48 protein-coding genes (2 of these 48 running past the window's edge) are annotated in these 57,671 nt (G+C 72.5%); 21 read left to right on the top strand and 27 right to left on the bottom strand.

Translation table 11 applies throughout. The annotated features are described in order from the left end of the window. The 5 genes in view from ACIODU_RS10505 to ACIODU_RS10525 are tightly spaced (at most 52 nt apart) and all read left to right on the top strand, a layout consistent with a single transcriptional unit that may run on beyond the window. Window positions 1-687, top strand: partial view of an acyltransferase gene (locus ACIODU_RS10505; protein ID WP_401766183.1) — the 3' portion only. It extends 474 nt beyond the left edge of the window; the window shows 687 of its 1,161 coding nt (coding positions 475-1,161); the start codon falls outside the window, past its left edge; its stop codon occupies window positions 685-687. Next, on the top strand, window positions 680-2,038 hold the full coding sequence (locus tag ACIODU_RS10510; RefSeq protein WP_401766186.1) for a sensor histidine kinase: 1,359 nt from the start codon (window positions 680-682) through the stop codon (window positions 2,036-2,038). The genes ACIODU_RS10505 and ACIODU_RS10510 overlap by 8 nt, the downstream gene beginning before the upstream one ends. After that, the gene (locus tag ACIODU_RS10515) at window positions 2,035-2,727 is read left to right on the top strand and encodes a response regulator (RefSeq protein ID WP_401766189.1); all 693 of its coding nucleotides are present in this window, start codon (window positions 2,035-2,037) and stop codon (window positions 2,725-2,727) included. The genes ACIODU_RS10510 and ACIODU_RS10515 overlap by 4 nt, the downstream gene beginning before the upstream one ends. A 52-nt stretch (window positions 2,728-2,779) precedes the next feature. After that, a complete protein-coding gene (locus tag ACIODU_RS10520; protein WP_356421979.1) occupies window positions 2,780-3,196 on the top strand; it encodes a RidA family protein in 417 nt (138 codons plus the stop codon). A gap of 17 nt (window positions 3,197-3,213) precedes the next feature. Then, window positions 3,214-3,813, top strand: coding sequence for a GNAT family N-acetyltransferase (locus ACIODU_RS10525; RefSeq protein WP_401766192.1), 600 nt, complete (start codon window positions 3,214-3,216; stop codon window positions 3,811-3,813). A gap of 369 nt (window positions 3,814-4,182) precedes the next feature. Here ACIODU_RS10525 and ACIODU_RS10530 read toward each other — a convergent pair whose 3' ends face one another. Then, window positions 4,183-4,749: a HEAT repeat domain-containing protein gene (locus ACIODU_RS10530; protein ID WP_401766743.1), complete on the bottom strand. Its 567-nt coding sequence runs from the start codon at window positions 4,747-4,749 to the stop codon at window positions 4,183-4,185. A 386-nt stretch (window positions 4,750-5,135) separates the two neighbouring features. On the opposite strand from ACIODU_RS10530, the gene ACIODU_RS10535 reads away from it, so the two are divergent. From ACIODU_RS10535 to ACIODU_RS10580, 10 genes are all read left to right on the top strand, one after another. After that, entirely contained in the window at window positions 5,136-6,941 is a 1,806-nt protein-coding gene (locus ACIODU_RS10535; RefSeq protein WP_401766195.1) for a 3-hydroxyacyl-CoA dehydrogenase family protein, read from the top strand. A gap of 86 nt (window positions 6,942-7,027) precedes the next feature. Beyond that, on the top strand, window positions 7,028-7,840 hold the full coding sequence (locus ACIODU_RS10540; protein ID WP_401766197.1) for a TetR family transcriptional regulator: 813 nt from the start codon (window positions 7,028-7,030) through the stop codon (window positions 7,838-7,840). Between the two features lie 382 nt (window positions 7,841-8,222). After that, window positions 8,223-9,599, top strand: a complete 1,377-nt coding sequence (ccrA, locus tag ACIODU_RS10545; protein ID WP_401766200.1) for a crotonyl-CoA carboxylase/reductase — start codon at window positions 8,223-8,225, stop codon at window positions 9,597-9,599. Window position 9,600: 1 nt separating this feature from the next. Beyond that, entirely contained in the window at window positions 9,601-11,622 is a 2,022-nt protein-coding gene (locus tag ACIODU_RS10550) for a protein meaA (RefSeq protein ID WP_401766203.1), read from the top strand. After that, complete coding sequence (locus ACIODU_RS10555; RefSeq protein WP_401766206.1) at window positions 11,619-12,608, top strand: HpcH/HpaI aldolase/citrate lyase family protein; 990 nt, start codon at window positions 11,619-11,621, stop codon at window positions 12,606-12,608. Before ACIODU_RS10550 ends, ACIODU_RS10555 begins: the two co-directional genes overlap by 4 nt. Window positions 12,609-12,611: 3 nt before the next feature. Then, window positions 12,612-13,118 (top strand): MaoC family dehydratase, encoded by a 507-nt coding sequence (locus ACIODU_RS10560; protein WP_401766209.1) that lies wholly within the window; start codon window positions 12,612-12,614, stop codon window positions 13,116-13,118. 3 nt (window positions 13,119-13,121) lie between these two features. Continuing rightward, on the top strand, window positions 13,122-14,348 hold the full coding sequence (locus tag ACIODU_RS10565; RefSeq protein ID WP_401766212.1) for an acyl-CoA dehydrogenase family protein: 1,227 nt from the start codon (window positions 13,122-13,124) through the stop codon (window positions 14,346-14,348). A gap of 180 nt (window positions 14,349-14,528) precedes the next feature. Further along, window positions 14,529-15,176: a phosphatidylserine decarboxylase gene (locus tag ACIODU_RS10570; protein WP_161309119.1), complete on the top strand. Its 648-nt coding sequence runs from the start codon at window positions 14,529-14,531 to the stop codon at window positions 15,174-15,176. Further along, on the top strand, window positions 15,163-16,017 hold the full coding sequence (gene pssA, locus ACIODU_RS10575) for a CDP-diacylglycerol--serine O-phosphatidyltransferase (RefSeq protein ID WP_208298547.1): 855 nt from the start codon (window positions 15,163-15,165) through the stop codon (window positions 16,015-16,017). Before ACIODU_RS10570 ends, pssA begins: the two co-directional genes overlap by 14 nt. A 97-nt stretch (window positions 16,018-16,114) precedes the next feature. Beyond that, window positions 16,115-18,142, top strand: coding sequence for an AMP-binding protein (locus ACIODU_RS10580; protein ID WP_401766216.1), 2,028 nt, complete (start codon window positions 16,115-16,117; stop codon window positions 18,140-18,142). 902 nt (window positions 18,143-19,044) lie between these two features. Here ACIODU_RS10580 and ACIODU_RS10585 read toward each other — a convergent pair. The 6 genes from ACIODU_RS10585 to ACIODU_RS10610 are packed head-to-tail and all read right to left on the bottom strand — an operon-like array spanning window position 19,045 to window position 25,846. Next, complete coding sequence (locus ACIODU_RS10585) at window positions 19,045-20,862, bottom strand: GNAT family N-acetyltransferase (protein ID WP_401766218.1); 1,818 nt, start codon at window positions 20,860-20,862, stop codon at window positions 19,045-19,047. Window positions 20,863-20,883: 21 nt separating this feature from the next. Continuing rightward, window positions 20,884-22,155, bottom strand: coding sequence for an ABC transporter substrate-binding protein (locus ACIODU_RS10590; RefSeq protein ID WP_401766221.1), 1,272 nt, complete (start codon window positions 22,153-22,155; stop codon window positions 20,884-20,886). Then, window positions 22,152-23,306 carry a branched-chain amino acid ABC transporter permease gene (locus tag ACIODU_RS10595; protein WP_356422011.1) on the bottom strand — a complete coding sequence of 385 codons (1,155 nt, stop codon included), beginning with the start codon at window positions 23,304-23,306 and terminating at the stop codon, window positions 22,152-22,154. Before ACIODU_RS10595 ends, ACIODU_RS10590 begins: the two co-directional genes overlap by 4 nt. Then, window positions 23,299-24,189, bottom strand: coding sequence for a branched-chain amino acid ABC transporter permease (locus tag ACIODU_RS10600; RefSeq protein WP_401766225.1), 891 nt, complete (start codon window positions 24,187-24,189; stop codon window positions 23,299-23,301). Before ACIODU_RS10600 ends, ACIODU_RS10595 begins: the two co-directional genes overlap by 8 nt. Next, the gene (locus tag ACIODU_RS10605) at window positions 24,186-25,049 is read right to left on the bottom strand and encodes an ABC transporter ATP-binding protein (RefSeq protein ID WP_401766746.1); all 864 of its coding nucleotides are present in this window, start codon (window positions 25,047-25,049) and stop codon (window positions 24,186-24,188) included. Before ACIODU_RS10605 ends, ACIODU_RS10600 begins: the two co-directional genes overlap by 4 nt. Beyond that, on the bottom strand, window positions 25,046-25,846 hold the full coding sequence (locus ACIODU_RS10610; RefSeq protein WP_401766228.1) for an ABC transporter ATP-binding protein: 801 nt from the start codon (window positions 25,844-25,846) through the stop codon (window positions 25,046-25,048). The genes ACIODU_RS10605 and ACIODU_RS10610 overlap by 4 nt, the downstream gene beginning before the upstream one ends. 224 nt (window positions 25,847-26,070) lie before the next feature. Here ACIODU_RS10610 and ACIODU_RS10615 point away from each other — a divergent pair, with 224 nt between their 5' ends. Beyond that, window positions 26,071-27,270 carry a PucR family transcriptional regulator gene (locus ACIODU_RS10615; protein WP_401766231.1) on the top strand — a complete coding sequence of 400 codons (1,200 nt, stop codon included), beginning with the start codon at window positions 26,071-26,073 and terminating at the stop codon, window positions 27,268-27,270. A 25-nt stretch (window positions 27,271-27,295) separates the two neighbouring features. Here the strand turns inward: ACIODU_RS10615 and ACIODU_RS10620 are convergent, their stop codons facing one another. Both ACIODU_RS10620 and ACIODU_RS10625 read right to left on the bottom strand, forming a co-directional pair. Beyond that, window positions 27,296-28,471: a lipid II:glycine glycyltransferase FemX gene (locus ACIODU_RS10620; protein WP_401766749.1), complete on the bottom strand. Its 1,176-nt coding sequence runs from the start codon at window positions 28,469-28,471 to the stop codon at window positions 27,296-27,298. 156 nt (window positions 28,472-28,627) lie between these two features. Beyond that, window positions 28,628-29,782 (bottom strand): glycerate kinase, encoded by a 1,155-nt coding sequence (locus tag ACIODU_RS10625; protein WP_356422023.1) that lies wholly within the window; start codon window positions 29,780-29,782, stop codon window positions 28,628-28,630. A gap of 73 nt (window positions 29,783-29,855) precedes the next feature. On the opposite strand from ACIODU_RS10625, the gene ACIODU_RS10630 reads away from it, so the two are divergent. Both ACIODU_RS10630 and ACIODU_RS10635 read left to right on the top strand, forming a co-directional pair. Then, window positions 29,856-30,380: an NUDIX domain-containing protein gene (locus ACIODU_RS10630; protein ID WP_401766235.1), complete on the top strand. Its 525-nt coding sequence runs from the start codon at window positions 29,856-29,858 to the stop codon at window positions 30,378-30,380. Window positions 30,381-30,462: 82 nt separating this feature from the next. After that, a complete protein-coding gene (locus tag ACIODU_RS10635) occupies window positions 30,463-31,185 on the top strand; it encodes an SIR2 family NAD-dependent protein deacylase (protein ID WP_401766238.1) in 723 nt (240 codons plus the stop codon). Window positions 31,186-31,224: 39 nt separating this feature from the next. Here ACIODU_RS10635 and ACIODU_RS10640 read toward each other — a convergent pair whose 3' ends face one another. The 7 genes from ACIODU_RS10640 to ACIODU_RS10670 all read right to left on the bottom strand — a co-directional run bounded on the left by ACIODU_RS10640 (window position 31,225) and on the right by ACIODU_RS10670 (window position 39,149). Beyond that, window positions 31,225-31,731, bottom strand: coding sequence for a methylated-DNA--[protein]-cysteine S-methyltransferase (locus ACIODU_RS10640; protein WP_401766241.1), 507 nt, complete (start codon window positions 31,729-31,731; stop codon window positions 31,225-31,227). An 11-nt stretch (window positions 31,732-31,742) separates the two neighbouring features. Then, window positions 31,743-33,239, bottom strand: coding sequence for a DNA-3-methyladenine glycosylase 2 family protein (locus tag ACIODU_RS10645; RefSeq protein WP_401766244.1), 1,497 nt, complete (start codon window positions 33,237-33,239; stop codon window positions 31,743-31,745). 89 nt (window positions 33,240-33,328) lie between these two features. After that, window positions 33,329-33,850, bottom strand: coding sequence for an O-acetyl-ADP-ribose deacetylase (locus ACIODU_RS10650; RefSeq protein ID WP_401766246.1), 522 nt, complete (start codon window positions 33,848-33,850; stop codon window positions 33,329-33,331). A gap of 146 nt (window positions 33,851-33,996) precedes the next feature. Then, a complete protein-coding gene (locus tag ACIODU_RS10655; protein WP_401766249.1) occupies window positions 33,997-35,412 on the bottom strand; it encodes a phytoene desaturase family protein in 1,416 nt (471 codons plus the stop codon). A gap of 112 nt (window positions 35,413-35,524) precedes the next feature. Next, window positions 35,525-36,469 (bottom strand): inositol monophosphatase family protein, encoded by a 945-nt coding sequence (locus tag ACIODU_RS10660; protein ID WP_401766251.1) that lies wholly within the window; start codon window positions 36,467-36,469, stop codon window positions 35,525-35,527. Window positions 36,470-36,523: 54 nt separating this feature from the next. After that, window positions 36,524-38,341 (bottom strand): gamma-glutamyltransferase family protein, encoded by a 1,818-nt coding sequence (locus tag ACIODU_RS10665; protein ID WP_401766254.1) that lies wholly within the window; start codon window positions 38,339-38,341, stop codon window positions 36,524-36,526. Between the two features lie 250 nt (window positions 38,342-38,591). Next, the gene (locus ACIODU_RS10670; protein WP_356422049.1) at window positions 38,592-39,149 is read right to left on the bottom strand and encodes an NAD(P)H-dependent oxidoreductase; all 558 of its coding nucleotides are present in this window, start codon (window positions 39,147-39,149) and stop codon (window positions 38,592-38,594) included. A 238-nt stretch (window positions 39,150-39,387) separates the two neighbouring features. Between ACIODU_RS10670 and ACIODU_RS10675 the strand changes: the two genes are divergently transcribed. Next, window positions 39,388-40,443, top strand: a complete 1,056-nt coding sequence (locus ACIODU_RS10675) for a biotin/lipoate A/B protein ligase family protein (RefSeq protein ID WP_356422249.1) — start codon at window positions 39,388-39,390, stop codon at window positions 40,441-40,443. A 138-nt stretch (window positions 40,444-40,581) separates the two neighbouring features. Here ACIODU_RS10675 and ACIODU_RS10680 read toward each other — a convergent pair whose 3' ends face one another. From ACIODU_RS10680 to ACIODU_RS10710, 7 genes are all read right to left on the bottom strand, one after another. Next, window positions 40,582-42,138, bottom strand: coding sequence for an NCS1 family nucleobase:cation symporter-1 (locus ACIODU_RS10680; RefSeq protein ID WP_401766256.1), 1,557 nt, complete (start codon window positions 42,136-42,138; stop codon window positions 40,582-40,584). A gap of 68 nt (window positions 42,139-42,206) precedes the next feature. After that, window positions 42,207-43,208, bottom strand: a complete 1,002-nt coding sequence (locus tag ACIODU_RS10685) for a TIGR03842 family LLM class F420-dependent oxidoreductase (RefSeq protein ID WP_356422055.1) — start codon at window positions 43,206-43,208, stop codon at window positions 42,207-42,209. An 80-nt stretch (window positions 43,209-43,288) separates the two neighbouring features. Beyond that, complete coding sequence (gene hydA / locus ACIODU_RS10690; RefSeq protein ID WP_356422058.1) at window positions 43,289-44,692, bottom strand: dihydropyrimidinase; 1,404 nt, start codon at window positions 44,690-44,692, stop codon at window positions 43,289-43,291. Between the two features lie 114 nt (window positions 44,693-44,806). Further along, window positions 44,807-46,054, bottom strand: coding sequence for an aspartate aminotransferase family protein (locus tag ACIODU_RS10695; RefSeq protein WP_401766751.1), 1,248 nt, complete (start codon window positions 46,052-46,054; stop codon window positions 44,807-44,809). 86 nt (window positions 46,055-46,140) lie between these two features. After that, window positions 46,141-46,983 (bottom strand): nitrilase-related carbon-nitrogen hydrolase, encoded by an 843-nt coding sequence (locus tag ACIODU_RS10700; RefSeq protein WP_401766261.1) that lies wholly within the window; start codon window positions 46,981-46,983, stop codon window positions 46,141-46,143. Window positions 46,984-47,159: 176 nt separating this feature from the next. After that, window positions 47,160-48,965, bottom strand: coding sequence for a hypothetical protein (locus ACIODU_RS10705; protein ID WP_401766264.1), 1,806 nt, complete (start codon window positions 48,963-48,965; stop codon window positions 47,160-47,162). Window positions 48,966-49,153: 188 nt separating this feature from the next. Next, on the bottom strand, window positions 49,154-49,546 hold the full coding sequence (locus ACIODU_RS10710; protein ID WP_356422067.1) for a PPOX class F420-dependent oxidoreductase: 393 nt from the start codon (window positions 49,544-49,546) through the stop codon (window positions 49,154-49,156). 119 nt (window positions 49,547-49,665) lie between these two features. Between ACIODU_RS10710 and ACIODU_RS10715 the strand changes: the two genes are divergently transcribed. Both ACIODU_RS10715 and map read left to right on the top strand, forming a co-directional pair. After that, window positions 49,666-51,033 (top strand): pyridoxal phosphate-dependent aminotransferase, encoded by a 1,368-nt coding sequence (locus ACIODU_RS10715; protein WP_401766267.1) that lies wholly within the window; start codon window positions 49,666-49,668, stop codon window positions 51,031-51,033. A 49-nt stretch (window positions 51,034-51,082) separates the two neighbouring features. Continuing rightward, window positions 51,083-51,850 (top strand): type I methionyl aminopeptidase, encoded by a 768-nt coding sequence (gene map, locus ACIODU_RS10720; protein WP_401766270.1) that lies wholly within the window; start codon window positions 51,083-51,085, stop codon window positions 51,848-51,850. Window positions 51,851-51,895: 45 nt separating this feature from the next. Here map and ggt read toward each other — a convergent pair whose 3' ends face one another. The 4 genes from ggt to ACIODU_RS10740 all read right to left on the bottom strand — a co-directional run. Next, a complete protein-coding gene (gene ggt / locus ACIODU_RS10725) occupies window positions 51,896-53,731 on the bottom strand; it encodes a gamma-glutamyltransferase (RefSeq protein ID WP_401766274.1) in 1,836 nt (611 codons plus the stop codon). Between the two features lie 97 nt (window positions 53,732-53,828). After that, window positions 53,829-56,093, bottom strand: a complete 2,265-nt coding sequence (locus ACIODU_RS10730) for an excinuclease ABC subunit UvrA (protein ID WP_401766754.1) — start codon at window positions 56,091-56,093, stop codon at window positions 53,829-53,831. 74 nt (window positions 56,094-56,167) lie between these two features. Continuing rightward, entirely contained in the window at window positions 56,168-57,511 is a 1,344-nt protein-coding gene (gene ccrA, locus ACIODU_RS10735; protein WP_401766277.1) for a crotonyl-CoA carboxylase/reductase, read from the bottom strand. 51 nt (window positions 57,512-57,562) lie between these two features. Continuing rightward, window positions 57,563-57,671, bottom strand: partial view of an antibiotic biosynthesis monooxygenase family protein gene (locus ACIODU_RS10740; RefSeq protein ID WP_401766280.1) — the 3' end only. 218 nt of this gene lie beyond the right edge of the window; 109 of the gene's 327 nt are visible here — the last part of the coding sequence; its start codon lies off the right edge, out of view; the stop codon is at window positions 57,563-57,565.

Raw genomic sequence — 57,671 nt, forward strand, 5'->3', positions numbered from 1 at the left:
CCGCTGGTCGCGCGGCTGCACCCGCTGTGGCCGCTCGCCGTGGTCCTGCACGTGGACCTGTTCCGGTTCGCCGTGGGCGGGCCCGCGGGGCTCGGCTGGATCAACCTGGCGGCGGGCTGGCTCGTCCCGTACTGCCTGGGCGCGGCCTGGTCCCGCGGCGAGCTGAACGGGCGCGGGGCCGCGTGGACGCTGCTGGGCGGCGGCGCGGCGGCCACCACGCTCCTCGTCCTGTTCGGCGGCTACCCGGCGTCCATGGTGGGGGTGCCGGGCGCCCCGGTCTCCAACCTCGATCCGCCGACCCTGGCCGCCGTGACCTTCGGCCTGGCGCAGTGCGGGGCGGCCCTGCTGCTCGTGCGCCCGCTGCGGCGGCTGTGCGCGCGGCCGGCGGTCTGGGCGGGGGTGGCGCTGGCCAATCTCTCCGCTCTCACTTTGTTCCTGTGGCATCAGACATCGATGATGGCCGTCACCGCGATCGGTCTGCTCGCGGGCGGCCCGCTGCCGGGCCTGCACACCGTGCCGGACGGCCCCGGCTGGGTGGTGGCGAGGCTCCTGTGGCTCCCGGCGTTCGCGGGAGCGCTGCTGGTGTGCTGGGCGGCGTTCCGGGGCCATGAACAGCGGGCGCGCGGGCGGACCGAGGTCGTCCGTGGGGGACGGCCCACCCGGAGGGCGGAGGCGGGACATGTCTAGGGTCGGTCGGACGAGAGACCCACGGCGGGCGGTGGCGGCGCTGCGGGCGGTGCCGCGTCACCTGCGGGACGACCTCCTGGGGGCGCGGGCGTTCGGCCCCCTCCCGGACACGGCGCGGCCCGGCTGGCGGGAGTGGCAGCCGGTGGTGGTCCTGCTGGCGGCGATCTGCGCGCTGTTCGTCGGCGCGATGGGGATCAACAACCTCATCTGGGAATCCGGTCTCGGCCAGGTGTACGGCACGCTCCTCGGCGTGCTCCAGGCCGCGGCACTGGTCGTCGCGGTGTTCCGGCCGGTGCCGGCGTGGTGGGTGGTGACGCTGGTCATGGTCGTCGTCGCGCGGACCACGGAGGCCACCGCCGGACGGGACGTGCTGTTCCCGTGGACGGGTGAGGGGATGGCACTCCAGGCCGGGGTGCTGTTCCTGCTGGCGCTGCGGGTCCGGCCCCGGGCCGCGTTCGGGGCGCTGGTGATCAGCCTGGTGGCGGGGGCGGCCTGCGGGCTGTTCACCAGCGCGGAACACAACGTCGACGTGATGCGGGCGGCCGCCGTCCTCACCGTCGCGGTGGTGGTCGGCGCCGCGCTGCGGGGCAGCCAGGTGGCCCGTACCGAACTGGTCGTCCAGACCGGCCTCACCGCCGACGAGCGGGCCAGGCGCACCCTCCTGGAGGAGCGCAACCGGATCGCCCGCGAGCTGCACGACGTGGTCGCGCATCACATGTCGGTCATCTCCATCCAGGCGCAGGTCGCCCCGCACCTGGTCGAGAACCCGTCGGAGGAGTTGCGGGAGAACCTCGCCGGGATACGGGGCAACGCGGTCGACGCGCTCACCGAACTGCGGCGCGTGCTGGGCGTCCTGCGCTCCGAGGACGCGCTGTCCGAGAGCGCGCGGCACGCCCCGCAGCCCACGCTGGACCGGCTGGACGAACTGATCGGCACGGTGCGGCGGGCCGGGCTCGCGGTCACCACCCGGCGCACCGGCGCGCCGCGCCCGCTGGCCCCGGGGGTGGGCCTGTCGGCGTACCGCATCGTGCAGGAGGCGCTGAGCAACGTGATGCGGCACGCGCCGGGCGCGGAGGTGCGGGTGGAGATCGGGTATCTGCCGTCGCGGGTGGTGGTCCGGGTCGTGAACGGCGCTCCCGCGCGAGTGGTCGCGCCGCCTTCCACGGAGGTGCCGCCTTCCACCGAGGTGCCGCTTTCCACGGACATGGGGCACGGGCTGCTCGGGATGCGGGAGCGCACTGCGATGCTGGGCGGCGAACTGGCCACCGGGGCGACGCCGCTGGGCGGGTACGAGGTGACGGCGACGCTGCCGACGGAGGAGCCCACGACGTCCTTGGAGGACGCCACATGACGTCACCCCCCGCGCCCCCGCCACCCATCCGGGTACTGATCGCCGACGACCAGGTCATGGTCCGCCAGGGCTTCACCGTGCTGCTGAACGCCGAGGACGGCATCGAGGTCGTCGGCCAGGCGGTGGACGGTCTCGACGCGCTGGCCCAGGTCGCGGAACTGGCCCCGGACGTCGTCCTGATGGACATACGGATGCCGGAACTGGGCGGCATCGAGGCGACCCGCCGCCTCACCGGCCGCGCCGGCTCCACGGTGAAGGTGCTCGTCCTCACGACCTTCGATCTCGACGAGTACGTGTACGAGGCGCTGCGCGCGGGCGCGTCCGGTTTCCTCCTGAAGGACGCGTCGGCGGAGGAACTGGCGCGGGCGGTACGGGTGGTGGCGGCCGGGGACGCGCTGCTCGCGCCGAACCTCACCAAGCGGCTGATCGCCGAGTTCTCGCGGGTGACGGCCGCGCCGCGCGTGCCGCGCAGGGAGCGGGTGGGGGACCTGACGGAGCGGGAGACGGAGGTGCTGTCCCTGATCGCGCAGGGCCTGTCGAACGCGGAGATCGCCGCGCGGCTCGTCGTGGCGGAGCAGACGGTGAAGACCCATGTGGGCCGGATCCTGGTCAAGCTGGGCCTGCGCGACCGGACGCAGGCGGCGGTCTTCGCGTACGAGACGGGTGTGGTGCGGCCGGCCGGCTACTGAACGGAGCGAGGGGGCCCGGCCCGTTGTCAGTGCCATGGGAAACAATGGCCCCATGACACACCTCACGCATGTGACCGCCCCCGAAGGGGTCGCCCCCGGCAACGGCTACAGCCACGTGGTCTGGGGTACGGGCCGCTTCGTCGCGGTCTCCGGCCAGTGCGCGTTCGACGAGGCCGGCGGGATCGTGGGCGTGGGCGACCCGGCGGCCCAGGCCCGCCAGGTGTTCGAGAACCTGCGCCGCTGCCTCGCGGCGGCGGACGCGACGTTCGACGACGTGGTGAAGCTGACGTTCTTCGTGACGGACGTGGCCCACCTCCCGGCGGTACGGGCTGCCCGCGACGCGGTGATCGACCCGAAGCGCCCCCCGGCGAGCTCGGCGTTCCAGGTCGCGGCCCTGATCCGCCCGGAACTGCTGGTGGAGATAGAGGCGTTCGCCATCACCCCGCCCCCGCCGGGCGAGCCGCGTTGACCGTCCGGGTCCGGGAGATGACGGACGCCGACTGCGAGGCGGTCGCCGAGATCCGCGTCCGGGGCTGGCAACACGCGTACGCCGGGCTGATGCCGAAGCCGTTCCTGGACGCGATGAGCGTCGAGAAGGAGACAGTGCGCCGCCGTGCGTACCTCACCGAGCCGACGCCCGGAGTCCTGAACCTGGTCGCGGAGGACGCGGGGCGGGTGGTGGGCTGGGGCTGTTCCGGTCCCTGCCGCGACGAGGACGTGCCGGCCGGGACGGCGGAGGTGTACGCGCTGTACGTACGGCCGGACCGGATCGCGACCGGGGTCGGCCGCGCGCTCATGAACGCGCTGACGGCGGCGGCCGAGGAGGCGGGGCACGAGACTCTGGTGCTCTGGGTCCTCAAGGAGAACGACCGCGCGCGCCGCTTCTACACGCGGTCCGGCCTGGCGCCGGACGGAGCGGAGGAGCCGTACGACGCGGCGGGCACCCCAGTCCCAGAAGTGCGATACGCCCGCCCCCTCACCCCACCCACCCCCTCCGGCCCAACCGGCTCCTCCACCCCGACCGGCCCACCCACCCCGACCGACTCCTCCACCCCCACCGGCTCCTCCAGCCCGTCCGGCGTTTGAGGACACCGCACGCCGCAGGCGGGCGACCGCGGCGGCACCCACCGGTGCCACACACCCGCCACCCCGGCAAACACACCCAGCCCATCCGACCTCTCCAGCCCGTCCGGCGATTGAGGACACCGCACGCCGCAGGCGGGCGGGGCGCGGAGGCACCCACCGGTGCCACACACCCGCCACCCCAGCGAACACACCCAGCCCGGCCGACCTCTCCAGCCCGTCCGGCGATTGAGGACACCGCACGCCGCAGGCGGGCGGGGCGCGGAGGCACCCGACGGTGCCGTACACCCGCCGTCCCGGCGAACACACCCAGCCCGTCCGGCGATTGAGGACACCGCACCGTCGCGGGCGGGCGGGGCCGTGGCGTCGGAGCTACGGCAGAGACCGCAGCGCCGCCCTCGCCGCCTCCGTCAGCCGGGGATGGGCCAGCGCTCCCTCCAGCGACGGGCGGCCGCGCGGGTCCCCCAGCCGGTGCAGGCCCTCGACGCACGCCAGGGCCACCGGCCAGTGCGGTTCGTCCGGCGCGGACAGCCGTTCCAGCGTGGCGATCAGCACCGGCACGGACTCCGGCGCGCGCAACTCCGTGAGGAGACGTACCGGATGCAGGGCGTACGACGTGCGCAGGGTGTTCGTCGCGAGGGCCGCCGCCGCACGGGCCGTACGCGGGTCGGCCAGCCGCGCCAACGCGTACGACGCGCTCACGCAGCGCTCCGGATCGCGGTGGTTGAGCAACAGCACCAGCGCCTCGAACGCCCGCCGGTCACCCCCGCACCCCAGCCGGAACGCGGCGACCTCCCGCGCCCACAGCGGCCGTTCGCGCTCCACGAGCACCCCGGCCAGTTCCTCCTGATCGCCGGTGGTCAGGAGCCGCTCGCACGCCGCGGACCCGCCCGACTCGTCCCGTACCCGGTCCGCGAGCGAGCGGAAGTCCTCATCCATGACGCTCATCCATGAGCCGAGGATAGGTGCCGGCCGCCCTCGATCCGGCCCGCACAGACCCGGCCCGCACAGACCTGGCCCGCACAGACCTGGCGCGCACAGACCAAGCCCGCAGACCTGACCCGCACAGGTCTGGCGCGCTCGTTACCCGTCGGTTAACCTCAGATGAGCGGGAAACCCCCGCGACTCGCGTGGCCTGGTGACGCAGCCATCGCGAGTGCTGTCGGTTTCACCCAGCGGCGCGGCTCCGGAACAGAGCCCGCCGCCCCTTTCAGCGACCCGCATCAGCCACGCGCGCCGCAGCGCGCCGGCCCCCGCGACGCACCGAGCACACACGTGTGCCGTGCGCGGCCCCCAGTCGTCACCCCCTCCCCCTGGAGTCCCTCATGGACATCTCCTCGGACACCCCCAACGCCCTGCCCCTCCCCACCGTCGCCGTGGTCGGCCTCGGCACCATGGGCACCGGCATCGCCGAGACCCTCGCCCGGGCCGGCCGCGAGGTCATCGGCATCGACATCAGCGACGCGGCCGCCGCCCGGGCCGTCGCCGCGATCGAGGCGTCCACCGCGCGGGCCGTGGAGCGCGGCCGCCTCACGGAGGGCGAGCGGCGCACGGTCCTCGCCCGTCTGCGCACCTTCTCCGACCTGCGCGCCGCCGCCGACGCCCCGCTCGTGATCGAGGTGGTGCCGGAGTCGTACGACACCAAGCGGCAGGTGTTCCGGGAGCTGGACGGGATCGTCGGCCCCGGCACGATCCTCGCGACGGGCACGAACGCCCTGTCGGTGACGCGGCTGGCCGCGGACTCCGCCCACCCCGAGCGCGTCCTCGGCCTGCACTTCTTCAACCCCGCGCCCGCGATGAAGCTGGTCGAGGTGGTCTCCTCCGTCCTCACCTCCCCCCGGGCGGTCGAGGCGGTCACCGCCCTCGCCCGCGACCTGGGCAAGGAGCCCGTCGCCGTCGGCGACCGCCCGGGGTTCGTCGCGGACGGCCTGCTCTTCGGCTATCTCAACCAGGCCGCCGCCATGTACGAGTCCGGCTACGCCTCCCGCGCCGACATCGACGCCGCGATGCGCCTGGGCTGCGGCCTGCCGATGGGCCCGCTCGCCCTGCTCGACCTGATCGGGATCGACACGGCGCGCACCGTCCTGGAGGCGATGTACAGCGCGTCGCACGACCGGCTGCACGCCCCCGCCCCCGTCCTCGGCCACCTCAGCGAGGCCGGGCTGACCGGCCGCAAGTCGGGGCGCGGCTTCTACACGTACGCCGGGCCGGGCAGCGCCACCGCCGTCCCCGACGCCCTCACCCCGGCGGACGGCACGGGCGCCACCGCGGGCAGGACCGTGAGGTCCGTCGGCGTCGCGGGCTCCGGCACGATGGCGGGCGGGATCGCGGAGGTCTTCGCCAAGGCCGGGTTCGACGTGGTCCTGGCCGCGAGGAGCCCCGAGAAGGCACGGCGTGCCAGGGACCGGGTCGCCACGTCCCTCGCCCGCTCGGTCACCAAGGGCCGGCTGACCGAGGAGGCCCGCGAGGAGACCCTTGCCCGGATCCGTCCGGCGGGCACGCCCGACGCGTTCGCCGGGGTGGACCTCGCCGTCGAGGCGGTCGCCGAGGACCTGGCGGTGAAGAGGCAGCTCTTCGAAACGCTCGACAAGGTCTGCCGCCCCGGCGTGGTCCTCGCCACGACCACCTCCTCCCTGCCGGTCATCGCCTGCGCCCGGGCCACCTCCCGCCCCGAGGACGTCGTCGGGATGCACTTCTTCAACCCGGCGCCCGCGATGAAGCTGGTCGAGGTGGTCCGTACGGTCCTGACCGCCGACGACGTCCGCGCCACCGCCCACGCGGTGTGCGCCCGCCTCCGCAAGCACCCGGTGGACTGCGGCGACCGGGCCGGGTTCATCGTGAACGCCCTGCTGTTCCCGTATCTCAACAACGCCGTGAAAATGGTCCAGGAGCACTACGCGACCCTCGACGACATCGACACGGCGATGAAGCTCGGCGGCGGCTATCCCATGGGCCCCTTCGAGCTGCTGGACGTGGTCGGTCTCGACGTCTCGCTGGCGATCGAGCGGGTGCTGCACCAGGAGTTCCGCGACCCGGGCCTGGCGCCCGCGCCGCTGCTGGAGCACCTGGTGGCGGCGGGCTGCCTGGGCCGCAAGTCGGGCCGGGGCTTCCGCGAGCACCTCCGGCGCTGAGCGCGCGCGCCTCCGCCGCTGACCAGCGGATCGCGGGTGCGCGCCTACGGGCGCGCGCCCTCGTGCGGATGCAGTACGTTCACCTCATGTCGCAGTCCGCCGAGTCGTCCCGTAAGAACCCCAGGTCCGACGCTCCCGAGAGCGCCGCCGGGACGAAGGCGGCCGCCCAGCGGCTGAAGATGCGCCGTGAGCTGGCCGCCGCGGCCATGGAGCTGTTCGCGACCAAGGGGTACGAGGCGACGACGGTCGACGAGATCGCCGCGGCGGCCGGGGTGGCCCGCAGGACGTTCTTCCGGCACTTCCGGTCCAAAGAAGAGGCGATCTTCCCCGACCACGACGACACGCTCGTCCGGGCGGAGGCGGTCCTGAACGCCGCGCCGTCCCACGAGCACCCGATCGACACGATCTGCCGGGGCATCAAGGAAGTCATGCGGATGTACGCGGCCTCGCCCGCGGTCTCCGTCGAGCGCTACCGCCTCACCCGTGAGGTCCCGACCCTCCGGGAGCGGGAGATCGCCTCGGTGGCCCGCTACGAGCGGCTGTTCACGCGCTATCTGCTGGGCCACTTCGACGAGCTGGACCACACCGACGGCAACGACGACCCGCTGCTGGCGGAGGTGGCCGCGTCCGCCGTCGTCACGGCGCACAACCACGTGCTGCGGCGGTGGCTGCGGGCCGGCGGCCAGGGGGACGTGGAGGCGCAGCTCGACCATGCCTTCGCGATCGTCCGTGACACGTTCGGCCCGGGGATCGGCGCGGGCCTGTCGATGGGCGGCAAGCCCGAGCGCCCGGCGGTCACCGCGCGTACCGGCGGGGACGTCCTGGTGACCGTGGCGCACACCGACGCGCCGCTGGACGAGGTCATGCGGACGATCAAGCGGGCACTGAAGGACGCGTAGCGCGAACGGGCACCCGGCAAGCGGCCCCCGGCGAACGGCACCCCGTAGGGCTCGCCCGCCCCACGTTCGGCCGCACATTCCCCTCACCCGGCTGATATTCACCGCATTCCGGGCGGTAGGTATGGCTCATGCGTGCCATGAGGCTGACAAGTGAGAGAAAAACCTGGCACCCAGTGCCTTGCCAGGTGTCACACCGTGCCATACGTTGAAGGTGTCCGGCTGTTCCCGCAAGCCTTCGCGCTTGTGGCCCGGACGCCTGCGTCACAGGCACCCTCGCGCCCACCCGGCGCCGCTCAGCAACACCCAGCACTCCGTCAGGCCCGAGGCCACACCTCGGAAGGCGACGTCCCACACCACCCCCAGCTTCGCCGGAGGCACCACCGTGAAGGACATCCTGGACGCCATCCAGTCGCCGGACTCCACGCCCGCCGACTTCGCCGCACTGCCCCTCCCCGACTCGTACCGCGCCGTGACCGTGCACAAGGACGAGACGGAGATGTTCGCGGGCCTTCCCACCACGGAGAAGGACCCGCGCGAATCCCTGCACCTCGACGACGTTCCCGTGCCCGAACTCGGCCCCGGTGAGGCTCTGGTGGCCGTCATGGCCAGCTCGGTGAACTACAACTCCGTCTGGACCTCCATCTTCGAACCGATGGCGACCTTCGGTTTCCTGGAGCGGTACGGCAGACTCAGCGACCTCGCACGCCGCCACGACCTGCCGTACCACGTGATCGGCTCCGACCTGGCGGGCGTCGTGCTGCGCACCGGACCCGGCGTCAACTCCTGGCGCCCCGGGGACGAAGTGGTCGCCCACTGCCTCTCCGTCGAGCTGGAGAGCTCGGACGGCCACAACGACACCATGCTCGACCCGGAACAGCGGATCTGGGGCTTCGAGACCAACTTCGGCGGACTCGCCGAGATCGCGCTGGTGAAGTCCAATCAGCTGATGCCCAAACCCCAGCACCTCAGCTGGGAGGAGGCCGCCGCTCCCGGACTCGTCAACTCCACCGCGTACCGCCAGCTCGTCTCCCGCAACGGCGCCGGCATGAAGCAGGGCGACAACGTCCTGATCTGGGGGGCGAGCGGCGGACTCGGCTCGTACGCCACCCAGTTCGCGCTCGCCGGCGGCGCCAACCCGATCTGTGTCGTCTCCAGCGACCGGAAGGCGGAGATCTGCCGCCGGATGGGCGCCGAGGCGATCATCGACCGCACCGCCGAGGGCTACACGTTCTGGCCGGACGAACACCACCAGGACCCCCGAGAGTGGAAGCGGTTCGGCAAGCGCATCCGCGAACTCACCGGCGGCGAGGACGTCGACATCGTCTTCGAGCACCCGGGGCGGGAGACCTTCGGCGCCTCCGTCTACGTCACCCGCAAGGGCGGCACCATCGTCACCTGCGCCTCCACCTCCGGCTTCACGCACGAGTACGACAACCGCTACCTGTGGATGTCGCTCAAGCGGATCGTCGGCTCGCACTTCGCCAACTACCGCGAGGCGTGGGAGGCCAACCGGCTGGTCGCCAAGGGCAAGATCCACCCCACCCTCTCCAAGGTCTATCCCCTCGAAGAGACCGGCCAGGCCGCCTACGACGTCCACCGCAACCTCCACCAGGGCAAGGTCGGCGTCCTCGCCCTCGCCCCCGCCGAAGGCCTCGGCGTCCGCGACCACGACAAGCGCGCCCAGCACCTCGACGCCATCAACCTGTTCCGCGACGACGTGCGGGCGCAGCCGCTCGCCGCGCACGGCGGGGTGCACTGACATGGCGCGGCGCCCGAAGGACCGGCCCTGGCTCATGCGGACGTACGCGGGCCACTCCACGGCCGAGGCGTCCAACGCGCTCTACCGCCGCAACCTCGCCAAGGGGCAGACGGGCCTCTCCGTCGCGTTCGACCTGCCCACCCAGACCGGCTACGACCCCGACCACGTCCTGGCGCGCGGCGAGGTGGGCCGGGTCGGGGTGCCCGTCTCGCACCTCGGCGACATGCGGCGGCTGTTCGAGGACATCCCTCTGGAGCGCACGAACACCTCGATGACCATCAACGCCACCGCCATGTGGCTGCTGGCGCTCTACCAGGTGGTCGCCGAGGAGCAGGGCGCGGACGTATCGCTGCTCCAGGGGACGACGCAGAACGACATCGTCAAGGAATACCTCTCGCGCGGGACCCACGTCTTCCCGCCGGTGCCGAGCCTGCGCCTGACGACCGACATGATCACGTACACGGTGCACCACCTCCCCCGGTGGAACCCGATCAACATCTGTAGCTACCACCTCCAGGAGGCCGGGGCCACCCCGGTCCAGGAGATCGCGTACGCGATGTCCACCGCGATCGCCGTGCTGGACGCGGTGTTCGACTCGGGGCGGATCCCCGGCGATCGCAGGGGCGAGGTGGTCGCCCGCATCTCGTTCTTCGTGAACGCGGGCGTCCGCTTCGTCGAGGAGATGTGCAAGATGCGGGCCTTCTCCCGCATCTGGGACCGGGTGACCCGGGAGCGGTACGGCATCGAGGACGCCGGGCAGCGGCGGTTCCGCTACGGCGTACAGGTCAACTCGCTGGGGCTGACGGAGGCGCAGCCGGAGAACAACGTCCAGCGGATCGTCCTGGAGATGCTGGCCGTCACGCTGTCCAAGGACGCGCGCGCCCGCGCCGTACAGCTGCCGGCCTGGAACGAGGCGCTGGGGCTGCCCCGGCCGTGGGACCAGCAGTGGTCGCTGCGCATCCAGCAGGTCCTGGCGGACGAGTCGGATCTGCTGGAGTATCCCGACCTCTTCGAGGGCTCGCACGTGATCGAGGCGGAGGTGAAGGAGCTGGTGGCGGAGAGCATGGCAGAGATGGACCGGATCGAGGCGATGGGCGGCGCGATGGCGGCCGTGGAGTCCGGCTACCTCAAGTCGGAGCTGGTCTCCTCGCACACGGCCCGGCGCGCCAGGATCGAGTCGGGCGAGGAGCGGATCGTCGGGGTCAACTGCTACGAGTCGACCGAGCCCAGCCCGCTCACCGCCGACCTGGACACGGCGGTCATGACGGTCGATCCGGCGAACGAGGCGCGGGTGGTGGCGGCGCTGGGCGCCTGGCGGGCGGCGCGCGACGAGGAGCGGGCGACCGCCTCGGTGGCCGCCCTGGCCGCCGCCGCCGAGGGCACCGGCAACCTGATGGAGGCGACGGTCGCGTGCGCCCGGGCCGGGGTGACGACCGGCGAGTGGGCGGAGGCGCTGCGGGGCGTGTTCGGCGAGTTCCGGGCGCCGACGGGGGTGGGCGGCGCGCCGGTCGCGGTGAGCGCGGACAGCGGCACCCCGCTGGCCTCCGTACGGGACAAGGTGGCGCGTACGGCCGGGGAACTGGGCTCGGGGCGGCTGCGGCTGCTCGTGGGCAAGCCGGGGCTGGACGGCCACTCCAACGGCGCCGAGCAGATCGCCGTACGGGCCAGGGACGCCGGCTTTGAAGTGGTCTACCAGGGCATCCGGCTGACCCCCGAACAGATCGTGGACGCCGCGCTCGCCGAGGACGTGCACTGCGTCGGCCTGTCGATCCTGTCCGGTTCGCACGCGGCGCTCGTGCCCGACGTGCTGGTACGGCTGCGCGAGGCGGGCGCCGGGGAGATCCCGGTCGTCGTGGGCGGGATCATCCCGGGCGCCGACGCCACCGCGCTGCGGGCGGCCGGGGTGGCCGCCGTCTTCACCCCGAAGGACTTCGGGATCACCGAGATCATCGGCCGTATCGTCGACGAGATCCGTACGGCGAACAAGCTCGACCCGCTCGACCCCTTGGAGGTCTCCGCATGACAGCCCCAGCGCTCCCCCCGACCGAGGTCCCCGTGAACCGGCTGCGCCCGCGCCGCTCGTGCCTCGCCGTACCGGGCTCGAACCCGCGGTTCCTGGAGAAGGCCCAGGGGCTGGCGGCCGACCAGGTCTTCCTGGACCTGGAGGACGCGTGCGCGCCGCTCGCCAAGGAGGGTGCCCGCCACACCATCGTGGACGCGCTCAACAAGGGGGACTGGACGGGCAAGATCCGGGTCGTCCGGGTCAACGACTGGACGACCCACTGGACGTACCGCGACGTCGTCACGGTGGTCGAGGGGGCGGGCCACAACCTGGACTGCCTGATGCTGCCGAAGGTCCAGGACGCCCAGCAGATCGTCGCCCTCGACCTGCTGCTCACCCAGATCGAGAAGACGATGGGCTTCGAGGTCGGGAAGATCGGCATCGAGGCGCAGATCGAGAACGCGAAGGGCCTGGTGAACGTGGACGCGATCGCCGCCGCGTCGCCCCGCCTGGAGACCATCGTCTTCGGCCCGGCCGACTTCATGGCGTCGATCAACATGAAGACGCTGGTGGTCGGGCAACAGCCCCCCGGCTACGACGCGGACGCGTACCACTACATCCTGATGCGCATCCTGATGGCGGCCCGGACCCACGATCTCCAGGCGATCGACGGTCCGTACCTCCAGATCCGTGACGTGGACGCGTTCCGCGAGGTGGCGGGGCGGGCCGCCGCGCTCGGCTACGACGGCAAGTGGGTGCTGCACCCGGGCCAGATCGACGCGGCCAACGAGATCTTCTCGCCGGCGCAGGAGGACTACGACCACGCCGAGCTGATCCTCGACGCGTACGACCACGCCACGTCGGAGGCGGGCGGCAAGAAGGGGTCGGCGATGCTCGGCGACGAGATGATCGACGAGGCGAGCCGCAAGATGGCGCTGGTGATCGCGGGCAAGGGGCGGGCGGCCGGGATGACCCGTACCACCGCGTTCGAGATCCCGGAGGGGTGAACGATGCGGTTCGGACGCACCTTTGAGGAGTTCGAGGTCGGCGCCGTCTACCAGCACTGGCCGGGCAAGACGGTGACCGAGTACGACGACCATCTCTTCTGCCTGCTCACCATGAACCACCACCCCCTGCATCTCGACAGCAACTACGCGGAGAAGACGACGGACTTCGGCAGGAACGTCGTGGTGGGGAACTACGTCTACTCGCTGCTGCTGGGGATGTCGGTGCCCGACGTCTCCGGGAAGGCGATCGCCAATCTGGAGGTCGAGTCGCTGCGGCACGTGGCGCCGACCTTCCACGGCGACACGCTGTACGGCGAGACGACGGTGCTGGCGACCACGCCGTCCCGGTCGAAGAGCGACCGGGGGGTCGTGTACGTGGAGACGAAGGGCTACACGCAGGACGGCACGGTGGTGTGTGTGTTCCGCCGCAAGGTGATGGTGCCGACGCAGACCTACATCGACCAGCGCGGCGGCGAGCAGCCCGGCCGCCCGGAGCCCCGGGAGCAGTGAGAGATGAGCCGACTCGCCCAGACAGCCGGACTGACCGACGTCCAGCGGGAGATCCTGGCGACCGTCAGGGACTTCACCGACAAGGAGATCCTGCCGGTCGCCACCGAGCTGGAACACCGCGACGAGTACCCGACACAGATCGTCGAGGGCCTCAAGGAACTCGGCCTGTTCGGGCTGATGATCCCCGAGGAGTACGGCGGCCTGGGTGAGTCCCTCCTCACGTACGCGCTGTGTGTGGAGGAGATCGCCCGGGGCTGGATGTCGGTGTCGGGGATCATCAACACCCACTTCATCGTGGCGTACCTGCTGGAGCGGTACGGCACCGACGAGCAGAAGGACACGTTCCTGCCGAGGATGGCGCTGGGCGAGGTGCGCGGGGCGTTCTCGATGTCCGAGCCGGCGCTGGGCTCCGACGTGTCCGCCATCACGTCCAGGGGCGTCAGGGACGGCGACGCGTACGTCCTGAACGGCCAGAAGATGTGGCTCACCAACGGGGGTACGTCCACACTCGTCGCGGTGTTGTGCCGCAGCGACGAGGGGCGGGACGAGGGGCGGCCGGACGGCACACCGCCCCCGCCGCCGCACCGCTCGATGACCACGTTCCTGGTGGAGAAGGAGCCCGGGTTCGGCGTGGTGCGTCCGGGCCTCACCATCCCCGGGAAGATCGACAAGATGGGCTACAAGGGCGTCGACACCACCGAGCTCATCATGGACGGACTGCGCATTCCGGCCAATCGGGTCCTCGGCGGTACCACCGGCCGTGGGTTTTACCAAATGATGGACGGGGTCGAGATCGGCCGCGTGAACGTCGCCGCGCGGGGGTGCGGGGTCGCCCGGCGCGCCTTCGAGCTGGGTGTGACGTACGCCCAGCAGCGCCACACGTTCGGCAAGCCGATCGCCCAGCACCAGGCGATCCAGTTCAAGCTGGCCGAAATGGCCACCAAGGTCGAAGCGGCGCATGCGATGATGGTCAACGCGGCACGCAAAAAGGACTCCGGGGAACGAAACGACCTGGAGGCAGGGATGGCGAAGTACCTCGCGTCCGAATACTGCAAGGAAGTCGTCGAGGACGCCTTCCGGATCCACGGCGGTTACGGCTTCTCCAAGGAGTACGAGATCGAGCGCCTGTACCGCGAGGCGCCGATGCTGCTGATCGGCGAAGGTACCGCCGAGATCCAGAAAATGATCATTGGCCGGCGACTGCTGGAGGAGTATCAAATCCAGGGCTGATTGTCTCTTTTGAGCCGATTTTGCCGCGAAGAAGATCACACCCTGTTGTCCTCTCCCGCTGGCTTCAAGCCGCTCGACTCGGCTGCTGGCTTGCTCAGTTGCTCGTCGCAACCGATACCATCGTTGTAAAGCCGCCGTCCCCCGTTGCCAGCGCGGCATCATCCGCTACGAAGGTCATCCATGCCCCACAGCCAAACCTCTGCACCACGCGGCCGGGTCCGCCTCGCGCGCGGAGCATCGCCGTGGCTTCTGCCGACCGTCGCCACCGCCGCGATCAGCCTGGTCAGGGCGCGCCACTCGCGGCGCGCCGCCGTTCTCGCCGTACCCGCCACCGCGCTCGCGGCGGGCATGCTGTGGTTCTTCCGCGACCCCGAGCGGGAGATCACCCAGGCCCGGGTCATCTCGCCGGCCGACGGAGTGGTGCAGAGCATCATGCCGTGGAAGGACGGGCGCACCCGGGTCGCCATCTTCATGAGCCCGCTGAACGTCCATGTGAACCGCGCCCCCCTCGCGGGCACGGTGACCTCGGTCGAGCACATCCCGGGCGGATTCGTCCCGGCGTTCAACAAGGAGAGCGAGAACAACGAGCGCGTTGTCTGGCACTTCGACACCGAGCTGGGCGACATCGAGATGGTGCAGATCGCGGGCGCCGTGGCCCGCCGCATCGTCCCGTACCTCCCCCAGGGCACCAAGGTGGAACAGGGCGAGCGCATCGGCCTCATCCGTTTCGGCTCACGCGTCGACATCTACCTTCCGGAAGGTGTCGATGTCGCCGTCGAGGTCGGTCAGACCACGACCGCAGGGGTGACTCGAATTGACCGTGATTGATCCCGAGACGCAAGCCGGCTGGGTCGCCGAGGCCCAGGCGGAGGACGACGCGGAGGACATGCCGCTGTCGATGAGACTGTCGATAGCGGACACACTCACGCTCGGTAACGCCACCTGCGGCTTCATGGCGGTGTACTTCACCACCACCGGCATCCTGATCCCGCACCTCACGGGCAGCGACGAGAGCGGCATGGCGCGGCACTCCGCCGCCACGGCCGTGATCCTCATGCTCTGCGCGGCGATCTTCGACCTGTTCGACGGACTGGTGGCGCGCAAGCTCCGCAGCTCGCCGATGGGCGCGGAGCTGGACAACCTCTCCGACCTGATCAGCTTCGGCCTCGCGCCGGCGTACTTCGTACTGGTGTACGGCATGGTCGCGGACGACGCGCATCAGCGGGTCTCGGCGCTGGCGGCGATCGTGGTGCTGCTGGCGGTGGTGCTCAGGCTGGCCAGATTCTCGTGTGTGACGATCAGGGACGGCATGTTCCAGGGCATGCCGAGCCCGTTCGGCGCACTGACGGTCATCTCGATCGTGCTGCTGGAGCTGCCGTTCGTACCGACGCTGCTCGCGATCATCGGGGTGGCGTGGCTGATGGTGAGCCGGGTCGAGTACCCGAAGCCGCGGGGGGTGCTCGCGGTGGCGATGCTCAGCTGGATCGTGGTCTCGATGGGGCTGCTGGCGGCCTGGGCGTTCGACGCGCCGGGAGGTCAGCTGCTGCTCCAGACGGGGTGTGCGCTCCAGGTGGTGACGGGGGCGGTGATTCCGCTCTTCGCCACGGCGCGGCGGGTGAACACGTTCCGCGACAACCGTCGCGAGGCGCGGGCGGCGCAGCTGCCGTAGCGGTCACGAGTTTGTACGGAAAGGGCCCGGGTGCTTTCGGCACCCGGGCCCTTTTGCGCCCTTCCTCACCCCTGTGCCGGTCTGGGATCATCGGCGGATGGCAGGGGGATCGATACATCAGCTGTTCGAAGATCACGTCCGCCGGGGGCCGGAGCGGACGGCGCTGATCGCGGGGCCGGCCCGGCTCACGTACGGGGAGCTGGACGCGGCGGCCGCCCGGCTGGCGGCCCGCCTGTCCGTGACGAAGGGGCTGCCCCCGCCGGGCGCGACGCTGGCCATCGCCACGGACCGGGGGCCGGACGCGGTGGTGGCGATGCTGGCGGTACTGAAGGCGGGGCACGCGTACACGGTGATCGCACCGGCCACGCCACGCCGGGAGATCGGGCGACGGCTGGAGGCCGTACGGGCGGGGGCCGTCCTGACTCACCGGGCGCTGCTGGCGGGGGTGGACGAGGGCGGGCGGCCCGCAGTGCTGCTGGACGAGGAGGACATCCCGGAGGACCGGCGGGTCTCGCCCCACGGGGCCGGCCGTACCGACGGCGCATCCGGGGCCCTGACGTCCGGCGCGGGCGGGGGCGTGAGCGGGGGCGACGGGGCACAAGGCGCGGCCACCGTCCTGTTCACCGCCGGGACCACCGGTGAGGCGAGGCCGGTCGCGTGCGGGCACGGCCTGCTGCGCGCGGCGCACGCGGCCTGGGCCGGGGTCCTCGGGCTGACGCCTGAGGACCGGCTGCTGACGCTCGCGCGGCCGGAGACGACCGACTTCACCGGCGCGTGGATACGGGCGCTGTGCTCGGGCGCGACGCTGGTCCTCGGCGACGGGGCGCGGGAGGTCGCAGCGGGCGGGTGGACCGCCGGCGGACCTGGTGCCGGCGGGCAGCCGGACGCCGCCGGATCGTACGCCGCCGGATCCCAGGCCGCCGGGCATCAGGCCCTGGCCGAGCGGGTCACCGTCGCCGAGGTGGGTCCGGCGGGGGCCGTCCGGCTGGTGGCGCGTGAGCTGCCCGAGCTGCGGCTGTTGCTCGTCGGTGGGGAGCCGCTGTCGCTCGGCGAGCAGCTCCGGCTCCAGGGGCTCCTTTCCGCGCCGGACGCCCGGGTGCTCGCGGTGTACGGGACCGCCGAGGTGGCCGGTTGCGGCACGTGGTTCGAGCCGCGGCAGCTCGCGGGCCCGGTCGCGCGTCCGGAGCGGGCCGCGTATCTCGGGGTGCCGTTCCCCGGCTGCGCGGCGGGGGTCCGCAAGGGCGAGATCTGGCTGACGCCGCCCGGGGGCGGGGACGCCGTGCCGACCGGGGACGTGGGGCGGCGGGAGGGGGACGGGCCGCTCGAGTTCCGGGGGCGGCTGGACCAGCGCGTCACGATCGCGGGCCGGACGGTGGACACGTACCGGATCGAGGCCGCGCTCGCCGGTCACCCGGAGGTCGAGGCGGCCGTGGTCACGGGCGAGCAGGGCCGTACCGGACAGCGGATTGTCGCCTTCGTCGTACCGGCCGAGGGCGCCACCCCGACGGCCGCGTCCCTGCGGGCCGGGCTGTCGGGTCTGGTCCCGGCGGGCGACCTGCCCGACCTGGTGGTCCGGCTGCGCGCGCTGCCGAGGAACGCGGCGGGGAAGGTCGACCGGGGCGCCCTGCCGTTGCCACCGCTCGCCGGGGCCGGCCGGGCCGTCGGCAAGGGAGGCAGCGGCGGCGGCGAGAGTGTGCCGGGCCACCTCGTGGCGGGCGGGGTCGTGGGGGTCGTCGCCTGCTTCCTGTCCTTCGCCCTGACCGATGTCTTCTGGCCGGGCGCCACGGACAGGACCGGGATCCCGGGCCCCTGGAGCGGCCTCTTCGGCCTGCTGTACGTCATCGAGGGTGTGGCCTTCGGCGTGGGGGCGGGGTTCCTGCTGGCGGGGCGGCGGGCGATGGTACGGCGGGGCGGTCCCGGCACGCTGACCACGCTGGCACACCTGGCGGTCGTCTGGCTCCTGGTGGCCTGGTGGCCGCAGGACAACTTCTACCGCCTGGCCACCAAACACGACTGGGAGCGCCAGGCCGCGCTGGTCTACTCCTTCAACGTCCCACTGATGCTGGCGGCGGCGATCGTGGCGCTATGGGCGATACGACGACCGGCGACGCCTCCGCCCAAGTAAGCGCGCCCCTCACCCACGAACGCCGGAACGCCCCCGCCGAAGCGGCCCTGCGCCCGACGGCGTACCTCCTGGGGGAGGTGCCCGCGAAGTGGCATCGGACCGGGGGACCACGGCGACCGGCGCGCGCGCTGGCACGGCAAAAGACCGACCTCGTACGGAACGTACCGGGCCAGTCCGCCGACGCCGCGAGCGCACACGCCAGGCCTCGTGGGACGGACGCCGCTTCGCGGACTTGGCCTGGGGCCGTCGTCATGGTGTCGGCGTGGGCCGGAGGGCCGCCGTGCGGAGGGCGGCTCGGGCGGTCGCGAGGCGCCGGGCGGCCTTGTGGCGGAGCCGGCAGGACGTGTCCGCGGCCTGGCGTCGGGGTCGGCCCGCGGCGGGCAAAATCAAGCCCGTCCGGCGATTGAGGACATCAGTAAGCCGCGCCCCCTGTGCGGTGAGGCCAGCGGGAGACTGGTCACCTCGGGTATGAACATCCGGACCAGCTCCTCCGCCCTGCCCAGAGCGCCTAGCGTCCGCGCGGCCAGCAGCACCCCCACGCACGGGGACGGTTCAAATGATGGGGAGCAGCGTCGCGCCGATCCTCGTACAGCGGACCGTCAAGTCGCCCAGCCAACCGCGCGGCGAGCGTGCACGCCAGGCCTCGCGGGACGGGCGCCGCTTCGCGGACTTGGCCTGGGGCCGTCGTCATGGTGTCGGCGTGGGCCGGAGGGCCGCCGTGCGGAGGGCGGCTCGGGCGGTCGCGAGGCGCCGGGCGGCCTTGTGGCGGAGCCGGCAGGACGTGTCCGCGGCCTGGCGTCGGGGGCCGACCCGCGGCGGGCAAAATCAAGCCCGTCCGGCGATTGAGGACATCAGTAAGCCGCGCCCCGTGCGGCGAGGCCAGCGGCGCGACCGGAGACTGGTCAGCCCGGGTCCGTGAACATCCCGCCCAGGTCACGGCTCGCGGTACGGACCAACTCCTCCGCCCTGTCCAGGACGACGAACGTTCGGGCAGCCAGCAGCACCCCCACCCAGGGGGACGGTTCGAACGCCGCGGTGGGGATGGTGGGGAGCAGCGTCGCGCCGATCCTCGTACAGCGGACCGTCAAGTCGTCCAGCCAGTCCATGAGTTCGGCGTCGGGCAGGCGCGCGCCCAGGGGGATCTGGTCCACCGAGCGCACCACATGGGCGCCGCCCCTCGTCTCGTCCAGGCGGGCCTTCGCCATGAAGGCCACCGAAGGGCCCGTGAGCCGGAGGTTGATTTCCGTGGGGGCGAGGCGGCCCCCGGGCGCGGCGACGAAGTCGACGTCGTACCAGCCCCGGTAGCCGTTCGCCGCCAGTTCCCGGCCGACCGCTTCGCCGAAGGTCCGTGCGGCCGTCTCCACCCGGTCGGGTACGGCTCCGGGGCCCACCGTCACGCCCTGGTAGGCCGTGCCGCGTACGTCCATCGCGCCGACGCCGACCGTGTGCACCCTGCCCGCCGCGTCCACCACCCCGTCGTACGTCGGATCGCCGGGGGACGTGGTGTCGGTCAGATACTCCTCCACGAGGAGAGGTCCGGCCGGCAGCCCGCGCAGCGCGGGCACCAAGTGGCGGGGAGACGTGATCACCCGAGTGCCCGAACCACCCACGCCGTGCTCGGTCTTGACGACACTGCCCGCACCGGAGAGCGCCCGCACCGCGATCCGCCGTGCGGCGGCGGCGCGGCCGGGGACGTGCCACTGCGCGGGGACGGTGATGTCCGGGTGGGCCGGGGCCAGCGCGGTGAAGAGCGCGTGGGACGCCCGCTTGGACTCGTGACGCAGGGCGCCGGGCGGGAGCGGGAGGCCGGACAGCTCCGCCGAGGCGGCGGTGTGGCCCCAGGCGACGAAGGGCACACCGAGGCCGCGCAGCCGGGCGGCGAGGGCGGGGCGGGCCAGGACACCGGCCGCCAGGGTGGCGAAGTGATCACCGGAGCGATCATCGTTGCGGTCGGCAGAGCCTTCGCCGGAAACGGCATCACCGCCGCCGACGCGGCCGCCAAGGTCGCCGCCGCCAGGCCGCCCGTCTCCCACGTCGTCGTACATCTCCACCTGTTCCCACGCCAGTTGCCGCTCCAGCAACCCGATCCAGCCGGCCGGGACGGCCCGGGGCAGGACCACCGCGGCCGGATGAGGCCCGATCAGCGCCGCCAGGCACGCATAGTGCCCGGCCGCCCGCAGCCCCGCCGGGCTCACCGGCCCGAACTGGGCCTGGAATTCCGCGACATTGCCCAGGTGTACGGCCCGCCGCCCCCCGGTCCACGCCCGCAGCCACCCCGCACGCGCGGGCAACTCCACCTGGAGCAGGGGCAGTGGGCCGCCCCCGGGGACGGCCCGGGCGCCGAGGGCGCGGTAGAAGCCGACCGCGTGCGGGTCGGAGTGGATCGTGAGCCGGGTGAAGCCGGCCGCGCGGGCGGTGTCGAGGAGGTGTGCGTACAGCGTCCTGCCGATGCCACGGCCGATCAGGCCCGGCTCCACGAACAGCAGGCCGAGTGTGCCGTCCGGGGCCTCGCCCTCCAGCGAGGCCACACCGAGGAGTTCCCCGGACCGCGCGTCCTCCGCGACCACCACCCGCCGGACCGCCAACTCGTCGGCCGCGAGGGTGAGTTCGTCCCGGCAGGCCGCCAGGAACGCGGCGTCGTACCCCCAGTGCGCCTTCGACCGCAGCATGAGCGCACTCAGGGTCCGCGCCTCGTCGGGGCGGGCGTTCCGTATCCGCACGCCCCGACTGTAGACCGGACCTCAGCCGCCGACCTGGAAGGACTCCGCCGCCTTCGCGACCTCGGCGGGGCGCACCACGCGCAGGCCGCCGGGGACCTTGTCGTCCGGCTTCATGATCACGGACTCGCGGGTGGACGGCGCCGCCGGGTCGGAGAAGTCGTGCGTGATGCCGAAGCCGCTCCGGTACGCGGTCACGGTGAGCAGCGCCTTGCCGACCCCCTCCCGCGTCAGGTCCTTCGCCGCGCAGGCCTTCTTGAGGACATCGCCGTAGACCTGCCCGGCGGTGTATCCGGCGACCACGCCGTTGTCGAGCACGTCCTCGGGGTAGGCCGCCGCGTACTCCTTCGCGAGCTTCGCCGGGGCCGGTTCCCCGGAGCCGATGGGGAGGGTGGAGGAGGCGACGTAGTAGTCCTTCATCAGGGCGGGTCCGGCCGGGGTGGCGAGGAGTTGGGGCGCGAAGGCGGAGTTGTTCCCGATGACCGGCACCTGGAAGCCGGTGGCCGCGGCGACCCCGACGAGCGAGGCGGCCTGGCGGGGGCCCGCGCTGACGATGACCGCCTTGACGCCGGCCCGCTTGAGCGCGGCGACCTGAGCCGACATGTCGTTGTCCGTCGGTTTGATCTTCTGCTCGACGACGGTCAACCCGGCCTGCTGGGCGGCGTACTTGGACCCCACGAGCGCGTTCTCGCCGTAGTCGCCCTCGAAGTAGACATGGCCGATCTTGTCGCCCTTCGCGACGCGCTTCTGCGCGAGGAGGTAGTCGACGGCGTTGATGGTCTCGACGTCGTACGTGGCACCGATCACACGGACGTACGGGCTGCCGAGGAGCGACGCCGACCACGCCTGCGGGAGCACAAGTCCCTTGTCCTGGCCGTCGATGCGCGGCTCGACGGCGGCGACGAACGGCGAGCCGATGAACTGGGCGAAGCCGAGGACCCCGGGGGCGAGTTCAGTGTACGCGGCGACGGCCTTCTGCGGGTCGTAGCCGTGGTCGCGTACGGTCAGCTCGATCGTACGGCCACAGATCCCGCCCGCCGCGTTGGTCTGCTTCGCCCACAACTGCTGGGCCTGGGTGACGCTTTTGCCGAGGGAGGCGTACACGCCGGTCATGTCGGTGAGTACGCCGAGCTTGATGGTCTTCGCGGTGACGCCGACCCCGGTCCGTACTCCCCCGGCGTCCTCGCTCTTCGTGTCCTTCTCGGTGGCCTTCCCGCTGCACGCGGTGAGGGCGAGGGCCAGGGCGGCCAGGAGTGCGGCGCCGCCTCTCAGGGTGTGACGGGCTGATGGGGTCATGTCTTCTCCCGTGAGGACCGTGGGGACAGAGTCGGGCGGGTGAGACCGCCGGGCAGGAACAGGACCACCGCGACGATCGCGGCGCCGTACAGGTAGCGGGAGGCCTCACCGGGGGCGAGACCTCCGGTGCCGGGGTCGGAGACCAGCGGCAGGCTGTCGCTGTAGTGGGTGAGGAGTTGGGGCAGCAGCGAGACGAAGGCGGCGCCGACGACGGCGCCCGCGACGGTCCCGAGACCGCCGATGACGATCATCGCCAGGTATTCGAGGGCGAGGACCATGCCGAAGTAGTCGGGCACGGTGCGCTGGAAGAGCAGGGCGAGCAGGACGCCGGCGAGCCCCGCGTACATCGAGGACAGGACGAAGACGGCGGCGCGGTAACGGGCCACCGGGACGCCCATCACCCCGGCGGCGACGCGGTGGTCGCGGATGGCGTTCATGGCGCGTCCCGGCCGTCCGCGCAGCACGCCGCGGGCGAAGAGGCCGCCCGCGAGGAGGGCGGCGAGGCCCGCGTACCAGAGTTTCTCCGAGGAGTGGAAGGGGACGGCCGCCACGACGGTCTCCGTGTCGTCGAAGGTGACGCCGAAGAGGGAGAGCGGCGGGACGGCCCGGCCGTTGAACCCCCCTGTCAGGTCACCGGCGTTGAAGAGGAGGTGCTGGCCGATGAAGATCAGGGCGAGGGTGGCGATGCCCAGGTACGCGCCGCGCAGCCGGCCCGCGATGGGGCTGAACAGGCCGCCGGCCAGGCCCGCGAGGAGGACGGCGAGGACGGCGGCCAGCCAGGTGGGCAGGCCCAGGCCGACGAGGCGGTGGCCGTTCTCGGCGCGGCCGTCGCCGGCGAAGACGCAGTAGCCGTACGCGCCGACGGCGAGGAAGAAGGCGTGTCCCATGGAGAGTTGGCCGGTGGCGCCGGTGAGCAGGTTGAGGCCGATGGCGCCGATCGCGGCGGCCATCGCGAAGAGGCCGGCCTGGAGCCAGAAGCGGTCGGCGTAGAAGGGGAGGGCGAGGAGGACGACGGTGGTGGCGGTCCACAGGTAGGGGCGGGGGCCGGCGGGGAGGCGCCCGTGTCGGCGGGGGCGGTCGAGTCGCTTGGCGGGGCCGGACTTTGACGAGCCGTCAGCGGTCGAGCCCTCAGGGGTGCGGACGTCAGACACGGGCCGGCTCCTTCGTGCCGAAGAGACCGGCGGGCCGGACGAGGAGGACGGCGACCATCACGAGGTAGGGCGCGAGATCGCCGATCCCCCGTCCCAGGAAGGCCAGATCGCTCTGGTAGCCGGTGGCGAGGGATTCGGTGACCCCCACGATCAGTCCGCCCGCCAGGGCGCCGGTGGTCGAGTCGAGGCCGCCGAGGATGGCGGCGGGGAAGGCCTTGAGGGCGGCGAGGGAGGTGGCGCGTTCGAGGCCGGGGGTCGGGAAGACGGTGAGGAAGAGCGCGGCGACAGCGGCGAGCGCCCCGGCGACCGCCCACGCGGAGAGCGAGACGCGGCCGAGCCGTACGCCCATCAGCGCGGCGGTGGTGGGGTTCTCGGCCGCCGCGCGCATGGCGACGCCCCAGGTGGTGTACCGGAAGGCGAGCAGGAACGCGGTGATGAGCAGGGCGGCGGCGACGAACGCGGCGACCCGGGTCTGGGCGAGGGTTACGCCGCCGAAGGTGAGGACGCGGTCGCCCCAGGGGTCGCCGAGCGCGAGCACGTCCGTGCCGAGGCGGCGGGTGAGTTCGGTGGTGAGCAGGATGTCGACGCCGATGGTGACGATGGCGAGGACGCTGTGGTCGGAGCCCCGGTAGCGGCGCATCACCAGGAACTCGACGGCGGACCCGACCACCGCCGCGCCCGCGACGCCGACGGCGAGCGCGGGCCAGAAGCCGAGGTCGTCGTGGAGGACGGCGGTGAGGTAGCCGCCCGCCAGGAGGAGGGACGCGTGGGCGAAGTTGACGACCTCGGTGGCCTTGAAGATGACCACGAAGCCGAGGGCGATCAGGGCGTAGACGGAGCCCATCGACAGGCCGCCGAGGAGGAGTTCGATGAAGGTGGTCACGGCGTCGGCTCCTGCTCGGCGGGGTCGGGCGCGGCGTCGGCGCCCAGGTAGGCGCGTACGACGGCGGGATCGTTCTGTACGCGCGCGGGCGGGCCGCTCGCGATGCCGCGGCCGAAGTCGAGGACGGTCACCGTGTCGGCGAGCCGCATCACCACCCCCATGTCGTGTTCGACGAGCACGATCGAGATGCCGAGGCTGTCGCGCACCCCGGAGACGACGGCGGCCGTACGGCGCCGTTCGTCGGCGGTCATCCCGGCGACGGGCTCGTCCAGGAGGAGCACGCGGGGCTCCATGCAGAGGGCGCGGCCCAGTTCGACGAGTTTCTGTTTGCCGTACGGGAGGGTCCCGGCCGGGCGGTCGAGGTCGTCGGCGAGCCCGACGAACTCGGCGATCTCGGCGACCCTGGCCCGGTGGCGGCGGGCCTCGCGGGCGGCGGAGGGCAGCCCGAGCCCGGTGGCGAGGAACCCGGCGCGGGTGAGCCGGTGGCGGCCGAGCAGCATGCTGTCGGCGACGGTGGCGTGCGGGGGCAGGGCGAGGTTCTGGAACGTACGGGCGATGCCGAGGGCGGCGATCCGGTGCGGGGCGAGGCCGGTCAGCTCGGTGTCACCGAGACGGACGCTGCCGGCCGTGGCCCGGTAGACACCGGAAAGGACGTTGAAGCAGGTGGACTTGCCGGCGCCGTTGGGTCCGATGACGGCGTGCACACTGCCGGGCTCGACGGTGAAGGAGACGCCGTCGAGAGCGGTGAGCCCGGCGAAGCGGACGGTGAGGTCGGTGAGGGTCAGGGTGGGGGGCGCGTCGGGGCCCGGTGGCGAGGTGGGCGGCTTCGTGGCGGGCGGGGGGTTGGGGGGCGGGTTCATGCGGTCCACCGCCTCAGGGTCGGGGCGGAGGCGACCGCGTCGGCCGCGTCCGCCGCCGCCGATTCGTCGGCCACGCCCAGGTAGCGGCGTCTCACCTCGTCCGACGCCGCCAGGGTCGCCGCGGCGCCTTCGAGGGTGACCTCGCCGACCTCCAGGACGTAGGCCGTCGAGGCCAGCCGCAGGGCGATCGCCGCGTTCTGTTCCACCAGCAGGACCGACGTGCCGGTGGCGTTGATCTCCTGGACGGTCTCCGCGATCCGCGCGGCCATCAGCGGGGCCAGTCCCAGCGACGGCTCGTCCAGGAGCAGCAGCTTCGGCCGGGCCATCAATGCCCGTCCCAGCGCCAGCATTTGCTGCTCGCCGCCGGAGAGGAGCCCGGCTCGCTGCTGCGCGCGGTCCGCGAGTACGGGGAACAGCTCCCGTACCCGTGCCAGGCTCCGCGCGGCCTCCTTGCGGCCGCCCCGCGCCCCCAGCGCACCCGCCCGCAGGTTGTCCGCGACCGTCATCCGGGCGAACACCTGCCGCCCCTCCGGGACATGGACCACCCCCGCGGCGACCACCCGGGCCGGCGCGAGCCCGTCCAGCGGGCGGCCGTCGAACCGGACCGTGCCCGCGCCCGCCCTCCCCCGGTGGAACCGGAGGGTGCGTGAAATGGCGCGCAGCAGCGTGGACTTGCCCGCGCCGTTCCCACCGAGCACGGCGACGATCCGGCCGGGCGGCACGTCGAGGGACACCTCGCGCAGGGCCCGCACCGGACCGTAACCGACGGACAGCGCACGCACTTCGAGCGCGGTCATCCCAGGGCCTCCGTTCCTCCGGGCCGCCCGGGGGCGGCCGTCCGTCCGGAGCCACACCACAACACCGGGCGGTGGCAGCGTCCACGACGCCGGGCACAATCGCTGCCGATGACCAGCGGCGCACCGCCCCCGTTGTGCACGCGCACAACACCGCACGGCGGTCCTGGAGCTCTTCCGGCCGGGGGGCTGTCCCGCCGGGGCCGTCGATGGCATCCTCACGAGCCATGGGTGGCCACCGAGCGCGTACCGATCGCGAGTGGTCCGTTCTGGCGAGCGCCTCGCGCGCGCTGCTGGACCGGGTACCACGCCTCACCGACCAGCTGATCGAGGAACTGCGCGCGCATTCCGTCCAGTTCGACCTCGCCGTGCCGCGCGACGAGCACTGGCAGCAGATCGACCGGGCCATGCGGTACGGCATCGAGGCGATCACCGCGCCGCGCGACGCGCCCCGGCCCGACCTGGAGTACGCCAGGGCCCTGGGCCGGCGCCGGGCCGAACAGGGGCTGGCGCTCGACCTCCTCCTGCACGCCTACCGGCACGCGGGCTATCTGGTCTGGGACGAACTGCTGCGGATCGTCGGCGAACAGGACCCGGCGGACCTGCCGTTACTGGTGCACACGGCGTCCCACATGTGGTCGGGGGTGGATGTCCAGGCGACCGCGGTGGCGGAGGCGTACCGGACGACGGAGCGGGAAATGCACCGACGCAGTGACGAACGGGTCCAGGCGTTGCTGGACGCCCTGCTGGAGGGCCGGGCCTCACCGGGGCTCGCGGCCCGCGCGGCGGCGGGTCTCGATCTGCCGGAGCAGGGGCGGTACGCGGTGGTCGTGGTCCGGGTCGAACGGCAGGGCGGGCGCGAGCCGTTCGAGCGGATCACCGCCGCCGAGGGCATGCGGTTCTTCTGGCGGATGCGGGCCGACTGCGAGATCGCGGTGGTGGCCCTGGAGCCGGACGCCGGACTCGCCGAGCTGGCCGAGGAGTTGGGCCGGCCCTGTCCAGGGCCCGGCGGGATCAGCCCGGTGGTGGAGAGCCTCGCCGAGCTGGGCCTGGCGCGGAGACTGGCCGAGACGGCGTTACGGACGATCGCGCCCGGCTCCCAGCTGATGGTCCGTCTCGACGCCTGCTTACCCACGGCGTTGGTGGTCAGCCAGCCGGAACTCGCCGCCCGGCTGATCGCGGACGTCTTCGGCCCGCTGCTCGAACTCGACCCGTCCGACCGGGCCGTACTGCTGGAGACGCTGGACGCCTGGCTGGAGTACGGCGGTTCGGCGGGGCGGGCGGCCACCCGGCTGTACTGCCACCGGAACACGGTGTTCAACCGGCTGCGCCGGCTGGAACACCTCACGTCCCGTTCGCTGTCCCGGCCCCGGGACCTGATCGAGATGACCCTGGCCCTGGACGCGTTCCGGCTGACACCGGGGTGACAAGGATCTTGCCCGAACACAGGACTCAGCGGCGGCCCATGTACAGCTGGAACGCCTTGTGCAGCGGCTTGTTGAGCGGGAAGTCCCACTCGCCCAGATACTCGGCGGCCTCGCCGCCCGTACCGGCCTTGAAGCGCAGCAGCCCCAACAGGTGGTTGCCCTCGTCGAGGGTGTCGGTGATGCCGCGCAGGTCGTAGACGCGCGCCCCGTCCGCGTGCGCGTCGCTCAACATCCGCCACTGAATGGCGTTGTTGGGCTGCACCTCCCGGCGGCGGGAGGTGGAGGCGCCGTACGAGTACCAGACGTGGTCGCCGACGGTGAGCATCGTGGCGGCGGACAGGATCTCGCCGTCGTGGTGGGCGAGGTAGAGCCGCATGCGGTCGGGATCCTCGGCCGTGAGCGCGGTCCACATGCGCTCGAAGTACGGCAGCGGCCTGGGCAGGAACCGGTCGCGTTCCGCGGTCTCCCGGTACAGCGTGTAGAAGGCCGGCAGGTCGTCGTACCCGCCCCGGACGACCTTGACCCCGGCCTTCTCGGCCTTCTTGATGTTGCGGCGCCACTGCTGGTTGAAGCCCTGCTGGATCTCCGCCAGCGACCGTCCTTCGAGCGGGACCTGGAAGACGTACCGGGGCTGTCCCGCCGCGAATCCGTCCCCGGCCTGGTCCTCGCCCCGCCGCCAGCCCAGCTCGCGCAGCCGGTCGGCGACGCGCAGGGCGCGGGGGTCGGTGGTGGTGGCCGTGACGTCCCGCAGCCGGTGCGCGGCCGGGTCGGCGACGGCGGCCTTGAGCGCGTCGGCGTCCCAGCGGCGGGCGACGACCGGCGGGCCCATCTTCACCGAGAAGGCGCGCCGGGACGTGAGGTGGGCGAGCATCGGGGCGAGCCAGGCGGCCAGGTCGCCGCCGTACCAGTCGATGACGGGTCCCTCGGGCAGATAGGCCAGGTACCGCTTGATCCTGGGCAGCGGCCGGTAGAGGACGAGCCCCGCCCCGACCATCCGCCCGCCGCCGCGCGCCCCGCCGGGACCACCGGTGTACGCCGCCTCGCCGGCGTGCTCGCCGTCCTCGAACCAGCCCACGCTCTCCGCCCGCCAGTCCGGCTTGACGTCTCCCCAGGACGGGACCTGCATGTGGCTGGCGGAGGGTCGGGCACGGACGAAGTCCAGGTGCTCCTCGCGGGTGATCGTCCTCAGTCGGTAGCTGATGCTCATGGTCCAGTCATACGTGCCGTACGGTCCGGCGCGGAGCGGACACGCGAAGGGGCGGCCCAGAGGATGACGCTCCCGGCCCGGCCGGGTCCTGGAAGCCGCTCCCCAGGACCCGGCCGAGCCGGGGAGCCTGCTCTCAGGACAGGCAATCGCTCACGTCAGGAAGTCCCTCCCGATGTCCTCCGCCAGTCTCTCCAGCAGCGGCCCCGCCTCGGCCATGCACACCGCCGGGTCCTTCTCCAGGTCCGTGAGGGCGTACGCGCGGCGGATGCCCGCCCTGCCCAGGGCCTCCGGTGGCAGCGCCAGGCGACCGCAGACGGCGATGACCTCGACGTTCTTCGCGCGGGCCGCCGCGGCGACCCCCGCAGGCGCCTTGCCGTGGAGCGTCTGCTCGTCCAGGGAGCCCTCCCCCGTGACGACCAGCGTCGCCCGGGACAGCGCGGCGGCGAAGCCGAGGACGTCGAGCATCACCTCGATGCCGGGGCGGAAGCTCGCGTGGAGGCCGACGAGGGCGCCGTAGCCGATCCCGCCCGCCGCCCCCGCGCCCGGGGACAGCGCGAGCCGCGCCGCCCGGGAGCCGAGGGACGCCTCCAGGACCGTGACGTAGTGGGCGAGGGCCGCGTCCAGGACCGCCACGTCCTCCGGGCTCGCGCCCTTCTGCGGTCCGTACACGGCCGGCGCGCCCTTGGGCCCGGTCAGTGGATTGTCGACATCACTGGCCAGGACGATGTCCGTCCTGGCGAGCCGCGGGTCCAGTCCGGAGAGGTCGGCGGTGGCCAGCTCCCGCAGCCCGCCGCCGCCCGGCGGGACGGGCGTGCCGTCCGCGGTCAGGAAACGGGCGCCGAGCGCGGCCAGCATGCCCGCGCCGCCGTCCGTCGTGGCGCTGCCGCCCACACCGAAGACGATGGTGTGCGCCCCCGCGTCGAGCGCCGCGCGCAGCAGCTCGCCGGAGCCGTACGTACTGGCCGTGAGCGGCGCGAACACCCCGCCGGGCAGATGGGCCAGGCCGGAGGCCTCCGCCATCTCCACGACCGCCGTGCCGTCCCGGAGGGCGAAGGCGGCGGTCAGCTCGTCGCCGAGCGGTCCACTGACCCGTACCTCGTGCCGTTCGAATCCCGCCGCCACCGCGGCGGCCACCGTGCCGTCACCGCCGTCCGCGACGGGCATCGTCTCGACCGCCACGTGCGGCGCGATCCGGTGCAGCCCGGCCGTCACCCGCTCGGCGACCTGCACAGCCGTCAGCGACCCCTTGAACTTGTCCGCCGCGATGAGTACGCGCGCGGTGTCGGTTACTGCTCCGTCCGTCACGTTGTTATCCCTTGCTGTCGAACAGGCAGTCGCGCCCCGCGCCGACCCTATCCGCACGGGTGGCACTCTGCCCATGGCCCCCGGGCCCGCCCGCTACGCTGACCCGGTGACGGACACCGACTACGCCGCGTACATCGCGGGACTCCCGCGCGTCCTCGCCGGCGCGGCCATGCTCTTCCGGGACGGCGAGGGACGTGTCCTGGCCGTCGAGCCGAACTACCGGGAAGGCTGGGCGCTGCCCGGCGGGACCATCGAGTCCGACGACGGCGAGACCCCCCGCCAGGGCGCGCGGCGCGAGACGCTCGAAGAGATCGGCCTGGACATCGGGCCCGGGCGGCTGCTCGCGGTCGACTGGGTCCCGGGTGCCACCCGGCCGCCGATCGCGGCGTATCTGTACGACGGCGGGGTGCTGACGCCGGAGCAGCTCGCCGCGATCCGGCTCCAGGAGGCGGAGCTGCTGTCCTGGCGGCTGCTGCCCCGCGAGGAGCTGCCCACGTACCTGCTGGGCGCGCTGGCGGGGCGGGTGCTGGCCGCGCTGGACGCGGTGGAGTCGGGCGCGGGCACGGTCGAGCTGGAGAACGGCAGGCGGGTGGGCTGACCGAGGGCCGCGGGCCCAGCCCCGGCCCCGGCCCCGGCAAATGGGGTCGCTCGCTTCCGCGCCCGCTGCGTACGCTCGGAGCATGACTCTCGTCGCGATCCTCAGCGGCGCCGGGATCTCCACCGACTCCGGCATCCCCGACTACCGCGGGCCGAACGGCGTGTGGCGGCGCGATCCCGGGGCCGAGAAGCTCGTCACGTACGACACGTACGTCAACGACCCCGAGATCCGGCGGCGCGCCTGGCGCGTGCGTACCGACAGCCCCACGTGGCGGGCGGAGCCCAACGCGGGCCACCGGGCGGTGACCGAGCTGGAGCGGTCGGGCACGGCGGTCCGGGTGCTCACGCAGAACGTCGACGGACTGCACCAGCGGGCCGGGATGCCCGCCAGGAAGGTGCTCGAACTGCACGGCACCGCCCGGGAGACCAGCTGTGTGCGCTGCCACGCGCGCGCCCCGATGGAGGAGGCGCTGGCCCGGGTCGCGGCGGGCGAGGACGATCCGCCGTGCCTGGTGTGCGGCGGGATCCTCAAGTCGGCGACGGTGATGTTCGGGGAGCGGCTCGACCCCGAGGTGCTGGCGCAGGCGATGGCGATCGCCAAGGCGTGCGAGGTGTTCCTCGCGGTCGGTACGACGCTCCAGGTGCAGCCGGCCGCCTCGCTGGCGGGCATCGCCGCCGACCACGGCGCGCGGCTGATCGTGGTGAACGCCGACCCGACGCCGTACGACGATCGGGCCGACGAGATCGTGCGGGAGCCGATCGGTACGGCGCTGCCGACGCTGCTGAAGGGGTTTTACGGGGGCTGAGCGGGCCGGCCCGGGGGGGGCGGGGCCGGCCCGGGGGCCTCAGAACAGCGTCGCCGTCACCGGGACTTCGGCCGCCGCTCCCTCGAAGACCAGCAGGCGCTGCTTGCGGTCCAGGCCGCCGCCGTACCCGGTGAGGCCGCCGGTCGAGCCGATGACCCGGTGGCAGGGCACGATGATGCTGACCGGGTTCTTGCCGTTGGCCAGGCCCACCGCCCGTGAGGCGCCCGGTTTGCCGAGGGCGTTGGCCAGTTCGCCGTACGACCGGGTCTCGCCGTACGGGATCAGCTCCAGCTGCGCCCACACACTGCGCTGGAACGGGGTGCCCGCCAGGTGCAACGGCAGGTCGAACTCAGTCAGTTCGCGGTCGAAGTAGGCGGTGAGCTGACGCCGTACCTCGCCGAAGGGCCGGGGGTTCGGCTCGCCGAAGGTCTCCTCGGCCGGGCGGTGGCGGTGCTGGACCATGTAGAGGCCGCTCAGGAGGCCGTCGGTGGCGACGAGCGTGAGCAGTCCGTACGGGCTGTCGATCACGGTGTGCTGCTTGAGCATGGTGAACTTTCCTAGGCGGGAAGGTGGTTGATGGCGTGGTCCTCGGTCGCCCAGAGGTACTGCACCGCGTACGCCCGCCACGGCCGCCAGCCCGCCGCCCGCGCGGTGAGCGCGGCGGGGGTGGCGGGCAGGCCGAGCCCGGCGGCCGACCTGCGGACCCCGAGGTCGCCCGGCAGGAACGCGTCCGGGTCGCCGAGCGCGCGCATCGCGATGACCTCGACCGTCCAGGGCCCGAAGCCGGGCAGCGCCGTGAGCCGGGCGCGCGCCTCGTCCCAGTCGCTGTCCGTGCCGAGCCGGAGCGAGCCGTCGGCGAGGGCGCCGACCAGCGTGGTGAGGGTGGTACGGCGGCTGCGCGGCATCGCGAGGGCCTCCGGGTCCAGCGACGCCAGGGCCCCGGTGGTCGGGAAGAGCTGCGTGAGGCCGCCCTCGGGGTCGTCGACCGGCACGCCGTACGCCGTGACCAGCCGGGCGGCGTGGGTGCGGGCCGCCGCCGTGGACACCTGCTGGCCGAGCACGGCCCGTACGGCGAACTCGGCGGCGTCGACGGTACGGGGCACCCGGCGGCCCGGCGCCTTGTCGACCAGCGGGGCCAGCAGTGGGTCGGACCGCAGCTGCTCGTCCACGGCGACCGGGTCGGCGTCCAGGTCGAGCATCCGGCGGCACGCGCTGATCGCGAAGGTCAGGTCGCGCGGATCGGTGAGCGAGAGCCGGCAGGCGATGTGGTCGGGGCGCGGCGACAGGGCGACGATGCCGTGTCCGTACGGCAGGGAGAGCGTGCGGCGGTACGCGCCGTCCCGCCACTCCTCCACACCGGGCACGGCGGTCGCGGCGAGGTGGCCGAAGAGGTTGTCGGGGTTGAGGGGTGCGCGGAAGGGGAGCCGCAGGGAGATCACGCCGGGGGCGGGCGCCTCGTCGCCGCGCGCACCCCCGCCCTTGCGGCCACGCCGGGCCGCGCGGGTGCGCAATTCGCTGGGTGACAGGGCGAAGACCTCGCGGACCGTGCCGTTGAAGGCCCGGATCGACGCGAACCCGGCCGCGAAGGCGACCTCGGCCATCGGGAGCGCGGTCGTCTCGATGAGGACGCGGGCGGTCTGGGCGCGCTGGGCGCGGGCCAGGGCGAGCGGCCCCGCGCCCAGTTCGGCGAGGAGCTGGCGCTCGATCTGCCGGGCGGAGTACCCGAGGCGGCCGGCGAGTCCTGGCACGCCCTCGCGGTCCACGACGCCGTCCTGGATGAGCCGCATCGCGCGGGCGACCGTGTCGGCGCGGGCGTTCCACTCCGGCGAGCCGGGGCTGGTGTCGGGCCGGCAGCGCTTGCAGGCCCGGAAGCCGGCCTGCTGGCAGGCGGCCGCGCTGGGGTAGAAGGTCATGTTCTCGGCCTTGGGGGGCACGGCGGGACAGCTGGGCCGGCAGTAGATCCGGGTGGTCAGGACCGCCGTGAAGAACCACCCGTCGAACCGCGCGTCCTTGGACCTGACGGCCCGTACGCAGCGCTCGGTGTCGGTGTACATGCCCCCCAGCATCGGGTACCGGGGAGGCGCGGGCTGGCAGGAATCCGACATCAGCGTGGGGCCCCGGCCGCCGCTGCGGGTCGGGCCTGTCAGGAGTCCGCTTCCAGCGCCGTTTCGAACGCCCCGTACGCCGCCGCGTCGAAGAGCACGAACCGCACCTCCTCGACCGGCGCGACCGCCGCCTCCCGGGTGGTACGGACCGCGATCCGGGCGCCGTCGTCCATCGGCCAGCCGTAGACGCCGGTGGAGACGGCCGGGAACGCGACCGTCCGCGCGCCCAGTTCCGCGGCGACCCTCAGGGACTCCCGGTAGCAGGAGGCGAGCAGGTCGGAGCGGTCCTCCTTGCGGGCCCAGACGGGTCCGACGGTGTGGATCACCCAGCGGGCGTCGAGGAGGCCGGCCGTGGTGGCGACGGCCCGGCCCGTGGGCAGCCCGCCGCCGTAGTGCCCGGCGCGCAGCTTCCGGCACTCGGCCAGGATCTCGGGGCCGCCGCGCCGGTGGATGGCGCCGTCGACCCCGCCGCCGCCGAGGAGCGAGGAGTTGGCGGCGTTGACGATCGCGTCCACGCTCTGGCGTGTGATGTCGCCCTGGACCAGTGTCAGATGTGCCATACGGGAAACTCTGCCAGGCCGGGGCCGTACGGCACATCCGGGCCGGGGCCGTACGGCGCACTCCGGAAACACCCCGCGCCCTGCCGCATGGCGCGACGTCCGCAAGGTGCCACGTCCGCACGGCGCCACGTCCGCAAGGCGCCACGTCACTCCGCCCGCAGCCGCCGCCACACCGCCTTCGCCGCGTTGTGCCCCGACATGCCGTGCACCCCGGGCCCCGGCGGGGTCGCCGCCGAGCAGAGGAAGACCGCCGGGTGCGGGGTCGTGTACGGGAACAGGGAGAGCTTCGGCCGCAGCAACAGCTGGAGGCCCGAGGCGGCGCCGCACGCGATGTCCCCGCCCACGTAGTTCGCGTTCTTGGCCGCGAGCTGCGGCGGGCCCGCCGTCGCGCGGGCCAGGACCCGGTCGCGGAAGCCGGGGGCGAAGCGCTCGATCTGCTGCTCGACGGCGTCGGTCAGATCGCCGTCCCAGCCGTTCGGGACATGTCCGTACGCCCAGAACGCCTGCTTGCCCTCGGGCGCGCGGGACGGGTCGACCAGGCTGGGCTGGGCGGTGATCAGGAACGGGGTCGCGGGTGCCTGTCCGCCCGACGCCTCCCGCAGCGCCCTGCCGATCTCCCCGGTGGTGGGGCCGATCTGGACCGTGCCGGCCCGGCGCGGCTCCTCGGCCGTCCAGGGCACGGGTCCGTCCAGCGCGTAGTCGATCTTGAACACACTGGCCCCGTAGCGGTACCCGTCGTACACCCGGCCGAGCCCGGCGATCCGGGCGAGCGCGGTCGGTGAGGTGTCGAAGACGTACGCGCGCGCGGGCGGCAGGTCGTCCAGCCGCTTGATCTCGTATCCGGTGTGGACCGTGCCGCCGAGGGCCCGGAGGTACGCGGCGAGCGCGTCGGAGATCGCCTGGGAGCCGCCGCGCGGCACCGGCCAGCCGCCCGCGTGCGCCGCGAGGGCGAAGATCAGGCCGACGGCGCTCGTGGCGATCCCGTTCAGCGGGGCGATGACGTGCGCGACCAGTCCGGCGAACAGGGCCCGCGCCTTCTCGTCGCGGAACCGCCGCGCCAGCACGCCGTACGGCGGGAGGCCGGCGAGACCGAAGCGGGCGAGGGTGACGGGGTGGCGCGGAAGGGCGGTCAGCGGCAGGGACATGAAGTCCTGGGCCAGTTCGTCCCACCGGCCGAGGAAGGGCGCCACGAGCCGCCGGTACGCCCCGGCGTCCCGCGCGCCGAACGACGCGGCGGTCTCGGCGACGGAGCGGGACAGCACGGCGGCCGTACCGTTGTCGAACGGGTGGGCCATGGGCAGCTCGGGGTGCAGCCACTCCAGGCCGTACCGGTCCAGGGGCATGGTCTTGAAGACGGGGGACCCCGCGCCCAGCGGATGGACGGCGGAGCAGGGGTCGTGGCGGAACCCGGGGAGGGTCAGCTCCTCCGTCCTGGCACCTCCGCCCACGGTGTCCCTGGCTTCGAAAACGGCCACGGAGAAGCCGCGGCGGGCCAGTTCGACCGCGGCGGTCAGTCCGTTGGGGCCCGCCCCCACGACGACTGCATCGAGCATCGACGGCACCTTCGGACTCCTTCGTCAGCCGACGGCCAGGACCCCCAGGATATTCCTGGGCACGGACAGCCCGGACGCCGGTACTGTCCGCGACGGCCGGGGGGTGCCGGGCGGGGCCCGGTCAGGCTCCGGCCAGCAGCAGGTCCCGTATCCGCTCCGCCGTGGCCGCGTCGCGGGCGGCGGTGAAGGGCAGGGTGTTGCCGCCCGTGATCCGGTAGGGCTCGCCCGCGAGCGTCGTGTCCGCGCCGCCCGCCTCGGCCACCAGCAGCAGCCCCGCCGCGTGGTCCCAGGCCAGCTCCCAGCTGAACGCCACCGCGTCGAGGGCGCCGCGCGCCAGGGCCAGGTACTCCAGCCCCGCGGAGCCGCAGGCGCGGGTGTCGACGCCTTCGGTACGGAGGCCGAGGAGCGCCCGCTTCTGGTCCTCGGTCGTGTAGTCCGGGTGGGACATGGCGACGGTGAGCGGCGCGCCGGGCGCGGGGGCGCCGGAGCGCAGGCGTGCGCCGTTCAGCCAGGCGCCCCGGCCGCGCACGGCGATGGCCATCTCGTCCAGCGCGGCGGCGTACGTCCAGGACGCCAGCACCTCGCCGCCCTGGGCGAGGGCCACCAGCGTGCAGAATCCGGGCTCGCCCCGGACGAACTGGGCGGTGCCGTCGACCGGGTCCACGATCCACACCGGCGCCTCGCCGCGCAGCGCGTCGTACACGGAGGGGTCCGCGTGCACGGCCTCCTCGCCGACGACGACCGAGCCGGGGAGCAGCGCGGTCAGGGAGGCGGTGAGGTGCTCCTCGGCGCCCCGGTCCGCGATGGTGACCAGGTCGTGCGGGCCGCTCTTCTCCACGATCTCGTGCGCGGCGAGCTGCCGGAAGCGCGGCATGATCTCGGCGGCGGCAGCGGCGCGGACCGCCGCCTCGACGGCGGACACCGGCGGCCCGGCGGCCGCCGGAGCACCGGCCGCCGCCCCGGGGACCTGTTGCCCGGGGGCCCGGCGTACCGGCACCGCCGTGGACAGGAGGTCTCCGTACCCGGACCCGGCGCCGCCGGCGCTGCCCGCGCTGTCATCGATCATGCGTCCATACCATCACGTGCCACTGACAACGCGTATGACAGATCGGGTGACAACTCAGCGGCCTACGGCGTAACCCTGCATGCCGCGCGGGTTCGCGGCGGCCGACAGAATGCCCGTCTCCGGGTCCCTCGCCACCACGCACAGCCGCCCCTCGGACCACGGTTCGCCGACGGTGACGTCGTGGCCGAGCCGTCGCAGTCCGGCGATGACGGCGGGGTCCATGCCCTCCTCGACGGTCACGCTGCCCGGCCGCGTCCCGCGCGGGTAGAAGGAGCTGGGGAAGCTGTCGTTGTGCCAGTTCGGCGCGTCGACGGCGCCCTGGAGATCGAGTCCGCCGCGCACGGACCCGCGCAGGACGAGCGCCAGGAAGAAGTGCAGCTGCCACTGGTCCTGCTGGTCCCCGCCGGGTGTGCCGAACGCGAGCACCGGCACCCCGTCGCGCAGCGCGAGGGACGGCGTGAGGGTGGTGCGCGGACGGCGGCCGGGGGTGAGGGAGTTGGGCAGGCCCTCCTCCAGCCAGGCCATCTGGAGCCGGGTGCCGAGCGGGAAGCCCAGCTCGGGCACGACGGGGTTGGACTGGAGCCAGCCGCCGCTGGGGGTGGCCGCGACCATGTTGCCCCAGCGGTCCACGATGTCCAGGTGGCAGGTGTCGCCCCGGGTTCCGCCGTCCTTGGCGACCGTCGGCTCCCCGGCGCCCGGGATGCCCATCGCGCTGAACTCCTCGCCCTCCACGACGGTCCCGGCGTGTGCGCTGAGCACCGGCGTACGCCCCCCGGGACTGCCGGGGCGCAGTTCGTACGAAGCGGTTTCCCCGATGAGCGCCCTGCGGGCGGTGTTGTACGGCTCCGAGAGCAGCGCGTCGAGCGGCACGCCATCGGCGGCGCCCTCCCCCGCGTCGCCGTACCACGCCTCCCGGTCGGCCATCGCGAGCTTGCAGCCCTCGACGAGGAGGTGGACGTACGCGGCGGAGCCGTACGCGGGCAGGTCGGCGGCGCGGGACGGCAGCAGGGCGAGCTGCTGGAGGAAGGCGGGGCCCTGGCTCCAGCCGCCCGCCTTGCAGAGCGTCCAGCCGTCCCACTCGTACGTGGCGGGGGCCTCGTACGACGCGGACCAGCCGGCCAGGTCGGCGGCGGTGAGGGTGCCGGTGTGGTGATCCCCGCTGGTGTCGAGGGTCGGGCGGCCGGCCTGGCGCACCAGCGCCTCGGCGATGAACCCCTCGCGCCAGACGGCGCGGGCGGCCTCGATCTGGGCGGTCCGGTCCGCGCCCGCCGCCTCGGCCTCGGCGACCAGGCGGCGCCAGGTCGCGGCGAGGGCGGGGTTGCGGAACAGCGTGCCGGGGGCCGGGGCGTTGCCGTCGGGCAGGTAGACGGCGGCGGACGAGGGCCACTCGGTCTCGAACAGCTCCCGGACCGTCTCGACGGTCTGGCCGACCCGTTCGACGGGGGCGTGGCCGTCCTCCGCGTACCCGATGGCGTACCGCAGCACCTCGGCGAGCGTCCACGTGCCGTGGTCGCGGAGGAGCAGCATCCAGGCGTCGAAGGCGCCGGGGACGGCTGCGGCGAGGGGTCCCGTACCGGGGACGAGGGTGAGGCCGAGCGACCGGTAGTGCGCGACGGTCGCGGCGGCGGGCGCGGGCCCCTGCCCGCACAGCACCCGTACGTCCCCGCCGGCCGGGGCGAGGATGATCGGCACCTCACCGGCGGGCCCGTTGAGGTGGGGCTCCACGACGTGCAGCACGAACCCGGCGGCGACGGCGGCGTCGTACGCGTTCCCGCCGCCCTCCAGGACGGCCATCGCGGACTGCGAGGCGAGCCAGTGGGTGGAGGAGACCATGCCGAAGGTGCCCTGGAGGGTGGGTCGGGTCGTGAACACAGTGCTTCTCACCTAGCTGTCTGCGTGCCTCGGCCCGGACGACGGGCGCTCAGGACGGCTCCTGGGGGAAGCTGCGCAGTGTACTCAGGGCCGGGTGGAACCGATCGGGGCGGCCTGTCCGTGACCGTTTCCGGCGCCGCCGAGGGGATTTCCCGCGAGGGGCCATTCGGTCCGTGGGCAAATCCCCGATTCCGGCCGGGCGATTTCCGCGCCGGGAATTCCGGTAAATTCCGGTGAATTCCCGTGCCGTTCAGCCGCGCAACGCGCGCAGCGCCGTACCCCACTCCACCACTTCGTCGATCGTGCCGTTCAGCTGATCGACAAGCCGCTCGGTCGGCTTGAACGTGTAGAACTCCTCGAAGTCGGTGTAGGAGTTCAGGGCCACCTGGGAGCGCACGGTGGCGACCTTGAGTTCCGCCAGGACGAGACGCAGGTGCTCGACGGCGCGGAGGCCGCTCGCGGCTCCGTAACTGACGAATCCGGCGGCCTTGTTGTGCCACTCGTGGTGCAGGAAGTCGATCGCGTTCTTGAGGCTCGCGGGCACCGAGTGGTTGTACTCGGGTGTCACGAACAGGAAGGAGTCCAGGCCGGCGATGGTGGCGGACCAGTCCCTGGTGTGCTGCTGGGTGTACTGCCCGACCATCGGGGGCACCGGCTCGTCGAGCAGCGGCAGCCCCGCCTTCGCCACGTCGACCAGGACGAACTCGGCGTCGTCCCGCTTCGACGCCACCTCGGCCACCCAGTCGGCGACTATTTCACCGACACGTCCGGGACGGGTGCTGCCGAGAATTATTCCGATCTTGATCATAAGGACCTTCTCCAGACCTGTTCATGCCGAATTCACTCGCGCTGATTCCTCAGCCGGACCGTGGTCACGCTAGCACTGGATGCTGTGTGAAAGCACTTGCCGGGTCGGCCCCGGACATGAGCCCCGGGACCGGGAACGGAACCCCCGGTCAGCCTCGTCCGAGCAGTACGATTTGTGGGTGATCATGCCCAGCTCCGCCACAGGTGCGAGGCGGCACGGATCGTGGCGGAGGTACGCGGTGCACGGTGAGTACAAGGTCCCCGGCGGCAAGCTGGTCGTCGTGGACCTGGACACGGCGGACGGGGTGCTGCGCGGCGTCCGGGTCGCCGGGGACTTCTTCCTGGAGCCCGACGAGGCCATCGAGGCGATCGACGCCGCGCTGGAGGGCGCTCCCGCCGACACGGACGCCGCCGGCCTCGCGTCCCGGATCGACGCGGCGCTGCCCGCCGGCACGGTGATGTACGGCCTGACGTCGGAGGGGATCGCCGTCGCCGTACGCCGCGCCCTGGCGCGGGCCACCGACTGGACGGACTACGACTGGCAGGTCGTCCACGCGGGCCCCGAGTCCCCGGCGCTCCACATGGCGCTCGACGAGGTCCTCACCACCGAGGTCGCGGAGGGCCGCCGCCCGCCGACCCTCCGCATCTGGGAGTGGGGCGCGCCCGCCGTGGTGATCGGCAGCTTCCAGTCGCTGCGCAACGAGGTGGACCCGGCCGGGGCGGAGCGCCACGGCATCACGGTGGTCCGCCGGATCTCGGGCGGCGGCGCCATGTTCATCGAGCCGGGCAACACGATCACGTACTCGCTCTCCGTACCGGAGGCGCTGGTCAAGGGGCTGACCTTCGCCGACAGTTACGCGTACCTGGACGACTGGGTGCTCGGCGCGCTCGGCGACCTGGGCGTGAAGGCGTGGTACCAGCCGCTGAACGACATCGCGACGGACGCGGGCAAGATCGCGGGCGCGGCGCAGAAGCGGGTCGTGAGCGGGCGGGGCGCCGTCCTGCACCACGTGACCATGGCGTACGACATCGACGCCGACAAGATGCTCGACGTGCTGCGGATCGGCCGCGAGAAGCTCTCCGACAAGGGGACGCGCAGTGCGAAGAAGCGGGTGGACCCGCTGCGGCGGCAGACCGGTCTGTCGCGGGAGGCGGTGATCGAGCGGATGATCGCGTCCTTCCGGGGGCGGTACGGCCTGGCGGAGGGGCGGGTCACCGAGGAGGAGATGGCGCGGGCGCGCGAACTCGCCGCGACGAAGTTCAGCAGCCGGGCGTGGACGGCGAGGGTGCCGTAGCCCGGCGGGCGTGGGGGCGCAGGTGCCGTAGCCCGGCGGGCGTGGTGGTGCGCCCTCCGCGCGGGTGTCGTGCCCACCCGCCGCCCCGGCGGGGGGAGCCGCCGGGGCGAACGGGTGGCGCGGAGTGGGCCGGGTCCGTCAGGAATCGGCGCGCGCCGGTGCCACCGCCCCGCCCGCCGCCCGCCGTTCGGGCAGCATCAGGACGATGTAGAGCACCAGCGAGGCGGCGAGGCCCACCGCCCAGCCGTAGTCGGCGAGCGGCTTGAGGAAGGGGATCAGCCCGTCCTCGGGGAACGGCCCCTGCCCCGCGGCCGAGTGGGACCCGCCGACCGCCAGGACGCCCCCGACCAGGAACGCCACCACGGCTTTGACGTTCCAGCCGTTCGTGTACCAGTAGCGGCCGCCGGGCCGGTAGAGGTCGGCGAGGTCGAGGACGGTCCGCCGGACGACCCAGTAGTCGGCGATCAGGATGCCCGCGACCGTACCGAGCAGACCGCCGACCAGACCGAGCCAGGTGAAGATGTACAGCTCGGGCGTCTCGGTGAGCTTCCACGGCATGATGACCACCCCGACCACCCCCGTGATCAGCGCGCCCGTGCGGAAGGTGATGAGCTTCGGCGCCAGGTTGGCCAGGTCGTACGCGGGGGACACGACGTTCGCCGCGATGTTCACGGAGATCGTCGCGATCAGTACGGTCACCAGCGCGAAGAGCAGCCCGAAGACGTTGTCGGTCTTGGCGGCGAGGGCGACCGGGTCCCAGACGGCCGCTCCGTACACCGCCTGCGAGCCCGAGGTGACGAAGACCGACAGCAGTGCGAAGACCGTCATCGTCGTGGGCAGTCCGAGCGTCTGTCCCCAGATCTGCGCGCGCTGTCCGGCGCCGAATCGGGTGAAGTCGGGGATGTTGAGGGACAGGGTGGACCAGAAGGCGATCATCCCCATGAGGGCGGGGAAGAAGACCGGCCAGAAGTCCGCGCCCCAGCCGAGCTCCGACGGCTGGTCGAGCAGCGGGCCGAGGCCGCCGGCCTTGACGGTGATCCAGAGGAACAGCACGAGCGCGCCGACGATGACAAAGGGCGCGGCCCAGTTCTCAAAGCGCCGCAGGGTGTCCATCCCCCGGTAGATGATGGCGAGTTCGAGCGCCCAGAAGAGGACGAAGCACACCCACAGCGTCCAGGGCTGGCCGCCGACCCGCGACGCCTCCGCCCAGCCGCCGAAGATCTTGCCGAGCAGGACGAAGATCCCCTGGCCGCCGATCCAGGTCTGGATCCCGAACCAGGCGCAGGCGACGGCCGCCCGGATCAGCGCGGGCAGGTTGGCGCCGCGCAGGCCGAAGGAGGCACGGGCGAGTACGGGAAAGGGGATGCCGTACTTGGGTCCCGCGTGGCCGGTCAGCAGCATCGGGAAGAGCACGATCAGGTTGGCGAGGGCGATCGTGAGGACCGCCTGCTTCCAGTCCATGCCGAGGGTGACCAGGCCCGAAGCGAGCAGCCAGGACGGGATGTTGTGCGCCATGCCGATCCACAGCGCGGCGAAGTTGTACGTGGTCCAGGTGCGGCGGGCGACCGGGACCGGCAGGAGGTCGTCGTTGACGAAGCGGCTGTCGCCGGGGGTCGCGCCGGGCACGAGTTCGACCCGGCCGCCGTCGTCCGGTCCGGTGTCTCCCGTGTCTCCGGTTTCGGTTATCGCGGTCATCGCGGCGGAACCCTTCCTGCGGAGGGGATGGAAGCGGGTGGGGAACGGGCGGATGGGGAAGGGGCGGGTCAGTCCTGGAAGTGCGGGATGACGTCGGCGCCGTACGCGTCGATCGTCGCTTCCTTCGCGTCGTGCATGTTGTACAGCGCGAACTGGTCGACGCCCAGGGCCCGCAGCGCCTCCAGCTTCTCGATGTGCGCCTCGACCGGACCGAGCAGGCAGAACCGGTCCACGATCTCGTCGGTCACGAAGTCCGCCGACGCGTTGTCCGTACGCCCGTGGTGGCTGTAGTCGTACCCCTCGCGCCGCTTGATGTAGTCGGTCAGCGCGTCCGGCACCAGCCCGGAGTGCTCGCCGTAGCGCGCCACCAGGTCCGCGACGTGGTTGCCGACCATCCCGCCGAACCACCGCGACTGGTTGCGGGCGTGGGCGAGGTCGTCCCCGACGTACGCGGGCGCCGCCACGCAGATCGTGATGGAGTACGGGTCCCGCCCGGCGTCCGAGGCGGCGGTACGGACCGCCTTGACCATCGACTCGGTGAGGTACGGGTCCGCGAGCTGGAGGATGAAGCCGTCGGCCTTCTGCCCGGCGAGGGCCAGGGCCTTGGGCCCGTACGCGGCCATCCAGACCGGCAGTTTCCCGTCCCGTACCCACGGCAGCCGCAGGCTCTGGCCGTCGACGAGCGCCTCGCGGCCCTCCGCGAGGTCGCGGATGACCTCCATCGCCTCGCCCACCCGGGCCAGGGTGTTGGGCTTGCGGCCGGCCACCCGCATCGCCGAGTCGCCGCGCCCGATGCCGCAGACCGTGCGGTTGCCGTACATCTCGTTGAGGGTGGCGAAGGTGGAGGCGGTCACCTCCCATGTCCTGGTGCCCGGATTGGTGACCATCGGGCCCACGATCAGGCTGGTGGTGTGCTCCAGGATGCGGCTGTAGATGACGAACGGCTCCTGCCAGAGGACCGCCGAGTCGAAGGTCCAGCCGTAGCGGAACCCGTTGCGTTCCGCGCGCCGCATGAGCCCGACGACCCCTGAGGCCGGCGGGTCGGTCTGGAGGACGAGTCCGAAGTCCATGGCCGTGCCACTCCTAGATCACTTGGTTCGCTCGGTTCGCTTTGTTCGGGTGAATCGCTTGGATCGCTCGGGCCAGCGGTCTAGTCGAGGTACTGGCAGGTGGCGCGCGGGGTGTACTGGCCGTGGCCCGCGCGGCCGGTGAACTCCCGCCGGTCGATGACCGGTTCGCCCCGGGACAGCACGGTCTCCACCTGACCGGTGATCCGTTTGCCCTCGTACGCCGAGTAGTCGACGTTCATGTGGTGGGTGTCAACGGAGAGCGTCTGCTCGTGGTGCGGGTCGTAGATGACGACGTCGGCGTCCGCGCCGGGCGCGATGGTGCCCTTGCGCGGGTAGAGGCCGAACATCCGGGCCGGGGTGGCGCAGGCGATCTCGATCCAGCGGCGGCGCGTGATACGGCCTTCGACCACGGCCTGATGGAGGAGGTCCATGCGGTTCTCCACCCCGGGCAGCCCGTTGGGAATCTTGGAGAAGTCGCCCCGGCCCATGTCCTTCTGCCCGGTGAAGCAGAACGGGCAGTGGTCCGTGGACACCACCTGGAGGTCGTTGGTCCGCAGTCCGCGCCAGAGCGCCGCCTGGTGCTCCTTGGGCCGCAGCGGGGTGGAGCAGACGTACTTGGCGCCCTCGAAGTCCGGCTCGGCGAGGTTGTCGGTGGAGAGGAAGAGGTACTGCGGACAGGTCTCGCCGAAGACCGGCAGCCCCTTGTCGCGGGCCTGCGCCAGCTCGGCGACCGCTTCCTCGGCCGAGACGTGCACGACGTACAGCGGTGCGTCGGCGACCCGCGCGAGCTGGATCGCGCGGTGGGTGGCCTCGGCCTCCAGCAGTGTCTTCCGTACCTCGCCGTGGTAGCGGGGGTCGGTGCGGCCCTCGGCGAGCGCCTGCTCCACGAGGACGTCGATCGCGATGCCGTTCTCGGCGTGCATCATGATCAACCCGGCGTTCTGGGAGGCCCGTTGCATGGCCCGCAGGATCTTGCCGTCGTCGCTGTAGAAGACGCCGGGGTAGGCCATGAAGAGCTTGAAGGAGGTCACCCCCTCCTGGACCAGCAGGTCCATCTCCTTCAGCGAACCCTCGTTCACGTCCGCCACGATCATGTGGAAGCCGTAGTCGATCGCGCACCGGCCGTCGGCCTTGGCGTACCACGCGTCCAGGCCCTCGCGCAGCGCCCGGCCCGGCGACTGGATGGCGAAGTCGATGATCGTGGTGGTGCCGCCCCAGGCGGCGGCGCGGGTGCCGGTCTCGAAGGTGTCGGCGGCCAGGGTGCCGCCGAACGGCATCTCCATGTGCGTGTGGGCGTCGACCCCGCCGGGGATGACGTACTTCCCGGTCGCGTCGATGGTCCGCTCGGCGGTCCAGCCCTCCGCGACCGTCGACCCGTGCGCGGCGAGGGCGACGATCCTGCTGTCCTCGATCAGGACGTCGGCGTGGGTCTCCTCGGCGGCGGTGATGACAAGCCCGCCACGGATCAGGGTGCGGGTGCTCATGGTGGTGGCGCTCCCTTTCTTGCGGTGCGACCGCGCTCGCGGGGACGGAGGTTGGTCCGAACTTCCCCGGCCCGGGCGGCTGTTGGCGGCCCGGGCCGGAGCCGTACGGACGGATCAGACGCCCCGCAGGGCCTGTTCGAGGATGGCCGCGCCCTGTTCCGCCTCGGCCACGGTGAGGGAGAGCGGCGGGGCGATCCGCAGCACGCTGGTGTTGTGGCCGCCGCCCTTGCCGATCAACAGCCCGCCCTCGCGGGCCGCTTCGAGGACGGCAGCCGCCCGCTCGGGCGACGCCTCGTCGGTGCCGGGCTTGACCAGTTCGACGCCGATCATCAGGCCCCGGCCGCGGACCTCCCGTACGGCCGCGACACCCGCGCCGATCCCCCGCAGCCGCTCGATCAGCAGTCCGCCGACCCGCCGGGCGTTGCCCTGGAGGTCGTGCTCCAGCAGGTACGAGAGGTTCGCGAGGCCGGCCGCCATCGTGACGGGGCTGCCGCCGAAGGTCGAAATGGAGTTGGTGTCCAGGCAGTTCATGATGTCGGCCCGGGCCACGACCCCACCGATGGACATGCCGTTGCCGATGCCCTTGGCGAAGGTGAGGAGGTCCGGCGGGCCGCTCGCGGCGTGTGCCTGCCAGCCCCAGAAGTGCTCGCCGGTACGGCCCCAGCCGGTCTGCACCTCGTCGCTGATCCACAGGATGCCGTGCCGGTCGAGGACTTCGCGGAACGCGGCGTACAGCCCGTCGGGCGGCGCGGTGAACCCGCCGACGCCCTGCACCGGTTCGGCGATGAGCGCGGCGGGCGCGCGGGTGTGGCCGAGCAGGTCCTCCAGGTCGGCCACGCACGCCGCGATGAAGGCCTCGTCGCCGAGGTGCGCGTACGGGCCCCGGTCGCGGACCCCGCCGTGCACGTACAGCGTCTGGAGCGGGGAGAGCGAGGTCGGCGACCAGCCGCGGTTGCCGGTGATCGACACCGTGGAGAAGGACCGGCCGTGGTAGCTGTTGCGCATCGCGAGGATCTGGTTCGACGCGCGGTAGGCGGTGGCCAGCATCAGGGCCGTGTCGTTGGCCTCCGTACCGGACGTGGTGAAGAAGACCCGGGCGTCCGGGATGCCGGACAGGGTGGCGATCCGCTCCGCCAGCTCGACCATCGGGCGGTTGAGGTAGAGCGTGGACGAGTGGATGATCCGCCCGGCCTGCTCGCTCACCGCCTTGGTGACCTCGGGCAGGGCGTGCGCGGTCATCGTGGTGAGGATGCCGCCGAAGAAGTCCAGGTAGCGGTTGCCGTCGGCGTCCCAGACGTGGCGGCCCTCGCCGTGCGTGATCTCCAGGGGCCGGTCGTAGTACAGGGTGAGCCAGTCGGGCAGGACCGCGCGGTGGCGGTCGAGGAGCCGGTCGGCGGCCTGCGGGGTGCGCGGCGGCCCGACGGCCTGCGGGGTGTCCGTCGTGTCGGTCACGGCTTCACCAGTCCCTCGTACGCGTCGGGCCTGCGGTCCCGGTAGAACGCCCATTGCTGCCGCACTTCGTCGATCACCCCGAAGTCCAGGTCCCTGACGAGGAGTTCCTCGGCCTTGTCGCTCGCCGGCTCACCGACGAACTGGCCGCGCGGATCCACGAAGTAGCTGGTGCCGTAGAAGTCGTTGTCGCCGTACTCCTCCTGGCCGACCCGGTTGATCGCCGCGATGAAGTACTCGTTGGCGACGGCGGCGGCCGGCTGCTCCAGCTGCCAGAGGTAGGCGGAGAGGCCGCGCGAGGTCGCGGACGGGTTGTACACGATCTGGGCGCCGTTGAGGCCGAGCTGGCGCCAGCCCTCGGGGAAGTGCCGGTCGTAGCAGATGTAGACGCCGACCCGGCCGACCGCGGTGTCGAAGACGGGCCAGCCGGCGTTGCCCGGTTTGAAGTAGTACTTCTCCCAGAAGCCCTTGACCTGCGGGATGTGGTGTTTGCGGTACTTCCCGAGGTACGTGCCGTCGGCGTCGATCACGGCGGCGGTGTTGTAGTAGAAGCCCGCCTGCTCGATCTCGAAGACGGGGACCACGATCACCATCCCGGTCTCCCGGGCGAGCTCGCGCATCCGCGTGACGGTGGGACCGTCCGGGACGGGCTCGGCCCACCGGTAGTGCTCGGGCTCCTGCACCTGGCAGAAGTAGGGGGCGTTGAACACTTCCTGGAAGCCGATCACCTGCGCGCCCTGCCGGGCCGCCTCGCGGGCGTGCTCCTCATGCTTGGCGATCATGGATTCGGTGTCGCCGGTCCAGGTCGCCTGGACGAGGGCGGCGCGTACGACTCTGGCCACGGGACTGCTCCTTGGGCGGGATCGTCGACGAGCTTTCTACGCACGTAGATGCGATGCGTAGGAGGAGAACGTAAGCCCCGTCACACACGGGGGCAAGACCATCGTCGTTAACCCGCAGAGTCGATCAAGTTTCATACCCGAGCGGTCGACAACGGGCGGACCGGGGCGCGGACGGGTCAGACGGCCCCGATCCCGGCCAGCCGCAGGGCATGCACGACATCCCGCTCGTGACCGGCCGAGACGGCCCGCGCCGCGTGCAGGAGCTGCGGTACGAGACGGCGCGGATCGGGTACGGCGATGCGCGCCGCGTCCTCCGGCGTACGGGCCTGGACGAAGGTGCTCAGGAGCGCCTGCGCCTCGTGCGCCCGGCCCGCGTCGCCCAGCGCGAGCACGGCGTCGGCGATCTCCTCGGCGGGGCGGGCGGCGCCCTGGCGGAGGAGCTGGCCGCAGTCGTCGTCCCGGCCGGCGACGGCGAGCGCCCCGGCGGCCGCCGCGAGCCGGTCGGGCGGCAGGGAGGCGGCCTCCCAGAGCAGCTCGGCCCAGTCGGCGCCGAGGCCCGCGCGGTTCAGTTCGGCGGCGAGCAGCGGGAGCTGGCCCGGGGGGCGCCCGGCGGCCTCGCAGAGCAGGACGTGCGCCTCGCCGGACCGGCCCTGGGCGCGGAGCCCGACGAGCGAGGCGACCAGGTCGGCGGCGGCGCGCAGGTCCTCGGGCGAGTGGACGGGCTCGGCGGGGCGGGCGGCACCGGCGAGCGCGCCGCCGAAACGGGCGCCGCGCGGGGTGTCGCGGGCGGTGGGGGGCGGGGCGTCCGTGAGGGGCGTGGCCACCGGTTCTTCGGCGTCGTCGTCGAGGTCGAGTCCGGCGAAGCGGGCGCCGCGCGGCTTGCGCTTGGCGGCGGCGGCGCGCTTCTTCTGCCGGGTCGGGGCGGGCTCGGGGTCCTGCTCGCGGGGGGCGGTCCGGGGGGCATCCCCGGCCCACTGCGGTGAGCTGTCCGGTACGGCATCGGGGGCGCCGGCCGGGCTCGCGCCCGCACTCGTACGCTCGGGGCCGGGTGCCGGGCGCTCCCAGGGTGTTCCGGGTCCCCACGCGGGGTCGCGGGGAGCGGGCGCGGGGGCGCTCTCGGTTCCGTACGGCCCCTGGGGGGCGGGGCGGCCGTAGGGATCAGCCGCGCGGGGTGCGCCGGCCCACGGCGCCGGGGCGGGGGCGGCGTCCGGCCGGGGGCCGGGGCCGCTGCCCGCGCCGGGGCGGATGTCCATGCCCGGGTGGGTCTCCATGCCCGAGCGGGTGTCCGCGCCGGTACGGGTGTCCATACCCGCGCCCGTCCCCCCGCCCGCGTACCGGGCGGATCCCGGGCCGTCGTCGCGGGCGTCGTCGCGCGGACCGGAGCGCGCGTCGTCGCGGGGCCCGGAGCGGGCCGGGGCCGGGTCGCGGGTGCCGAACACGGACTCCTCGTCCGCCTGGGACTCCTCCGCGCGGAACCACCCCTCGGGCGCCACCGGGCGCGGGGGCAGCCCGCCGCGCCCCGGGGTGGTCAGGGCGGTGAGCCGGGAGCGGAGTTCGGCGCACCGCGCGGACGCGCGCGCGTGGTCGTCGCGCACCCACGCGAGGTCGTGCGCCAGCTGCCCGCCCTCGGGCGAGCCCTCCGGGATCGTACGGAGCTGCCGTACCAGCTCGTCGGCCCGCTCCACGGCGTACGCCTGCTCGCGGAGCATCAGCCGCAGCCGCTCCGACAGCGCTTCCCCGCCACCGGCCCGCCGGTCGTACGCGGCGGCCGATGCCGCGTGGAGGCGGCGCGCGCGGGCCGCCTCCGCCGCGGTCTGCTCGGCGTCCCGGCCCGCGCCGAAGTCCTGGAGCAGCGACTCCACGACGTCCCACGGAGGGATCTCGACGCCGTCGAAACAGGCGCGCAGCCCGTCGGGATCACGCTGTCTGAACACGCCGTACCAGCCGCCGCCCGGGTCGAGCAACGACGTCAAGTCGCGCAAGTACCGAGCGAACGCCCCTATTTCTGCCGGGAGTTGATGCACCGTCATCGCTGCCCCGTTCTGACCCCCCGTGCCTGCCCTGCGGTCAGGTGGCATTCGACCGCAGCCGTGTTACAGGACGGCTACGCGCAGTTTTCCGGGACGGTGCGGTGTGATCGGCACACCACGCTGTGTCGGTGCGCCGCTGCTCAGAACGTGACGGCGATTCCGACCGTCTTCGTCTTCCCGCGCCGGAAGAGCCGGGCCGGCCGGTCGATCGCCCAGAACTGCCAGGTGTACTTCCGGGTCAGGAGCTTGCGCACCCGGTTGTTCTCGGACGCGTCCAGCAGCCGGGCCGTGCCTTCGAGCGTGGTCGCACCGGGCGCGATGCGTCCGCGTACGTCACAGGCGGCCAGGACCACACGGCCGTTGTTGCGGATCCGTTTGACCTTCCAGGCGTCGTCCCTGGTCCAGATGAACAACTCACCGTTCTCCACGGCGTGCCAGACGGGGGTGGCGACACCCGTGCCGTCCTTGCGGTAGGTGGTGAGGCTGACATAGCGGGCGCGGCCGAGTTCGCCGACTTCGTCGAGGGTGGTCACGGACGCGAGACTACGCGCTCGCCGCCCCCGCCAACCACTGAACACCCCACCTTTCAGGGCCGTATAGAGGGACGGTCCGCACATCCCCGGTGGACCGCCCCCGGCAGGGAAGGCAGGCCATGGCCGGCGATGTCACCGCACTCTTCCGCGCGTCCAGCGCGCACAGCCCCTCGATCTCCATGCTCCACCGGGCGGGCGGCGGGGCCGCGGGGCCGATCGCGGACTTCTGCATCCCGTGCAATCCGTACTTCCCCACCCCCGCGATGTTCGAGGCGATGGGCGCGAGGATCCGCGACATCCTCACCTACTACCCGAGCGGCGCCGACACCATCACCGCCGAGCTGTGCCAGGTCCTCGGCCTCAACCCGCAGACCGTCGCCATGGGCAACGGCTCCACCGAACTCATCACCTGGATCGACCACTTGCTGGTCCGGGACTCGCTGGCGGTGCCCGTGCCGACCTTCGGGCGGTGGACCGACCAGCCGATGGAGACCGGCAAGCGCTGCGACATGTTCCCGCTGCCGGAGGCGCACGGCTTCCGGCTGGATCCCCGGGCCTTCGTGCGTTTCGTCCAGGACCGGGGCTCCCGTACCGCCGTCATCTGCAACCCCAACAACCCGGACGGCGGGCTGCTGTCCAAGGCCCAGGTGCTCCACCTGTGCGACTCGCTGCGGGACGTGGACCTGGTCGTCGTGGACGAGTCGTTCCTGGAGTTCGCCGACGCGGCCCGCGAGACCAGCATCGTGGACGAGGCCCCGCTCCGTACCAATGTGATCGTCCTGCGCAGCCTCGGCAAGAACTTCGGGCTGCACGGCGTCCGGTTCGGCTATCTCGTCGCCAACCCGTCGCTCGCCGGGAAGGTCCGCTCGATGCTTCCCAAGTGGAACCTCAACTCCTTTGCCGAGCATGTGGTGTTCATGTTGAAGGAGCACCGCGGGGAGTACGCCGAGAGCCTGGAGCTGGCCCGGCGCGACCGGCGGGCGATGACCGCCCGGCTCGCCCAGCTGCCGGGGCTCACGGTCTACCCGTCGCAGGGCAACTTCGTGTTCGTACGGCTCCCGGAGGGCGTGGACGGCGCGGTGCTGCGCGACCGGCTGCTCGCGGAGCACGGGGTGCTGGTGCGCGAGTGCGGCAACAAGGTGGGGTCGTCCAGCCGGTTCCTGCGGCTGGTCGTGCGCCAGGAGGACCAGGTGCGACGCCTGATCTCCGGGTTGGAGCAGGTGTTGTACGGCCGCCAGGTCACCCCGGCCCCGCTGCCGCCGGCCGTACCGCAGCCGATGCTCGCGCAGATGCCGGTCCCCGCCAGGGGCCTCGCCGCCCCGCAGCCGGGCTCCCAGCCCCCGGGCCTCGGCCTGGTCCCCGCCCAGGTCTGGCCCGCCGCGCCGATGGGGCCCGCCGCGGCCGCCATGCCCCTGCCTCCGGTGACGGGCGGCCGGGGCTGGTCGTCGGGCACCCCGGCGGTGGACCGGCTGATCTCGGGGGCGTAGAGGCGCGGAGGACGGGCAGGGCGCGGCCTCTTGGACGTAACCTCGTGGCATGGTGGACATCAAGTCCGACGCGTCCCTGGAGTCCATGCGGGCCGCCGGCCGGGTCGTCGCGCAAGCGCTCACGGCGGTACGGGAAGCGGCGGACGTCGGCGTCCCGCTGCGCGACCTGGACGAGACCGCCCGCGCCGTGCTGCGCGAGGCGGGGGCCGACTCGCCCTTCCTCGGCTACCACCCCGCCTGGGCGCCCCTCCCCTACCCGGCCGTCATCTGTACGTCGGTCAACGACGCGATCGTCCACGGCATCCCGGACACGTACCGCCTGCACGACGGTGATCTGGTCAGCATCGACTGCGGTGCCACGCTGGGCGGTTGGGTGGGCGACTCGGCGATCAGCTTCACCGTCGGCCGCGCCAGGCCCGCCGACGTACGGCTCGTCGAGACGGCTAGGGCGGCGCTGGCGGCGGGGATCGCGGCCGCCGTCGTCGGCAACCGCATCGGCGACATCGCGCACGCGGTCGGCCGCGTCTGCCGGGCCGCCGGCTACGGCATACCGAAGGGGTTCGGCGGGCACGGCGTGGGCCGGACGATGCACGAGGACCCGGGCGTCCCGAACGAGGGGCGTCCCGGCCGGGGGTTGCCGCTGCGCCACGGCATGGTGCTGGCGATCGAGCCGATGCTGATCGGCGGCGGCACGGACCGGCACTACACCGCCCACGACGGGTGGACGATCCGCACGCTGGACAAGAGCCGCGCGGCGCACGCGGAGCACACGGTCGCGATCACGACGGACGGCCCGCGCATCCTCACGGCCTTGTGAGCCGTGTGCGCGGGCCGTCGTCGGGTGTTTCCCCGGGCGTGGTGCCTACCGCCGGCCGGCCGGGCTGACCACCATCGCCGAGCCGCCGCCCCGGCGGACGGTCTCCGCCGCCGCCAGCCAGCGGCCGTCGGGAAGGCGCTGGACGCCGGTCGCGGCGCCGATCTCCGGGTTCTGCGTGAACACGTGCCCCAGGGACTCCAGTTGCTGCCGCACCGGGCTGTTCCACAGCCCCGGCTCCAGCTCGGTGGCGGCCGCGTTGCGCTGGCTCGCGCGGGGCGCGGCGATCGCGTCGACCAGCGGCAGACCCCGGTCGACCACGCCCGTCAGGGTCTGGAGGACCGTCGTGATGATGGTCGCGCCGCCGGGCGACCCGAGCGCCAGGACGGGCCGGTCGTGCCGGTCCAGCACGATCGTCGGGGAGATCGAGGAGCGCGGGCGCTTGCCGGGCCCGGGCAGGTTCGGGTCGTGGACCGCCGGGTTGGCCGGGGCGAACGAGAAGTCCGTCAGCTCGTTGTTGAGCAGGAAGCCCCGTCCCGGCACGGTGATCGCGCTGCCGCCGGTGGACTCGATCGTCAGGGTGTACGCGACGACGTTGCCCCACTTGTCGGCGGCCGTCAGGTGCGTGGTGTTCTCGCCCTCGAACGTGGTCGGCGCGGCGGTGCCGCCCGGCGCGCACGGCTTCGGGTTGCCCGGATCGCCGGGCGCCAGCGGGCTCTTGAGGACCGCGTCGTCCTTGATCAGGCATTCCCGCGAGTCCGCGAAGCGCTGCGACAGCAGCCCCTTGGTGGGGACGTCCTCGAAGGCGGGGTCACCGAGCCAGCGGCCCCGGTCGGCGAACGCGATCCGGCTCGCCTCGATGTAGCGGTGGAGGTACTTCGCCTGGGAGGCCTTCGAAAGGTCCGTGTTCTCCAGGATGTTGAGCGCCTCGCCGACACTCGTACCGCCGGACGACGACGGCGCGATGCCGTACACGTCCAGGCCCCGGTAGGAGATCTTCGTCGGTGCCTGGCGCTTCGTCCGGTACGCGGCGAGGTCCCGGGTGCTGAGGTCGCCGGCGCGGACGACCCTGGTCGCCTTCGGGTCGACGGGAGGGGTCCGTACCGTACGGACGATGTCGCGGGCCAGCTCGCCCTCGTACAGCGCGTCGGTCCCCCGGCGCCCCAACTCCGCGTACGTACGCGCCAGATCGGCGTTCTTGAAGGTCGAGCCGACGACCGGCAGCTGCCCGCCGGGCAGGAACAGCTTCGCGGACGCCGGGAAGTCCGCGAACCGCGCCTGGTTGGCCTGGGTCTGGCTGCGGAAGGTCTCGTCGACGGTGAAGCCGTCCTTGGCGAGCTTCTCGGCGGGCTTGAGCAGCTGCCCGAGGGACCTGCTGCCCCACGCGTGGAGCGCGGTGTCCCAGGTGGCGGGGGTGCCGGGCGTGCCGACGCTGAGCCCGCTGGTCACCGCGTCCGCGAACGGGATCGGCTTGCCGTCCTCCAGGAAGAGGCCCGAGTCGGCGGACCGGGGGGCGGTCTCGCGGCCGTCGATGGTCTGCACCGTACGGGACTTGGCGTCGTAGTACACGAAGTAGCCCCCGCCGCCGATCCCGGCGGAGTAGGGCTCGGTGACCCCGAGCGCCGCGGCCGTGGCCACCGCCGCGTCCACGGCGTTGCCGCCCCGGCGCAGCACCTCGATGCCGGCGGCGGAGGCGTCCGCGTCGACGCTCGCCACCGCTCCCCCGTACCCCGCGGCCACCGGCGTCTTCACCGGCGGCTTCGTGGCGGGGGTCTTCGGCGAAGCCCCGGGGGCCGCCGTCGAGGGCGGCGCGGCGGCGCCCACCGCGAGCATGGCCGCGGCGACGGCCACGGCCGACACATTCCGCACAGCGGAGCGATGCATCCGTACCTCCAGTCAGGAACCGTCCGCGCACTGTAACTTCACCACCACCCACCCGCCAGGACCATCTCGAACAGTGGTGCGGCGGAGGCCCGCCCGGTCAGCCCCCCGCGCGACGGCGCAGATACTCGCCGGTGGCCGAGCCTTCCGCCTTGAGCAGGTCGTTGGGTGTGCCGGTGAAGACAATCTCTCCACCGTGCTTGCCGCCGTCGGGGCCGAGGTCGATGACCCAGTCCGCCTGGCGGACGATGTCGAGGTTGTGCTCGACCACGATGACCGTGTTGCCGCTGTCGACCAGGCGGTTCATCAGGCCGAGGATGGTGTCGACGTCGGACATGTGGAGTCCGGTGGTCGGCTCGTCCAGTACGTAGACGCTTCCTGAGCGGTGCAGTTGTCCGGCGAGCTTCAGACGCTGCCGCTCGCCTCCCGACAAGGTGCTGAGGGACTGGCCCAGGGTGAGGTAGCCGAGGCCCACATCGAGGAGGCCCGTCAGCTTGCCGCGGATCTCCGGCTCGGTGAAGAACGTGACGGCCGCCTCGGCCGGGAGCTCGAGGACATCGGCGATGGACTTGCCGCGCAGGTGGTGCGCCAGGACATCCTCGCGGAACCTGCGGCCGTCGCAGACCTCGCAGTGGGTCCGCACCGGGTCCATGTAGGCCAGTTCCGTGATCAGTTGGCCGCGGCCGTTGCACTCGCCGCAGGCGCCGGCCGAGTTGAAACTGAACAGTCCGGCCGGCGCGCCGCTCGCCTTGGCGAAGAGCTTGCGGATCGTGTCCATCAGGTCGAGATGACTGAGCGGTGTGGAACGCGAGGACCCCTTGATGGCCGACTGGTCCACAAGAACACTGTCCGGATGGGCATCCAGGAACGACGCCGTGACCAGGGAGCTCTTGCCGGAACCCGCGACACCGGTGACCGCGGTCAGAACCCCGGTCGGAAAGGCGACGGTGACGTTCTTCAGATTGTGCAGGTCGGCGTCGCGCACCTCCAGGTGCCCGGTGGGCGTGCGGGCCGTGTTCTTCACCGGGCCGACCCGCCTCAGGCCCTCGCCGGTGAGCGTGCCGGCCCTCCTCAACTCCTCGAACGTCCCCTCGAAGACAATCCGACCACCGTGGACCCCCGCGCGCGGGCCGACATCGACGACGTGATCGGCGATCTCGATGACGTCGGGGTCGTGCTCCACGATGAGCACGGTGTTCCCCTGGTCCCGCAGGGCCCGCAGCAGGTCGTTGAGCCGGCCCACGTCCCGCGGGTGCAGTCCGGTGCTCGGTTCGTCGAAGATGAAGGTCATTCCGATGAGGCTGCTGCTGAGGTGGCGCACCATCTTCAGCCGCTGGGCCTCACCGCCGGAGAGCGAGGTGGTCTCCCGGTCGAGCGAGAGGTAGCCGAGGCCGATCCCCTCGATGCGCTCGAGCGCGGTACGCACACTCTCGGCGATGCCCGTGGACTCCGGGTCCCGAAAGGTACCGAGAAGCCCGATGAGGTCGCCGACCTCCATTCGGGACCAGTCGGCGATGGTGCGGCCGTCGATCGTCGCGGCCCGCGCCGCGGGGTTCAGCCGGGTCCCCTCACAGGCGCCGCAGGGACCTTGGGTGATGAACCGCTCGATGTTCGCCCGGCCCCGTTCACTCAGCGCACTCAGATCGCGCTTGAGGTTGGTCCGGGCGAAGCGGTCGACCAACCCTTCGTACTTGAGGGTCGCCGTGCTGTTGGCGGTCTTCACGGTCACCGTGCCGCCGGAGCCGTGCAGAAGCATGTGCCACTCGGCGTCGTCGTAGGCGCTCAGCGGCTTGGCCGTGTCGAAGTGACCGGAGTTGGCGTACTGCTGCCAGTCCATGCCACCGACCTTGTGGGTGGGCAGCTGAATGGCGCCCTCGTCGAGGGACTTGGACCGGTCGAGCATCCTCTCCACGTCGACTCGGCGCGTCCGGCCGAGACCGTCACAGTCGGGGCACATGCCCTGCGGGTCGTTGAAGGAGTAGACGCCGGGAGGCTGTCGGGGTGTCGCGAAGCGGGAGAACAGGACACGGATGGACGAGTAGATGTCCGTCATCGTTCCGACCGTCGACCGGGCATTGCCGCCGACCGGTTTCTGGTCGACCACCACAGGTGTCGTTAAATTCCTGATCACATCCGCGTGCGGGCGCTGGTATTTCGGCAGCTGATTTCGGATGAACCAGCTGAACGTACTGTTCAGCTGGCGCTGGGACTCCACCGCCAGCGTGTCGAACACCAGGGAAGACTTCCCGGAACCTGACACTCCGGTGAATACGGTGATCTTGTTTCGAGAAAGGCGCAGCGACACATTTTTGAGATTGTTCTCCCTGGCGCCGACGATCTGGATGTCATCTTCTTTTTCTGCCATGGGAATACAGTACAGGAATCTTTCCGGCGGCTTGGCAAATCCTTTGCGCGCGTGGGCGGTTGACGTCTTCGCGATCACCTTTCGAGGATGTGCCGCTCCCTGCGCAGCGGGTTCAGCGCGGACTCCCCCATCCGTTCCCGGAGCGCGGGATCGGTCACCCCCAGTCCTTCTCGGGGTGCGAGGCAGAGAACACCCACCTTTCCGATGTGCTGATTGTTCTGGACCATGCGGGTGGCCTCACCGACCTCCGCCAGCGGATGGACGGTGGAGAGGACGGGCACCAGCTTTCCGAGCCCGAACAGGCGGTTGCACTCAGCCTGTTCCTGGAGGTTGGCGGCGTGGCTGCCCACGACGCGCTTGGAGTTCATCCACAGGTAGCGGTTGTCGTACTCGTGCTGATAGCCGGTGGTCGAGCCACAGGTCACCACCGTGCCGCCGCGGCGGACGACGAAGACCGACAGGCCGAAGGTCGCCCGGCCGACGAAGTCGAACACCACGGCCGGGTCCTCGCCCGCCACCTCGCGGATCGCCCGCCCCAGCCGCTTGGCCTGTTCGACGGTGCTGTCCTTGCCGTCCGGTCCTTCCAGGCCGAGTTCGGACCGGTTGACGACCAGGTCACAGCCGAGCGCGCGCAGGTAGCCCGCCTTGGCCTCCGAGCCGACCACCCCGACGGGAATCCCGCCCGCCTGTTTCACCAGTTGTACGGCGAAGGCTCCGAGCCCTCCGGTCGCGCCCCAGATCAGTACGACGTCCCCCAGCTTGATCCGGGCTCCCTTGTCGCTGATCAGCATCCGGTAGGAGGTGGCGGCGGTGAGCAGCGTGCAGGCGGCCTCCTCCCAGGTCAGATGGCCCGGCTTCGGCAGCAGCTGACTCGCCTTCACCACGGCGTAGTGGGCGAGTCCGCCGAAGTTCGTCTCGTACCCCCAGATCCGCTGTTCGGATCCGAGCATGGCGTCCGCGTGCGTGGCCGGCTCGTGATCGTCCACCTGGACACAGCTCACCACCACGTGTTGCCCGGGCCCCCACCGGCTGACGCCTGCCCCGGTACGGACGACGACACCCGACGCGTCCGAGCCGATGACGTGGTACGGGAGGTCGTGCCGGGCGGCGAACCCGCCGGCGGCGGCGCGCCGGGAGAGAAACGCGAAGGTCGGCAACGGCTCGAACGTCGCCGACCAGACGGTGTTGTAGTTGATGGAACTCGCCATGACGGCGACCAGCACTTCGTCCGGTGCCAGCTCCGGCATCGGCACCGCTCCGACGTGGATGGACTTGCGCACGTCCTTGTCGGCCTGACCCGCGAACATACCGACGTCCTCGACCCGCAGATGGGCCGCGGTGTACTCCCCCGGCAAGGGCGTCCGCGCCAGTTCCCGCGGGGGCGCGTCCGACAGGACGGCCTCACTCAACGAATTCATCGCATTCCGTTTCTCGTCAGGGTGCGGGGAAATCGGTGGCGTTCCGCGGGATCAGGGAGCGGTGTCGCCGCCGTCCAGGTAGCGCTGCCTCTCGGAGTAGAGCCGGGATTCGCTGGTCGCCAGCTTTCGCAGCTCTCCCACATGGGCCTGGAAGTCGGGG

The organism is Streptomyces sp. NPDC088261 (assembly GCF_044740805.1).
Taxonomy (GTDB): domain Bacteria; phylum Actinomycetota; class Actinomycetes; order Streptomycetales; family Streptomycetaceae; genus Streptomyces.

Bases quoted from the DNA above. Each gene is read 5' to 3' on its own strand.
- ACIODU_RS10530 (WP_401766743.1), bottom strand. From the start codon at position 4,749: ATGGATGAGGACTTCCGCTCGCTCGCGGACCGGGTACGGGACGAGTCG.
- ccrA (WP_401766277.1), bottom strand. From the start codon at position 57,511: ATGAATTCGTTGAGTGAGGCCGTCCTGTCGGACGCGCCCCCGCGGGAA.
- ACIODU_RS10525 (WP_401766192.1), top strand. From the start codon at position 3,214: ATGACGGACGCCGACTGCGAGGCGGTCGCCGAGATCCGCGTCCGGGGC.
- ACIODU_RS10535 (WP_401766195.1), top strand. From the start codon at position 5,136: ATGGACATCTCCTCGGACACCCCCAACGCCCTGCCCCTCCCCACCGTC.
- map (WP_401766270.1), top strand. From the start codon at position 51,083: ATGGTGGACATCAAGTCCGACGCGTCCCTGGAGTCCATGCGGGCCGCC.
- ACIODU_RS10610 (WP_401766228.1), bottom strand. From the start codon at position 25,846: ATGACCGCGCTCGAAGTGCGTGCGCTGTCCGTCGGTTACGGTCCGGTG.
- ACIODU_RS10680 (WP_401766256.1), bottom strand. From the start codon at position 42,138: ATGACCGCGATAACCGAAACCGGAGACACGGGAGACACCGGACCGGAC.
- hydA (WP_356422058.1), bottom strand. From the start codon at position 44,692: ATGAGCACCCGCACCCTGATCCGTGGCGGGCTTGTCATCACCGCCGCC.
- ACIODU_RS10560 (WP_401766209.1), top strand. From the start codon at position 12,612: ATGCGGTTCGGACGCACCTTTGAGGAGTTCGAGGTCGGCGCCGTCTAC.
- ACIODU_RS10580 (WP_401766216.1), top strand. From the start codon at position 16,115: ATGGCAGGGGGATCGATACATCAGCTGTTCGAAGATCACGTCCGCCGG.
- ACIODU_RS10650 (WP_401766246.1), bottom strand. From the start codon at position 33,850: ATGGCACATCTGACACTGGTCCAGGGCGACATCACACGCCAGAGCGTG.
- ACIODU_RS10540 (WP_401766197.1), top strand. From the start codon at position 7,028: ATGTCGCAGTCCGCCGAGTCGTCCCGTAAGAACCCCAGGTCCGACGCT.
- ACIODU_RS10685 (WP_356422055.1), bottom strand. From the start codon at position 43,208: ATGGACTTCGGACTCGTCCTCCAGACCGACCCGCCGGCCTCAGGGGTC.
- ACIODU_RS10730 (WP_401766754.1), bottom strand. From the start codon at position 56,093: ATGGCAGAAAAAGAAGATGACATCCAGATCGTCGGCGCCAGGGAGAAC.
- ACIODU_RS10565 (WP_401766212.1), top strand. From the start codon at position 13,122: ATGAGCCGACTCGCCCAGACAGCCGGACTGACCGACGTCCAGCGGGAG.
- ACIODU_RS10515 (WP_401766189.1), top strand. From the start codon at position 2,035: ATGACGTCACCCCCCGCGCCCCCGCCACCCATCCGGGTACTGATCGCC.
- ACIODU_RS10510 (WP_401766186.1), top strand. From the start codon at position 680: ATGTCTAGGGTCGGTCGGACGAGAGACCCACGGCGGGCGGTGGCGGCG.
- ACIODU_RS10645 (WP_401766244.1), bottom strand. From the start codon at position 33,239: ATGTACACCGACACCGAGCGCTGCGTACGGGCCGTCAGGTCCAAGGAC.
- ACIODU_RS10630 (WP_401766235.1), top strand. From the start codon at position 29,856: ATGGCCCCCGGGCCCGCCCGCTACGCTGACCCGGTGACGGACACCGAC.
- ACIODU_RS10640 (WP_401766241.1), bottom strand. From the start codon at position 31,731: ATGCTCAAGCAGCACACCGTGATCGACAGCCCGTACGGACTGCTCACG.
- ACIODU_RS10570 (WP_161309119.1), top strand. From the start codon at position 14,529: ATGCCCCACAGCCAAACCTCTGCACCACGCGGCCGGGTCCGCCTCGCG.
- ggt (WP_401766274.1), bottom strand. From the start codon at position 53,731: ATGCATCGCTCCGCTGTGCGGAATGTGTCGGCCGTGGCCGTCGCCGCG.
- ACIODU_RS10615 (WP_401766231.1), top strand. From the start codon at position 26,071: ATGGGTGGCCACCGAGCGCGTACCGATCGCGAGTGGTCCGTTCTGGCG.
- ACIODU_RS10555 (WP_401766206.1), top strand. From the start codon at position 11,619: ATGACAGCCCCAGCGCTCCCCCCGACCGAGGTCCCCGTGAACCGGCTG.
- ACIODU_RS10715 (WP_401766267.1), top strand. From the start codon at position 49,666: ATGGCCGGCGATGTCACCGCACTCTTCCGCGCGTCCAGCGCGCACAGC.
- ACIODU_RS10520 (WP_356421979.1), top strand. From the start codon at position 2,780: ATGACACACCTCACGCATGTGACCGCCCCCGAAGGGGTCGCCCCCGGC.
- ACIODU_RS10670 (WP_356422049.1), bottom strand. From the start codon at position 39,149: ATGATCAAGATCGGAATAATTCTCGGCAGCACCCGTCCCGGACGTGTC.
- ACIODU_RS10635 (WP_401766238.1), top strand. From the start codon at position 30,463: ATGACTCTCGTCGCGATCCTCAGCGGCGCCGGGATCTCCACCGACTCC.
- ACIODU_RS10660 (WP_401766251.1), bottom strand. From the start codon at position 36,469: ATGATCGATGACAGCGCGGGCAGCGCCGGCGGCGCCGGGTCCGGGTAC.
- ACIODU_RS10550 (WP_401766203.1), top strand. From the start codon at position 9,601: ATGGCGCGGCGCCCGAAGGACCGGCCCTGGCTCATGCGGACGTACGCG.
- ACIODU_RS10590 (WP_401766221.1), bottom strand. From the start codon at position 22,155: ATGACCCCATCAGCCCGTCACACCCTGAGAGGCGGCGCCGCACTCCTG.
- ACIODU_RS10605 (WP_401766746.1), bottom strand. From the start codon at position 25,049: ATGAACCCGCCCCCCAACCCCCCGCCCGCCACGAAGCCGCCCACCTCG.